Here is a 56147-nt window from a genome sequence, read left to right as displayed (position 1 = left end):
TGCGTAGCTTGCTGGAGGGCTAGCAACTCAGATTTAAGAATGGTCTGAAGCTGGGCAAAATTCAGTTTCGTTTCCAGGGCTAGCTGGTAGGCTTGTTTTTCCTGCTGGAAAATCAGGTTCTCCAGATCGTCATGCACCGACAACTGTAAGTTGGTCAGGTCCGTATGCATGAGTACCTGCGTAGACAACGAGTCGGTATGCATCCCTTTTTGCAGGGCATTGACTTCCGTTTTTGTTGTGGTCTGGAGGGCCTTCAGATCATCGTGGGTCAATTTCTGTAGTTCATCAAAACCGGTTTTGGTCGTGGTCTGCAAGGCTGTCACATCCGTATTGATGCCGAATCGAAGCGTCATCAAACCCAGTGCGAGTGCTTGCCGAAGATTAACAAATTCGTCCGTCAGGTCTTTACCCAGGCTGGGTAATTCAATCTTCATGGTGCCCTTTAAATCAACCAGATCAGCATGGATAACCTGCCGAAGCGCCAGCGAATCAGCGGCACTATCTTCCCTAAGGACATCCAGATTCGTAACCAGACTATTCACCAGGCGGAATAACGAATTTGACAGGGAGGTATCGAGATCCCGCGCGTTCAAATCGGCTTGTTGTTTCAATAACAATAAGGTGTCATTGAGCAATTTGATGCCGTCTACCGTCGCCAGCGTATTTTTGCCGATCGCTTCCATCATGGCCTGGCTTTTGTCGATTTCGGCCTGATAGTCGCTGTTGTCCATTTCGGTGGCCGCCGTGTTGGCATCGTCCATCCAGCTGCTGCCCGGCGAATCAACGGCGGGTGGTGTTTCGTCGCTCGGGCCGCTACTAAACCCACCCGAGCTATCGCCACGATACACACTGTTTTCGTGGTCCTGGTAATTATAGCCGCCCCCATCCTCGAACATCAGACCACCCTGACGCATCACCGGTGCTCCATTCCGGTGCAAACTGGAGTGCAACAAACTGTCGACTATACCGCGGTTATTGCGGTAGGTGTTTCGGCTCAGGACCATGATCGGTTCCCCCCCTTCCATTTCGGCTACTTCTTCGCCCGTATCCCGACGGGTGATCGACAGGCCAGAATCGCCGTAGCTGGAGCCGTGGCGAGGGCCGTCCGGAACACCGGCGTTCCGGATTTTACCACCACTGGCCAGGCTGGGCGGTTGCTGGCTTTTGATGGCCGCAATCTGAATGCCGGCACTTACGGCAGCCCCAGCTGCCGCAATCAAGCCGAACGGCCAACCAAGCATGGCCAGCGATTTCAACGCGGCCTGGAGACCATTAATAATAGCCAGGGCAATGTCGATTTTCTGTTGCCGTTTGAAGGCCTCCAGCTGGGCGGCTTTCATTTTGGCATCAGCTGTTTTATTGATCGAATCAATTCCTTTTTCGTATTGGTCCTTATTGATCAGCCCTTTGTCGTACTTGTCTTTCCAGGCGGCTAACTGCGTTTTTTTCTCTTTATCGATATTACTCAGTTCCTTATTGAGTGCGGCCTGGCTCAAGTTCGATAGGGCCTGAAGTCCCGCCACGGCATAGCTACCGACCTTATCAATTTTGTCGATGTTGGCCTTCTGTGAATCGGTGAGATGCTTTTTCTCACCGGCCAGTTTCTGAGCCAGAGAGTTGGTGAAGGTGGTAAAGTCACCACTCATCAACCCCTTAATGGCATCGAACCAGGCTTGCTGATTTGCCTTCCGGGCATCGAGCGCGGTCTTCTCGATGTTCTTTTTGTCGGTTTGAAAGGTATTCTCAGCAGCGGTTTCGTGGGTACGACGATTCTGCTCGGCAGCCATATACTGTTGGCGAAACTGATTCTCCAGACCGTCGATGGTTTGCCCTTTCTCCTGGGCGGTGCGGATAGCATCGGCTTTTTCTTTGTTGAGTTTATTTACTTCAGCTGTATACTGATCATTGATCTTCCGGAGCGTTTCGGTGCGCTCCAGTTCGATCAACTGCATGGCCATCGTTTTGCGCTGGCTGTTCTTCAGGGTTTCGTCGGCCAGCTGTTTTTCTAATGCCTGGTGAGCGGCATCGTAACTGGCGGTCGCCACGGCGTTGCTGGTAGTCCGCTCCCTGGCTTCGCGATCAACGCGGGCTTTCTCTTCCTCAGTTGCTTTTTTTGTACGAGCATCGGTTTCAGCCTTGGTAATATCCCGGAGCATCTGCTCATTGAGTGCCTTTTCCCAGACGGCTTTCACTTCAGCACTGGCCTTGCTGGCCATCATCGCTTCGACTTCCGAATCACGTTTGGCCCGGATGGTGGCAATAGTACGCGTCAGGTCATCTTTGATGCTGGCAATCCGCAGGGTCTCAATCTGTTTTAAGGCCTCATTATTGGCCTTTACCGCATCATCGGCCAGTTTCTTTTGATGGTCAGCCTCCTTTTTTTGTTCAGCAGCCCGGTGTTTACTGGCCTGGTCGGCCTTTTTATCCAGGGCTTTCTGATCACTGGCCGTCACTAAGGTGACCAGTTCCCCCGCATTTTTGGTTTCAGCCGTTTTCTTATCATTCAACAGTTTCTGGTGCGATGCCAACACTTTGGGCTGCCCTTCGGCCAACTTATCCCCGTAGCCTTTATTGAAGGCATCCCCGATCTGACCAGCGGCCTGTTTGGTTTTGCTGACCAACGTGTCCAGGTGCAGGAATGAACTGATGGTCGAGCCAATCTCCTTAATCTTGGTAATACCCGTATCAATCACGCTCCAGAAGCTGGACAGGGCCGACCGAACGGGCGTCAATGCTGTTCCAATCAAGGCCAGGCCGTTCGAGGCAAATGCGACAATAGCCTGGTGAATCGACACGACAAACGCAATGCCCTCGTCGAAAATATCCCAGAGCGCACCCGCCAGCCGGCCAGCCGTCTCCAGTGCCGGGCGCATGGGTTCAAGCCCCTTCTGAATCCAGTCAACAATAGCGGATGTGATATCTCCAGCGATGCCCACGCCCACTTTTATCCCTTCCCATAGGCCATTGAGTACACCCCGAACAGTTTCGGAATTATTATACAGAGCCGTAAACCCAGCAACCAGTAGGGCCACGGCTGTTACGATCAGGGCAATGGGGTTGGCGGTCATGGCCGCATTCAGGAGCCACTGAGCTGCGGTGGCCGAGTTGGTCCACACGAGTCGGGCTTTCTCAGCTGCGGCACTGGCAATGCTATTGTAAGTAGCAACCACCAGATTGGCATTCATCGCCAGAATGGCAACTCCCAGGGCGGCAAAACTTGTGCGGTTTTCACTAACAAATTCGGGAATAGCCCGAATAATGTTGACGAAGGTGACGATCCCACGCGTACCCAATGTAATGGCTGGAAGCAGGCCCTGTCCGATTTCGGTAGCAATCAACGCCAACGATTTCTGCGACTTCTCGTATTGAGCCGCAGCCGTTTCATTCATGGTGTTAAACTCGTCACCTAAGCTAGTGCCTTCGGCAAAAGCTTTATTGGCTAACTCCTGTTTGTCGGTGACCAACTGGGTCTGATCCTTCAACAGCGACATTACTTTGATCGATTCCTGCGATTTGATACCCAAATCATACAGGCGCGTGGCCAACTGATCAGCAGGCACACCTTTTAAGCTGTTCGCCAGTTCCAGGATAAACCGGTTAGGATCGGTATTAATGATCTTCTTGAATTCATCATCGGTATAGCCTAACTGCTGGGCAAACGTAGCGGTATCCTTAGCAGCCGTCAACAGAATATTGGAAAGGCCACCGGCGCTGATCTCGGCCGACAAACCAAGTTCCTGGAATGCGGCACCGAGGCCCATTGTCTGGGTGATCTGGGGACTTAGGTCACCCAACTGGCCCATGCGCGCGGTGAACTCGGCAATGACCGGACCCGTAGCCGAACCGTCAGCCCCTAACTCATTAATGGCTGAGCCAATGCGGTTGATGGCGTCGCCATATTTAAGCTCATCCGTTTCATTGAACAGTTTTTTGAGTCCCCCTAACTTACTGGCGGCTTCTTCGGCTCCGCCCGAAAACTCATCTCCCAGGGCAACCGCAGCCATATCTGTCGACTGAACAAACCCTAACAATTCCTCGTTAGCCACACCCAGCTGACCGCCGATCTGGGCAATCTCCATCAGGCTTTCTTTGGTAGTACGGGTGTCGATTTTATCAAGCTCTTCCGACAACCCCTGAACCTGTTCGGTGCTCAACTGGGTTGCTTTGGCAACACTACCCATCATATCAGACAACTGTAGCGCCTTCTGAATGCCATCCTGAACGAAGTTGAACGCACGTTCCAGCAATTCAGTAGCACCGAAGCTGGCCATGTAGCCGGCTGCGGTGGCCTTCGCGCGTTCCCACAACGAGGGTTGCTTTTCAACTTCCTCGTTGACACCCCGAATGGTCTGTCGATGTTCAGCCAGAACGGTGTTTACTTCGGCCAGTTCAGCGGCTTTCTTCTGATAGGCTTCGGTACCAGGCGTCAGGTCACGAATTTCCCGGTTCAGCTGGCGGTAGTAGCCCTGTAGTTGGTTGACCGTCATGCCGGATACGCCCATCTCTTCGCGCACATTTTTAATGGCGAGTTCGAGTTGTTTAATATCCTCCTTATTGTTGGCCCATTCCTGGGTACCCCGCTCAACTGTTTTTTGAGCCTCCTTGACTTCGTTCAGCTTTTGTTCGAGTTCACCCAGTTCATTGCGAACGGGTTTGCCATCGAATTTGAGCGTGAAGAGCGCTTCTTCCTTGAGTTGCATAGTTCGGACCAGCGTTCTGGCTGGCAGTGATTTACCAGCAGCGAAGAAAAGCAACCGCGAAGGGAGTAGATAGGACGGAAGCCCTGGCTCAAAGACTGTGTTTTACTGTTTGTAAAATAAGGAATTAAGTGACAAACCGGTGGTTATATACCGAAAAGTAAAGTGCTCATTTAAATAATTAAATTAAACGCCAATGCCTTTAATTTAGGGTCATTTTTACCGTAGCTAATACGACAGGGAATGAAAATAGTCTCATTTAGGAATCTTTTATCGAGGGCCAGAGGTAATCTGGATCAGTATGCTCAGGCCGTACTTTACCTGCCATTAGCTATCGGTATCATTACCCTTTTTGTCTTTTTTTTTCGACTCTGGGAGGTAGACAGTATTATCGTTTCTTACACAAGAATAGACCCCGACGAGTTGCCCAAGCCGCTGGAAATGGCTATCAATTTAACTATCGAGCTTAATAAATACGTCATTTCAATTGGTACAGGTTTATTCGGTCTGGTAGGGTTTTTCTTCAAGGATTATGCCGCCAAGCTAACGGTACGTTCAATCAATATGGCTTTTCTATTGGCCTTACTCCTCCTTGGGCTAGGGGGGTTATATGCGTTTACTATATATACCGAATTAACAAATAGTTTGTCGCAGGGAGTGTATGCATTAAATCCTGGAAACAGTAGAATACTGGCTTATATAGAATTAGAATTCATTTTATGTTTGGGTGCCTCCTTATCCTTAGGAAGCATATTCGTTGCTTTTCAAATATCACGACCAGTTACCGAAAGATGACATGAAAACTTTGTATTTTATTATTGTCTGTGTGGCCCTAATGAGTATTTCACCAAAACTATATGCCCAACTAACTGGATCTGGGTCATATGAGATTGGAACAGTGAAATCAGGTGTCAGCTCTAAAGCAACTAAACAGACGAAGTCATCTACTACTAACACGAAAAGTACTAAAGAGTCGGCTCCTGCTTCAAAGAGCCGTGATGTTAAAAGAAATGATAAAAAAAGAGACAATGAGTCGAGTAGCAGCGGCACAACAACGGGCAGCACATCGGGTAGCACAATGAGCAGCGGCACAACAACAGGTAGTACCTCGGGTAGCACAATGAGCAGCGGCACAACAACGGGTAGTACCTCGGGTAACACAAAGAGTAGTGGCCCAACATCGGGTAGCACAATGGATGTTTATAAGCCCAGTAAATCCCTTGCTGATGAAGTTAATGAGAACAACAGCACAACGCGAGCAGTAGAATCTAACTCTTACCCAGCATCCGCTTCCGGTCAAACTCAAAACCAGGGTAATAGATCATTAAAATCTATTGAGCATCGTCTGAAAGAAGAATGGAGCTTTCAGCCGGAAAGAATAGACGATCAGACATTAACTGGTTTGCAACTTAGGGCAATCATGAATATTAGCATGAAAGAAAAAGAAGCGGGCCAAACGTTGAAGATAGAAGCCTATAATGTTTTGATAGACAAACTGAAAACTCTTACCCAGCAGGGTGTAATGGGCGAGGATTTTTCATGGACCGATATGGCAGAACTAAACTCACAATTTGTTGATAAGGTATTTAACGAGATAGGGACAGCCAGAATTGATCTGATTGATGCAGCCGCTATGGAAAAATATTGTATCCCTTTTTTTTACCCGATTGTTGATGTGACAGTTGTTTCAACAGAAGACAAATTAATGGTAACGATTGATGGTATAAATGACTTCTCATCATTGACGAAATTCACACACCCATTTGAAAGTGGCCGAGCGTATACATTTAATTTCATAAGAAATGGAAAGAAAATTATTACTAAAAAGTACATGGTAACCAGTTTTCCCAAGCAACAATTAATAAAACAGGTTATTCCCCATTGAGCCAGTCTATTGCTCAAAAAGCTGCTTTATGGCCTTCAGGATCGGTTCAGGCATGGCTTCCAGCAATTTGTACGATGTTTCATAAATGAGCTTGCCCCGAACCGGATTGTAAAAAGCATTTTTGGTGCCACCCCGTTTAACGCCCATCCGGAGACGGTTCATGGCGATGCCCCAGGCGATGCGGTTGATCGCCCTGGAGTCCGGAATGTACACCCGCCACTTCGAATCTTTGATGTAGCCAGGCACATGACCGAATTTATCCAGACCCACATCTTTCACGTACTCCTCCAGCACGTCGATGGGCGGCATCTTGCCATACAGTAGCTGCTTCATATCCTTAAAGCGGCCATAGTCGGCAAAACCAATGCTGAATTCGGCATACATATCCCGGCCGACGACAATCGACTGTTGCCGGAGCGAGTCGAGCAGTTCCCCGGTCACTACGTAACCCGCCTGGCGTAGTTTGGCCTGCATCACCATGGTCGCTTCGGCCACGATGGCGCCCACCACGTCGGTGGCGATCTTCTCAAACTGCTGTTCGGTTAATTGTACGCCCGTTGCCATTACAGATCAGTTAGTTGAACGTAGATCTTATCCAGTGCTGAAATGGGAACATAGCCGTCTGCTCCGTTTGGCGTAGTGCCAAAAAATGACTGATAATCGTACCCATCCCGGTTGAAATTATAGGTGTAATCGCGGAACATAACCCCATTTACGTAAATCCGCATCCGGGCGGCCTGATAAGGCGTTCCGTAGGATTTGATGCGCCATTGGTAACCGTTGTAGCCCACCGAGGGAAAGTTCAGGTCATTGCTGCCCTGGGGAAAAATAAACGAACCGGTGTTACCCTGCATACTCCAGTCGTTACCCATAAACTCCGGATCGGCGGTTACAATGCCAATACGCGCGGGCAGGTTGCTCCGATAGTGCCAGCGGTTAGCCGGTACCGTGTAGGCATACAGGGCCGGATTGAGCAAACAGGAACCATACTGGTTGGCATACTCCTGGGTATCCATCACCGATAGGGCGCTATCAATCCGGCTTTGAAGCTGATCGGCTGTTTCGGCACCATATGTCCCGGCTGGTATGGTCAGGGTGGCCGTAGTTGGCTCCTGATCGGCACCACAGTTGTTCCGTCGATACGAGCCCGATTTGGTAATCAGGGTGTTCAGGAAGGGTGTCGTGTTGCACACGCCCGACAGGGCCGGGGCGGTGTAGCCCAGGGTGCCGGGCGTGTTGGCCTTGCTGCGCCGGGGTTTGACCAACGTAAAGTCATCCGAGTAGCGAAGCTCCAGTTTAGCGGCTGCCATGTAGCCGGTGCGTACCCCGTTCTCGTTGATCAGACAGTAATTGTTGGCAGGTACCCACTGCGTGGGCCGTCTGGCCACGGTAGGAGCCGAAGGCAGGGCACTATAACCCACTTCGCTTTTGGCGTACTGAAAGGCCAGCGTCCTGCCGGCCAAATCTTCATCATCGGCCCGCAGGTTCAGACTGGCATCATAGGGTACCAGCGCCACGAACCCTTCCTGCACCGCCACGTAGATTTCTTCGGTCAGCGTCAACTCGCTCAAATAGTCGAGCAATTCACCATCGAGCAACCCGGTGTTGACCGTCAGGATTTTTGCTCCCCGCCGATCGCGGCTGAACAGTTCGGCCGACGTGGGTAGGTAGTCAGGAGCCAGCACCCGCTGGGCCGACGTGCCCGTCACGGTCAGGGTGCGGCCACTGGCCCCCGTACACCGCAGGGTATCGTAGCCGCCGAGCGAGTTGGCGAACAACAGAAAACACGTATTCGGTTCATAATCTCGATTGACCCAATACGTCCGGATTTCGCTTAACCGCTGAGCCGATTCATTCGACACCCACACCTGGTAGCTCATCACCTGTTTGCCGGTGATGGTTTCGCGGCCGACGATGCCCGATGATGTAAACCCAACGGGCATGCTATAAACCCCATACTGTGACACGTCGGTCATTTTAAACAGGGTCAGGGTTTCGGCACTGCCATCGGTATAGGTCACTTCCGCGCGCAACCACAGTTCAGCCGGTTTGGGCGTAAAGTTGACCAGGTAATACAGAAACTCGGGTTGGTTGGTTTCCACCCACTTTTCAGCCGGTTGCCAGGTCAGAAACTGCCGACTCGTGGCCAGGTACTGCGTAAAGAACTGATCTTTCCACCCCGTAAATTCATCGACGCTCAGCGATCCCTTCAGGGCGTACTCCAGCGCAAGCGTTTTATCCGAGCCGGCCACCAGTACCCCTGCATTCTTAACGTATACGTTGGCCAGGTAGGGCGTTACCTGACCCGTACAGGCGGTAATGCCCTCCTGATCGGGGGCGGGGATGGTGCGGCTCAGGTAGTCATCCAGGAAAACGGCTACGTCGAACGAGGCACCAGGATAGATATCAGCCCCCAATTCGGTGCGTTTGGGCAATTCCCGCGCGGGGATGGTGATCAGTTCCTCGTACTCACCGGAGCCGGGTGCTTTGGGTTTCTTGATGCACAGATAATACACCAGGTCCGCGCGCGAACTGATGCTGTCCGGAGCGGCATCAATGGTGTAGGTAATCTGGTTTCGGGACAACCGAAGGGGTAAAAACGAAAGGGTAGCAAGTGCGTCCATTAGGGATAAAGTAAATGAGTGGCAGGAACGGAAATGTCGATATCTACATAGTGCCCTTCCAGATTGACGTTGGCCAGCATTCCAATGGGGAAAATCCGGTCTACCGGCATAACCACCAGGTCATAGCTATCACCCTGGTCTTCAATTTCCTGCTGAGCGGCTTCAGCGGCCAGGTCCAGACGGCCGAGTAGGGCCATCATCAGCAGCAGGGTCTGATTTCGGGTCTCCAGACCGGCTCTGGCCCCAGCGCCATCCGGCTTTTTGGCGACCGTCAGCGAACACAGAAACGTGATCATCCCATCTTTGCGGCCTGCTTCGGCTACCTGAAGGAAGGCGGTGGTGCCTTTATAGTGGTCGGTGTAGTAGCCCGAAATCTCGTCCACGGCCTTTTCCCCATTGGACAGGGGCAAAAAGAAATCAATGCCTGATTCTTGGGCTACCACGCTCTCAATAAAGTCATTGAGCGTTATCAGATCAGTTATTTTCATGGGCTTGCTTGGTTTGTTCAGCCCGTTCCTGATTATCCAACAGGTCATCGAGCAGGGTGGCAAATAGGAGGTGTGCAGGGGTGCTGCACACTTTATCGAAATCGCCAAAGTGTCCCTCTTTGGCCACGTTTTTAATGAGCATCACCCAGCCACGGCCATCGCCATAACGGGGTTCTTTCTTCCCACCGAACAACTCACCGTACTGGCTTAAAAACTCGTTATTCATCCGCTCGAAGTAATCCAATACGACCAGCTTGGTTTGGATATCCAAATCAGCCAGGGCTTTGGCCCGGTCGCTCATGCGCTGCTCGGTAAACTCTTCGCGCACGTCGCCATTCCAGTCTTTGGATTTCTGGAACTTCCGCCAGTCTTTTCGACGTGGCCGGCACAGGGTAGCAATTAACCGGTCGAGAGCTTCCGGAGCCGGTTCGTCGGGGTGGGCAAAATCGGTAAAGGCCATGTTGGAAAAGGCCACTTCAATGGCCGACGTGTCGCCAAAGTCAGGAGCCGGCAGATGGTAATTGACGCCCTTATGGGCAAATACATCAATCGGGGGTTTGCCAACGGGTCGGGTGCTAAAGAGCCAGCTAAATTGCTGCCGCAGTTGGCCCCACTGCCAGTGCGACAAAACCAGCTTCGCCCATTTCGCCTGACTCATGCCCAGCCAAACCCGGCAGGCTGCGGCTTCATTGTCGAGCGTTTCATAGGAGCCATCGGCCTGGAGCCTGGGGCACATGATCAGCTGTTTGAACTGTTCTGGAGTCAGCTCTTTCCATTCTTCCGCTACCTGGTAGGTCTGACGGCCAAAATCAATAGTTTTCATGCTGGTTGGGGTTTATCGGGTTCTGGTCGGGTTGGGCAAGGCTTATCGATACCTAATTCTTTACGCAATTCATCCCGACACTCCAGGCGATGTACCCGGCGCTCCAGGTCATCAACTTTCTTCAAGAGTCCCTGAACATACTGCCAGACATACTGCCCAAAGAAAGCGGCCAGACCCAAACTAAGGGCCTGGCCAGCTAACGAGGTAATGATGTTGATTAAGGTCTGTGACATTAGGTTAGCTTTCTTAATTGACGAAAGGCCAAATCTAGCTTACCCGAATACGCGGGGTTAGGACAGAAACGCCGACGGATGTGAGCCAGATAAGCCGCCCTGGAGCGCAGGTCATATTTAGCGATCACCTGTTGCTCATAGGCTCCGTAATCAGCTAGGCTAGTCGATTCGTTTTTGTACCGGCAGTAATTGGCCGCGGATAGACTCGCATAGAAACCGCGCCCGTTTTTCTTCATCCCAAATAGGTTAAAGCCAGGTGGTGGCGTCCACCAATAACCAGTCTCAACCGCACTAATAGCAAAGGCTACGTCAGGGTAGACATAGCCTTTGCTCCGGATCAGCCGCCAATAAGCCTGAACTTTATCGCTAGGTAGGCTGCTGCTGCGATTCGAACGGCCCAATTCTCCAACCTCGCTGCGCGCAACTTCTTCCGGTAGGCTTCGGCCCGTTCGTTGGCTTTCACCGACTCGTCCGATTTTGCCTGTTGCCGGTTGTTCAACTGCGTAATCGTCTTGTCCTGGGCAGTTATGGCCCGGCTCTGCTGAGCGAGTAACGTATCCTGGGACTTCACCACGTCGAGCAGCATGATCAGATCGGCTTTGTCCTTCAGCACCTGACGCGCGCCCGCTTCGGTTAACCGGATCGGCTTGGGGTCCATTGCCTGAACCGGCAGGCGTACCTGTGGCCCCACTCGTCGGCTGCTGTCGGCCAGGGCGGTTATTGTACTGGCGGTCGATCTCAGACTGGAGAGCATCACCAGACAGAGAATCAATGTGCCGGTGGCGAGCCTGACGCTTTTTATCCAGCGATCGTAACCGGGCTTCGTGAGCTTGTGACTGTTCATATAAGCGTAGATTTAATTTGCCCTGACCCTCCAGGTTCTTGTAGTACTGGGTCGAATCCAGGCTCCAGCCCTTTGGCTGGTGATTGGACCACAGCAGATGCGCACACAGTACCGCCAGAACCAGCTGAGCAATGATGGCCACAGCGAACAGCCAGGCAGGAACGGATAGGTTCTTCATGATTCGGGGACAAAGCGGATGACATTTCGGACGTAATTCTTTGGGCGTGGAATGTTGGTATACACACCCTGCATGTTGTTCCCTGCGGTGGTGTTGCCACCGGTCGCAAAAAAGACGCGTATGCGCGGGTCGAGTGGCCACTGCGAAACAAACTCAACATGGCTCCAGGGCCGGAAGGTCACCACGTCGCCAGCGATCGCATTGGAGCCGGGCGGCAGGCGTAGTTTCTTCATGGCGTTGTAGCTGGCCACCGATGCCAGGTTCGACCCTTTAGGGGTGGGTACCCCGCATTGCTTCAATACCCACCCCACAAAAGCCCCACACCAGGGCTTGGCACTCGCAGAAATGCGTTCCGGATGCGCCCAGCCGATCGACCGAAAGTAAGCGTCTATCTGGGGGTGGTCGTTTCGGTTCGACTTTTCCCGCACAAAGCCCTGACTATTGGCCGTTTCCAGCAGACAAATACGCTTTTTGTTCAGCGAGTCTAGGCGTACAGAGCCTGGTAGAAGCTGGCAAAAAGCTGCATGAACATAAAGAGTAGCCCAAATAAGCAGGCTAAAACGGCCCAGGCGGGGGACTCGTTGAGTAGTGTTTCCAGCGAACGCTCGGAATCGATTCGATTGTGCCATATACGATATAATTGAGGGAATGCAACGCGTAGGAAAAAGACACCGACCAGAAACGTCAGGAAGGTCAGCGTAAAGGAGAGCAGCCCACGAATGGGGGCATTGGCGATCATACTCTGCCCCATCGAGTTCATGGGATCAGACGCCACCGACGAGCCAAAAAAGCAGGTCAGCCCCAGAAAGACGACGAACAGGCCCACAATCAACGAGAGGGCTCTATTGGTTGACAGGGGAGCCAGTATAGCCTTTCCCGTCGCTGGCGTTAGGGGGGCTGGTTCGTTCAGATTCAATTCGACCCCCAGCTGGGCAGCTTCCATTTCGGCGTCTTTCGCCTTCCGGAGAAAATCTTTCGCCCGAATCGGATCGAGGCTGGTCTGGGCAATCTCACGCCAGTCATGGGCATCATCGAGCAGACTGGTACGCTTCTCCATTTTCTCGGTCAGGACCGCCTGAGCAGCCTGGGCTTTCTTGGCAGCGATCTGCTGTTTACGTTGCTCAATGCCTTCCAGCACCGCATTCAGCTCGGTTTCTTCGGCATCCACTTCCTGCACCAACGTGTCAGCATCAGGGGCTGTTGGTTGAGCTTGTGGCGCTTCATTGTTCAGATGAACTTCCCGAAATGAGTTACGGGGCGGTTCTTGTTTTACAGTCATTGGCTTCTCGTTTTTAGACTTCATGGAAATTTTAGGTTAGCGCATCCGGAAGATGCCTTTGTATTCAGAATTGTCGGGAAACTCGTTGGGGCCCGCAGCCTGGTAGCGGTCACTGTTTTTGTACAGCGGGTACTGATCGGCGTAGGTCGTCAGGTAGGTCTTGAGCGCATTCAGACTAGCATCAGCCTCGGTATCGGCCCGGCGCTGGGCATCCTGAAGTAGCTCCGGATCAACGGCCTTCCGGTTATAGATGCCATCGAAGTCGGACAGAAGGCGTAGTCCGCCACCCGCCAGCTGCTGCACATTGAGGTAATACAGCGCGCGGGCGTAGCCACTGGTGGCCGTGGCCTTGCTCACAGCTTCCATCAGGCGAATGTCAACGGGGTCCAGGGGCGTCGTCAGCAGACGCTTGGCTTTCAGATCATCGAACAGTTCCGAACCGATCAGCGGTTTGATCGACTGGCTTTCGGCCATGTGCAGGTAAGGCACCAGCGACAAAAACAGGGTGTAGCTGCCATTGGCCTGGGGCAAATGCTCCGTTAGTTCGGTAGCCGAAAAGATGAACAGCGCTTTGGCCCGTTTGTAGGCATCTGAACCGGTCCAGGTCGGGTAATCAGCCCGTTTACGCTCCAGGAATTGCAGGGCTGTTTCCAGCGCGGTGGACGCATTGTCGGCACTTTCCCGCTGGCGTTTGTCCAAAACACCCATGCGAACCGGTTGAGATTTATCCGTCGACTGCTCCTGCAAGCCATTATCGCCATCATTGCCCAGGCTATAGGGCAAATACTTGACGTAGGTGTAAAACGCCAGGGCGCGCTGGAGCTTGGTGAGCAGGAGCCGGTTGGCATCGGTCAGGCTCGCCTGACTAACGGAATTGAACTGCGTGTTCAACTCGTCCATCATCTCGTCGCCAATCGCCTTGCGGATAAATTCATCTTCGGCCAACTGGATATACGGCTCAATAAACGCGATCGTCGATGCGGCATTGATCGCCCGACCTAGATACAGCTTTAGGCTGTCAATGGTGTTGATAATCATTTTTTGGTGGGTTTAGCGGGGTCTTCCTGCGTATCTTTTCCACTCGTGTTACCGGTGGCCGTATTTTTCTTACTGGAGCCGCTCTTTTCCTTGTCGAGCGTTTCGAGCAGGATGTTCTTGAAGCCAAAGAAAACGTCGTCCGGAAGGCCCAATTCACGCTTAATCGTGCGGTTCCAGTAGCTTCCAACCACCTGCCGTTCGCGGGGCGTACGGTAAAACTGCTGGTATTCGGCACTCACGCGCAGTTCGGAGCCAGAGCCGCCCAGCATCTTCCCGTCGGATACGCCCGCCAGTCCGGAGAGAATACCACTCGCATTGGCAAAGGCGGTCACGGCCATCTGATACAACTCCGTGTATTCCTTGCCCGTCAGCTTGGATTCGACCGTTTCAAACTCAATGTAAGGCTGCATTTTGCCATCAATGCCCACCGCGCACTCGTCGAAAATGACCTTCCGTTTGCCTTCGGTACCGAACAGCAACTCATCGACCTGGCCGTAGAATTTTTTGCGAAAGGCATCCTTACTATCGTCGGTATCCCCACCGAATTTGTCAATGAAATTCTCGGCAACCCGGCATATCTTCGAGACATTGTACTCGGTATCGAGGCCGTTATTGTGGAACGTTGGCACGCGGTTGGCCAACCGAATCCATTCGGCAGCGGCCCACCAGATGGGAAAGCCGTAATACGACTGGCCCGTTTGCTGGCGTTTGAGTTGCACGATCGTTTCGGGGGCCATCTTGGTTTTCTCCGTCCAGGCAGGCACCGCCACCGCCTTTTTCACATGACTCCAGTCAGGAGCCAAAAGCCACGTATCCACATAGCCCTGCGTGGCCAGAGCAGCCCGCACCGTCAGGCTATCCCGGAGCGACACGATTAGGTTGCCATCTTCCCGGCTGTGGTTCACGAACGCATTGCCCGATTCGACCAGGTAGGTCATCTGCCCGTTGGCCAGTTCCTGCAAATCATTCAGCTCGTCAAAGCGTTTGATTTTGTCGTCGATGTAAGGCGTCATCACCAGGTCTTTCCCATCGAGCGAATGCTTGAACCAGCCAACACCATCCCCAAACAGGAAGTCAGCGCGCGTTTGAACCAGGTTCATCACGTCGCCATTGGAGCGATACAGGTCAATCATCTCGTTGGGCAACAGGTTGTTCTTGCCCCAGGGATAGATATTGTAGGATTTGCCATCTGCCGATACGCTTTTCTTAACCGTACCCTTGACAGAATTGGCGTCCTGATTGCCCTCAGGGAACGAAACAGATGCGGATGGTTGGCCGCTCGTCAGGAAAGCAGCGGTGCCGACTCGGGTAAGACTCATTAGAAACGATGGTCGATTGTTTTGCCGTTAAAGGATACCAGTAGCGGGATATGCAACTCAAAGCGGTTGTCATTCTGGTCAATCAGGTGGAGTTTTCCGGCCTGCCGGTTCTCCTGTTTGATCGAGGTCAAATCTTTCTTGGCGACGGTTTCCGCTGCCCGCCGGCGAACGCTGGTTTTACGACCAAATCCGCCTTCCGCTTTTCGGTACGTCAGATCGAAATAAGGCGAGTGGCCATTAAGCCCACTGGCCCGATAAGCCGCGATAACTTGAGAGAGATAAATGCCCATTGATGCCCGTTTGATACGACAATGTTCGTCTTTCTGCGGGGGGGCTGGTAGGACGAAACTTTCCAGCCGGTGTTTTTCGGCTTTTTCCGGTCAGTAGCAAGGGAATGAAATTCAGAATCAATCCATTAGCCCGCCAAGGGGGGCTAATTTCTCCGGTGAGCAAAGAGTTGACCGCCCGCGCTATGGCGAAATGGCGATCGCCAAAACGCGAAAAATGAATATATGCCGACCCCTGGGGCGCGGGTCGTGGTCGTGGCCGATGACATTTTCGACGCGGGTGCCGAAACGTGAAAAGTTGAGAAATAAAAAATCAGCATCGACGTCGATGCTGATTCCTGAGCTTATCCGATGTGGATGCCGCCCGACCTGCCCAGCCCACTGGCCGCTACGTACTTGGAATACTTCTTGAACAGAATGTAATCAAAGCAGTCGGACAGGTGAGTCGCAAACTCTTGCGGAAGATTCTTGTTTTGCTCTGACTTCTTGATCTTCTCATACGTTGTGCCGTCTATGGGCGCGTTCTGGAGTGAGATCAGTAAGGCTTTGCCTGTTGTCTCATTGATACGAATCTTAGGCAAACGCGTGTTGGTTTCTTGTAATAGGCTATTGATAACACGATAACGAACATGGTAGGGTGGATACGATTCTTGTACCTTATCAATAACTGTCCACCCCGCTTTTGTGAAGGCTGCCTTAATTAGACCGAAGTAGGTCTTATTTCGACCAGCATCCTTTTTATTGGCCCCATTATCACCATACACGTAAATAACCTTCTTTTTGTGGCCCTGGTATTTGGTGATAAAATCAGCACATAGCTTCTCTACAAGGCTCTCGGTAGCGGTCTTCACAAACAGCACGTCATTGAATCGGTACTCCGAAACGAAGTCCTGAGCCACGATCATCGAGGTGAATTCAGCGTTAAAATCCCAACTTGATTCAATGGGTTTATTCGGGTCGTAATCGGTGCGCTCATGGACATACAGCCTTGACACTTCATCGAACTGATACCCATAGCCCTGGCTGTAGGTGTGGCGGTTGGTATCCAGGGCGTGGTAGAATCCGTTGGCGATCCGGGTTAGCCGGTGATTCAGGATCTCAATATTAAAGCTCAGCTCATCGCCACAGGCTTCCCGCTGATCTTCAATAAACGAACCCGGTAAAAACTCCAGGTTATCATACGCCGTCGATTCCAGAAAGAAGTACTTCTCTGCATTGGTCTTTTGCATTTCTTCCGTCTTATAAACCCAGTTGCCCTGAGGGAGCCAGGGTGCGGACGTGAAATCAGCAATCAGCCAATGAAGGGGGTGGTTAAAGCCTTTCCGCCCTGGGCGTGGGTCTTTATAGACGTGCTTATTCGCCCTGACCGTCGGACGGAGTACCTTATTGTAAAACGGCTCTTTTATCGTGGCACTTTCGTCAATGAACAGCTGATCGAAGTTGGCCCCCCGAATCGTTTCTTCCCGATCGGCCGACACGAACTGGCAAGTGTAGCCATTGGCGAATACCAGACAGTTATCGTAGGTTCGAACCGTGTTCAGGGCCGATTTCCAGTGCTCCGGCGGACGACGGTTAATGACGTAATGCCCAAAGCCGGTTTTGGCGTTGTACTCATGCAAACCATGCTCTTCAAACACAGAACTGCTTTGCGAAAGAATGATATCCTGAACCTGACGGTAGGTCAGGCCAGCCAGCCCAGCTTTCGCCCTGGGAAGTTGGAACGCACTCTCAGCCAGTAAATGAATCAGGGTACGGGATTTACCCGAACCCCGACCACCCTGGAACGTCGCCCGAAAGCCGGATTGATACGCCCGGCCTTCTTTACTAAAATCAGCCTGGTTGCTGGTGGCCCGCTGGTGGAACGCCAGCTGCTTGGCATTGAGCCTGACTATCGCTTCCTTACTCAATGGGCAAGTCCTCCAGGCCAGTACCGTTATTGTTGTTGATCGTGACGTTGTTCTGCACGTATTTGACCACCCGCGCGGGCATCAGTTCGTCGGCCGTCAATGGCGACTGATCATCGTGAACCTTGCTGAGTTTGGCGATTTCACGAGTGGCCGCAATGATCGCTTCTGCGTTTCTATCCTTCACGGCCAGCGACATGGCCACGTACAGGTTTTCGATCAGAATCTTACGGGTACCTTCCCGATCAATGTCATCGACCTTGCCATAAAGCTTTGTCGATTCGGACATCAACTGGTACGCCTGGGAGTATTTTAGGCCATACTCCTGCATCAACATATTGACCACCTGTTGCGGGGAGAACAGTTTACTTCGCCAGGCAAAGCATTTACGATACTTGTCCAGCGTTACGTGTTCGCTTGGCTTTAGCGGTAAGCGATGTAAGAGGTGATCTCTAAATTTGTCTAATTTGTCAACTGCCTTATCAGCTGTTATACTTATCGCCATTTGAGCTACTTAATAAATATCATTAACAACAATATTATAGGTAAACCAACAGTATCAGTAGGACAAAATATGCTTTCATATAATTGTTAGATACTCATACATCACAACTAGTCAAAACCACGCCATGAATACTGAAATTACGAAGCCAGAGGGATATAAGTTAGCCATACCAGTTGACAAGCCAAGAAAGTTATTTGAAAAACATATAGGTGAAAAGCACAATAAAAGAATATTAATTTCAGGACCTTTTGGCTCTGGTAAAACTTATTTTCTTGATCAGTTCTTTAGAGGGAATGTAGAGTATGAGGTGATTTATCTTTTACCAATAAACTATGCTGTTAGTACAAATGAAGATGTATTTGAATTGATAAAATTCGATATACTGATCCATCTACTATCAAAGCCATTAGATTACGAAAAGGATGTTTTAGGTGCATTTAGTCGCTTAGAATGGTATATACATGATAAGCCTTTAGAATTCATAAAAAACTTTATTGGTATCGCCAATAAATTAGGTCAGTCACTGCCACTGGAAGTAGGAGAAAAATTGCTAGATGCCTATACTAAAATAAATGAAGATTATAAAAAGTACGTTACTGAAAATACAGTAGATGAAAAGAAAAAGATTCTGAATTATCTAAAACTACAGACTCAAAAAGTTGGGTCTATATATGAAGAAGATGCAATTAGTGTACTTATTGGCAAGCTAATCGAGCAAATAAAAATTAAAGAAGAGAAGAAGATTGTTTTAGTAATAGATGACTTAGATCGCATTGACCCTGAGCATATATTTCGTTTGCTAAATATATTTGCTGCTCACCAGGATATACGATCTGACAATAATAAATTTAATTTTGATAAAATGATTTTTGTATGCGATGTCAATAATATTAAACAAATTTTCCATACTAAGTATGGGACCGATGTGGATTTCTCTGGATATATAGATAAATTTTACAGTAGAGAGGTTTTCTACTTTGATAATGCGGATGTTATATCGAGCTATATTAGATCTATTTTAGGGACTATATCAATTTCAGGGGAAGAGAGTGATAATTTTATGAAATATGTTTACTCCTTAAAAGAAAACAATTTTCTCGTAGCTGGAGTGTCAATTATACTTTCAAACATGGTAATGTCAAAAGTAATTAACATAAGAAAATTAGAAAGATTAATGTTTACTAATTATAGCTTCGATAGGTACGAAAAAAAATATATAATAGAATCAGAAGATAGAAATGATTCCGACTATGATATAATAAATATAATAAAATTTCTAGTCTTTGTTTTTGGAGGGAATGATGCTCTTTTAGATGTATTTACTCAAATGAGTAAAATAGAACCACTTATACCTCTAGAAAAAAAGGATGATTCTTGGAATTATGCTTTTGTAATGTCAACTCTACTCGGTAGTGCAATATCATTAATCGATATTGATATGAATAGGCACGGTCGGACTTCTGACAACAAATATGAATACTCGAACTCAGAAACAATGATGAAATTTAATTATACATTTAATGATACTTCGATAGGTCGCCGATTGTTAAATTCAGCTGGTCCCCTTGCTAAAATAACTGAAATTGAAAGTACTGGCAACTCTAATGTCAAAATCAAAAAAGTAAATTTATTCTTTTACTTAAAATTGGCTCTTCAAAAACTTAATACATTAAAGGGGTACTAGTTAAGTCAAAATTTTGATTTAAAATAGATTTATCTGAAACCTTCATAAAAGAATAATGCCACAGAAAAGAAAACTTCAAGTATTTGTTTCATCAACATTTACCGATCTTAAGGAAGAGCGACAGGCGGCTGTTGAAGCTATTTTAAAAGCCGGACATATACCTGCTGGTATGGAATTGTTTGCTGCCACTGATAAATCTCAGATGGATGTTATAAAAAGATGGATCGATGAATCAGACGCATATTTACTGTTACTTGGTGGTCGATACGGAAGTATTGAACCAGATAGTGGGAAAAGCTACACCCAATTGGAGTATGAGTATGCTTTAGAGAAGGGTAAAGCATACTTTTCGATTGTCATAAAAGAAGATTGTTTAAATCAGAAAGTAAATAAATTGGGTAAGGAGGTTCTCGAATTAGAAAACCCACACAAATACAAAGATTTTTATAGTTTAGCAACAGGAAGTATGGTTGAATTTTGGGGCGATTTGCGTGACATTAAGCTTGCTATCCATACAACTCTTTCTGAATTCAGTGATCGACCAGAACTGGTTGGATGGGTGCCTGGTAGCGAAGCTACAGACTCCGGAACCATCGCTCAGGAAATAGCTAGACTTGCTAAAGAAAATGCTGAACTACGTGCTCAATTAATACAATCACCAAAGGATAGTACAAAGTATAATGGTATATCATTTGAAGATATGTATGGGGCTTTAAATCGAGAAAAGATCAAGATCGAAGAAACGACTGAATACTATAGAGAATGTTTTACTAAAATAGCAGAAATTTTTGGTGATGAAATTGTTTCAATTCTACATATATTTTGGGTATGGAATTCTTATAAGGTTGAAAGATATTACGAAAGCAATGATAGCTTGTCTAAACAAGTCATTGACCGCATTCAGCATTATGGCTTAGTCGCGCAAGATTTAGCATCTAGTTCCTATTCAGATAGGTTTCTCTTAACAAATACTGGAAAAGAATTTTTAATAAGGTTGTCTGTAGAAAGAAATATTTTAGAAGCTGAAATTGAAATTAAAAAGTTAAAAGCAAATACACCTCAAAATGCAGAGTACGGATATTTTCTCCCCATCAAAAAAATGAGAAAGTAGGCCTTTTATTGATTTAAATGGCGAAATACTTTTTTCTTAATCCTACTGTTTAATCCCACTGGTATTACTAATCACTTTCATGGTGTTCAGACGCCTTCCAATTCTCCTTCTACAACCTAATAGGAGAGACGGTGCCTCAACAAAGAAATGTGTCCATGACGAGTTATAGTAGTCAAGTTTTACCGTACATTTGCAGCTGTCTGATTAAGAGTTGAACATCCTTGCTTTGGACACGAACCCGGTAGCTTACACTGCCGGGTTCACTATTTGAGGATATGCTTGTATTTATAAAGAGTGAAAAAAGCCCTAAATATTACTATTTAGGGCTTTTAGGTAAGTTTTAATTACTATACTAATCAGTGATAGCTTCATCTGAGACAAATACAAGTGCTTCAATTGGTAGAACTTGCGTTTGAAGGTTAAAATTCTTGTCAAACCAATAACAACTCATATTGGCGCCGTCGAAATAGTCACCTGCCGTCATTAGTAAGCCACCCGATTTGAGTTTAACAACACTGCCAGTCTTAATCTTTTCGTCATTCATACAAATTGCAATTTTTAGTTTATTCCAAAAGTAATAAATAAAACAAAAGCCCCCGAACTGAATCGTCCAGAGGCTATGCATGGTTCAAGTGCAGAGCTGGCTCTATTAAAAATTACCAGCCGTCAGGGATATATAATAACTATTAATCGTCTACGAAGCTTATTCCATATGATGTGTCAGCAATAGCCGCGCCCGCTTTTGTCAATTCGACGGCTATCATATGGAGGTACTGGTTCGATAGGTCTTTAACAAGCGTTTCCAGTATGGACTGATCGACTTCAATCCTGAACGTTAGAGTTAGCGTAACTTCGCTTGTATCCATTCTAAAACGGCAGTTTAGTGGTCTTTTGAAACGGGTGTCTGAGTTTATTCATCTCACTCGTCTTATTCAAAGAAACAACTTCCGGGCCAAAACACAGTTGAATGGTGGCAAGTTCTGCCCTCATCGCCACGGCTAACTTAGTTTAAACTCAATTTCCTGAATCTTGAGGTTACACTGTGTCAGTTCGGTTTCCCATTCGAGTAGCTTACCAGGCTTCGCTTTGGGGTTGATCAGCTTCCGTCTGAGCTTCGAGCGCTTATCAATTAGCTTACGTTTCTCGATGGCCAATTCAAAGGCGCCAGCATCCGACAAGGTAGGGGCTTCAACAGTCGACTGTTCTTCGGGCAAACAGTGATTCCGCTCCAGATAATATTTCTTATCCCAGATCAATTCAATCTTTCCCTTCAGCTCAAGAATCTGGCGGGTCAGTTGGGGACAGGAAACATCGGAGGGTATCTTGTGCAGCTGGTTGCTCAATTCGGCCATCTGCCGGTTCAGCCCATTGGCTTCGGCTGATAGGTCAGCCTGAATACTAGCATACTCATCGCCTACAATCTGGCGGCCCAGCGTGGACTCGCCAGTGGCCACTGGCACCGGAGCCGATGCAGGGCCTACTCGTTCTGTGCGAGGTGCAATCGGAACGAATGTCGTTTGTTCCTGAAGATCGGCCAATCGTCGCTTTGCCTGGGCTAACTCACCTGTGGTGCAGCGTCCGGCCTTTACGAACATTTCGAGCATTCTGATGCTGGCCTGTTGCTGACTTATTTGTGTCTCAAGATTCATGGATACAAAAAAAACGGCACTAAGTCGTTTTTAATAGGACATATTCAAGATATAATGTGTTATCTAAGTAAAAGCGGTTTATGGAACAAAAGAATAAATACGGCTTGGATAGAAGCATACCTTTACCTGTTAAACGGGCTGTACGTCAGGATTGTGGCTTTGGATGTGTAATTTGCGGTTTAGGTATTTACGAGTATGAACATGTCGATCCAGAGTTTCACGAAGCAAAGGAACACGACCCAACGAAAATAACTCTCTTATGCTGCCAATGCCATGGAAAAGTAACGAGAAAGTATTGGTCTAAAGAAAGGGTAAAAGCTGCCATGCTTGATCCGTTTTGCAAAAGAAAAGGGTTTAGCCATGAATTTTTTGATGTTGGAAATGGACATCCTTTTTTAAGGTTTGGTGGGGTAATGCTAACCAACTGTCCAACACCAATCGAAGTTGATGGGAAACCACTGTTTAAAATTGAAAAACCCGAAGAAGTCGGTGCTCCATTTAGATTCTCTGGTACATTCTGTGACTCGAAAGGAAAGCTTTCACTTGAAATTATTGAAAATGAATGGAAAGCTTATTCTTCCAATTGGGACGTTGAAGTAACAGGTACTTCTATGGTTATAAGAGAGAGAGGACGTTTAATACACTTAAAACTAGACGTTGTTCCTCCTGATGGATTAATAGTTGACAGATTAAATATGAATTTGAATGGACTTAAGTTTAATGCGAATGGAGATTTCTTAGAAGTTATATTTAGAAACGGAGATAAATCTATTTTTACTTCGTGCTTAACTAATAACTGCTCAGTAGGGCTTGCATTCAACTAATCCTTATTGCCCACATCTTCCTTTTCCTGAGTCATCGCCCTGAACTCGTTAATCGCTTCCCGGAACGCCCACGCCTGGTGATCTTCCATCGGGTCAAGAAACCAATCCTGTTGGGGCATATTCTCAGCCTTGTCTAAGTATTGCTCCAGTGTTAAACTGAGGTAGGCCGAGTCGATGCCCGCATCATGCAGATGCTGACGAAGATCGGTGAAGCGGGCAGGAGCAGGGATTGCCATATATAAACAGGCTGGGTGCCTGGAAAATAAGTATTTACAAAACAAATATATTAAAAATCGGCCCTACCTCCTTGTTGGTGTAGGGCCGATTTTTTAGGGATTAACTGTTAAACCGTTTCCGTATCATCGGTCAGTTCTTTTTCTGGCTCAGGTACTGGCTCTGGTTTTGGGGTAGTCAATTCAGCCAGGCGTTCCTGATTCAGCTGCTGTAGTTGCTCCAGTTCGGCGGCTTCTTCAACGGCTTTCTTCTCGGCAATCTGTTCCTCGGTCAGCCCTTCGTAGGTGGCCAGCATCGTGGCCTCGTCAGAAAGTTTCTGAAGCAGGTTGCCGATCATCCCGACACTCTGCAACGGAAATTCAGCATAGATTGAGTCGGCCAGGCTATTGTCGGTTGCTTCGTTCAGCGCTTTTATCCCCGCTTTGGCGGCATTCTCAAGCTGCTTGAGTGCCCCCACTATTTTCTTTTGGTCAATTTTACCCACGATTACTTCGTTTGTGTCTCGGCTACGGGAGCCGCTACGGGTTCGATAAATTCTTTGCCAAGCACCGTATCATACAACTGAGCCAACACGCCCTGAGGGGTGTTTTCATCCAGTGGAAACGAGCCATTGCCATTCTCCAGCTTTACTTTGCCGAGGTAGGCTGCTTTGATCTGGTATTTCATTTTGCGCGATTTCATAAGGAGAAAAAAAGGCCCCTCTCGATTGAGAGAGGCCATGTTTAGTTGCTATTGGGTCAATAGCTTAGACCGCCAGCGCCACCGTTACCGCTGCCGCCAGGGTTGGTGGGTGGAATGCGTAGCCGTCACCTTTGAACTTGAAGTCAATCGACAGGGCATCATCCGCCTTCGCGCCCGAATCCGTCGAGTCTTCAAATTCGAGGGGTTCATTCGAGGAGCCATAAACAACCCGTGTACCGTCCTTGTAAACCACAATGGCTACGCCACCTTCGTTGAAAGTTTTGTCCAGAGCCGTAATTTGAGTCGCGTCGTAGCCGGCCATTTTGCACTCACCCGATACCCCAACGTTCTGGTAACCCAGTTTACCTTTACGGTCCGACTTAACCCGGCAGGTGCCAATATCAAACGTCACAACGGCCCACGTTTTTCCAGCGGCTACGGGAATGGTTGGCCCCGCAATCGCGCCCGCCGTAACATCGGTCTGCGCTGGCCAGTCAGCCGTAAAGTCCGATGCAGCCATGAGGTATAGTTTGGCAATACCGCCCAGGTTGGCCTTCTGCCGTTCCTTCCGGCTCATGTTCGATAGACTGACCGTTGCCATACCCACCGTTACGGTGCCGGTGCCGAACACGAAATCCTGTAACGAAGGCGGCACTAACGCATGCACTTCGGCTGGTGCCACCACGCTGGCCAGCAGGAATAACCCCATTAGGAGCGAACCAATAACTCGAAAACTTTTCATTGTAAGTAAGAATAGTTGAAAGTGAAGCAGATCAAAGCGAACATCCTTGCCAGGCCACGTTCTCCAGTACGGGGAATCCGGTTACTTCGAGTTCAGGTAGATATACCGACCGTCGATGTAGTTAAGCCCAATTTCACCATCCAGGAAGATGTTGATATTACGAGCCGACTGCTCAATTTGAATAGACCCGGCATCCGTCGTTTCTGGCACCTCCGGCGTGATCACCACGAAGTTGCCTTCCAGCGTCCAAATCATCTTACCAACCACTGTCAGCCAGTTCTTGGCAACGATTCTCGTATTTGGGTAAGCCGCCAGGCGATACTCCCCATTCGTGTACGTGACAATGGCCTGACCGTTCGACAGGGCGGAGCTAACAGCATTTGTCAGGTAGACAAACGTCGTTGGGTCCAGGCAAAGTTGAGCGGGTTCCGATTTATCCAAATCGGTATTCGCGGCCAGTTTCAACACCAGTTTGTTAATCTCGCTCAGCACGTTCGATGCGTCGATGGTCGCAACTGCCGTAATCATATTGCCCGCTGGAATGTCGCCCACAAAACCGGTGCCCGACGTCGCGTAGCCCTGGGTGAGCAACAGCGATAGACCATCGGCAATGTCAAGTGGGCTCGTACCCGTTGCGTTATATACGCCACTCCAGACCGTACCCAGGAAGTCTTTACCCATGCGCTTCATGATGCGGCTCATGTAGTAATCCATAGCCGCAAAGCTGTAGATATCCTTCGGATCAGTAGCCTTCCGGATACCACCATACAGTTTAGACCACGCATAAAGCGTCACTTCATCCAGTTGAAGGTCCACCTTAAACGGACGAAGAATACCCATCCGGTTATTCAACGTCAGGAAGTTGTTGGTGAAGTTGGTCGTACCCTTACGACCTGGCTGCAAAATCGAACCAGTCGAATCCCGTACCAGGGGCACCTGATCCACCGTAGGGATCACCGTGAACAGGCTATCGCTTTTGATATCAAAGCCATTGGCCAACCGCTCCTGATAAATCATAGAGTAGTCAGCAATGTTCGATTTTAGGGCCGATGCCAGGGCACTCAAATTAATACTTGCCATGAATGATAAAAAAATTAAACAGTTGTGAAAAAAGTAAGCCTCGTTTTGGGTAGCGGTTATTCGTCGGCGGCTACCTCAATGCCTTCCATCATGCGCGGATGCTTAGTTTTCATTTCGCGCATTTTAGCCTCACGAGCGTTTTCTTTGGGAGCTTCGTTAGCTGGCTTACCGTTGGTCGAATCACCCGACATACCCGACTGATTCAAAGCCGCCTTATGCGCATCCCAGGCTGTAGCCTTTGGCGTCAGGGTGGCAATCGTCTGGTTAGCGGTAGCCAGCGACGTGTTGGCTGTTGCCAATTCCGTCTGGGCTGTAGTCAATGCAGCCTGAGCCGTTGCCAAATCCGTTTGGGCCTGGGCTAGATCATTCGCCACGGCCTGGTTACCATCGGCTTGCGCATCGAGCCGGTTCTGGACTTCCTGCGTTTCAGTCGCAAAGGCGTTGAACTCCTCCTGCGTGAGTTTTTCCGAAATAGCTTTCTCGCTAGTCGGAAACAGGGCGGCTACTGCGGCCCCCAGTGTTTGGGTTGGTTTAAGCATATGGTCCGGCATACCGGTTATTTTGAAAGTTGCACTGCGCGTTGAAGGGCCTGAGATAGAGAACCGGTGCGGTCAGCCAGGCCCAGCCTAACCGCTTCTTTGGCATTGTACATTTTCCCGGTAAACACCTCCTGAGAGGTCAGCTTACCAGCCCGGCCCCGGCGAACGTAGCCCACAAACTCAGCCCGGCACGCGTTCAGCGTAGCCTTGAGTTCGGCCATCGTTTCATCCGAAACCGGCTCCACGCCGTTAATCAGCGCCTTGTGCTGACTGCCATCCGCCCGAATGATATCGACCTTAATGCCCTGTTTTTCCAGAGCCTTCGACTGATCTGCCAGCACCATCAAAACACCAATGGATCCCACGCCACCAACCAGCTGATCTTCCACCATAATTTCGGTGCACTGGCTCAGCACATAGTAGGCCGCTGAAGCCGCGAAAGGCGTCCAGCCGATGACTGGCTTTATGTTTCGAATCGCCCTGATCTGATCGGCAAAGGCACGCGTCGAATCGACGGTGCCACCAGGCGAATTGACTTTTAAAACAATGGCTTTGGTCTGCGGATCACGGCTTAGGATATCCAGCCAACCCATAATGATTTCGTTGCCATAGGAGCAGAGTTCACCGTTTCGGCTCATGGCTCCGTCAATGGGTACGATCGCAACCCCGTTAGTTTGGCGGAAATAACTGGCTACCCGCTGCTCATACCCATCATTCAACTGAGCCGTAATGGCTGCCAGGTCCGATTTCTGACTAAACAGATTAGCAGGAATCGGGTCTTTCCCCGCTTCGAGCCGGGGGCGAATCAGATCGGCCATGCGCTGGGCATAGCCTGGCTCGATGTACCATTGTCCTGCAAAAGAAAAACCGGTCATTGGGTGCTTGTCGGGATTAAGATGCTACAAACATCCCCCTGCCAAATGCCAGTTAATAGGACACAAAAAAGCCTGTTACTGATGGTAACAGGCTTTCAAAACTCACCCTAATTATCCCACCACGGCTTGCCGAACCACCGGCATGCCAGGAACATGCATAAATTCCGGATCTTCTTATCCGGCTCAATCTCCTGAAGTCGATGATATAGCTCCAGATCGGCCAGCCGACGGGCTTCTTTAGCCCCAAGCGTTTCCTCAAACAGCCGGTTATCATACCACCAATCGTGCAGAATGGTGGCACGATTCGACTTCCCGATAGGCGGAAAAATACCCCATAACAGCATGGGGACGCTGGCAAAATCGGTCACGTAACCGCGTGGTACCGTTACTTTCCCCGAATTTGTTTCATACGTAATCGACCGCTCCAGCCGCCAGCGATCCGACTTTACATTATCTTCTAAATACGTAACCAGGATAGGTGTCATCGCTATTCAACAGGAGAAGGTGGTAAAATCTGGGGCATAACGCCCTCGTTGACGGCCATCAGGGCTGCCACAATGCGCGGCTCGACCTGCATCCCATACCCCAACACCTGGGCGGTGTGGGTAGGATCGATGTTCTCGACCCGCTGCCATTCAACCTCATTGGCCGAACCAAGCACAAACTCTGGTAGATCGCGCGGCCCGAAAATGTACACCGATCGCACGTTGGTCTGATTGGTCGGCAGCGAGTAGTTGGACCCCAGTACCTCCTGGTTGTTGGTTGCGTTGATGATGCGCCGGACGGGGCCATCGACGGTGTAGGCTTCCTTCTGGTCTTTGCTCAGGCGCGGCCAGATCGCGCGGAAATCCTCGAAAGTACTAGGAATGAACATCGTTAAGCAGTGAGGGATTGAAGGAACGAATTAGGAACACGGCGCGGGTAGTACTTGACCTGGCGAACCCAGCCATTCATCACGAAACTACCGTTATTCGACCCAACGTCCAGCTTGAGCAAACCCGTGGGTATGTTCACGGAAGACACTGGCGGGGATAAACTTGTATTGGAGGCAACCACTAAATCATTGAGCTTATAAGCCCCGGCCAGCTTGTAACCGGTATTGGCCGTCGCCCCCGCTGAAACATTACAGGCTGTACCAACACCGCCGACATTGACGGTCATCCGGTGCAGTTGGGGGGCTGCATTGCCGCACTCGAAAACAATCGACATCGAATTGGCCCCCTGGTTGATGGACATAAATCCCTCACTACCCGTACTGATACCCCGGATTGCCGCTCGGGTAAAGTCAACGTACAGCGTCCCTTCGTCAGTGGCATTAAACAGGTTGGCAATGCCCGTCCACCGGCACACATCGGCCTGTCTGGTCACCGCTGCCGTCGTGGTGGGTATGTAGCTGGTAGCGAAAGCGCCTTGCTCGAATTGAGCACCCCAGAAATACATGCCCGACGTGCCGTCTCCGGCGAAGGTGCCGGTGTTATTGCCGTTTCGGATGATCAGAAAATAACCACCCGAGGTAAGCGTAGCCGTGGCCGTGGCGGTCATACTGACCCGGTACCAGCCATTGGGATAGGGCGTGATCGTATTGGTACAACCGGCCCCCGTGAACAGCACGGCACCGGCCCCCGTCAGCGAAAAGCGATTTTCCAGGTAGTTACCAAAGACCGTATTGATCGTCTGAAGGCTGACGACAGTATACCCGGCTGGCTTAACGAAGATCGACAGCGTGTAGGTATTCCCCGACACAAAACTCAGCCCCCCCGGCGAGGGGTAATGGTGACCCACGGTGGCGGTTGGTACGATCAATTCGGCGGAGGTACCCCCCGATGGTGCGGGGGTGGCATCGGCCATCACCGTCAACAGGCTTTTCCCCCAGGTGGCCTGGTCCAATTGTTCCGAATAGAGACAACTGTTTGTCCGGGCCTCCTCGATCAACAGGCCCCGTAGTTGGCCCGTTACCGGGTCGTAATCGAACCGGGGCGTTTGGGCGGCAACGGTCTCCAGCACACCGGCCGAGTTGAACCGGGTGGCGATACTGTTGCGAATAAACGTCAGGCCCGCAGGCATCACCCCAGACCGAAAATCCAGGTTCAGCGATGGGCTGAACTGGGCACTCTGTTGGCTGCTCCGTATCATCACATTTTGGCGTAAGTAGCGTTGATCACTGAGTTGCTGCGCGCCATGAGCGAGAAGGTATTGCACTTCCCCGCTACCGTATTCCAGTCCACCGAGGCCCCGCCCGGAAAGGCCACAGCCGGGGGAAAGGTCAGCACGAAACTACCCGCCCCGCCCTGAATGCAGTCGATATACAAACACTTGCCAGGCCCGGCGTTTTGAATCGTCAGGGTCGTGTTGGCCGTCAGGGTCAAAATCAGAAAGGTATTGTCAGCCGGAGCCAGATCAATCGTATAGGTTGTTGCTGCACTAGCCGTTACGACCCGGTTGGGTACAGCCGCAATAGCAGCATCCCGGGCTGTGCTGGCGGCCGTTGCACTGCTGGCCGCTGCATTGGCCGACGATAGGGCATCGCCTGCTTTGGTGCTGGCCGTGCTGGCCGAGTCGGCGGCTGCATTAGCCGACGTAAGCGCTTCGCCAGCCTTCATGCTGGCTGTGCTGGCTGAACCAGCGGCTTCCCCTGCCTTTGTGCCGGCAGTACCGGCTGATCCGGATGCAGCATTGGCCGACGCAAGCGCTTCCCCCGCCTTCGTGCTGGCGATGAATGCTGAGCCAGCAGCTGCATTGGCCGACGTCTGCGCTTCGCCTGCTTTTGTGCTGGCGGTGCTGGCCGAGCCAGCGGCTGCATTAGCCGACGTCAGTGCTTCGCCGGCCTTCGTGCTGGCTGAGCTGGCTGAACCAGCAGCTGAATTGGCCGAGGCCAACGCTTCCCCGGCCTTCGTGCTGGCCGTATTGGCTGAATTGACGGCAATGGTAGCCTTCGTTTCTGTTTGTGTGGCCTTCTGCGTTACGTCGACCTGAACAGCATCAATCGCTGCTTTTGCCGAAAATACCGCTTCCCTGGCCGCAATAACGACAGGCGCGGTATTGTCCGTCACAACCAAACCATCAATGACGATACCGTCAGTAATCGAGTTGTAAACAACCTTAAAATCGGGTGCGGTAAAAACACCCATTGCCGATGCCTGGCCTTTTACCCACGAGAAAACACCAACAACTTCAGTTCGGGCCAGGCTAACATTATACAGGCTGTAGGTGTACTTATTCTTGTACAACTTATCCTTGGCAGCATCGTTCAGAATAACCTCTAGCCGATTGGCCAGGGTCGATACCAGCGGCAACGTGATAACGGCCAAACCTGACTCGTCCGCAAACGATAGTTCAAAGCTCTGTGCCGATACGGCCGTCATCGGCGAGCCGTCCGGAAGCGCGAACAGAAAGCCGATTTTACTCGTGTCCCGGCGTACCCGCTCGATGTTGGCCGTTGCCGCGTAAGCGGAAGAAATTGGTAGCATTAGGTTGGTGAATTACAGGTCGCCCCGTTGGTCAATATCCCCGATCGCGTTGCCGATCAGCGCGTAGATCAGCGTGGCAATGGGTGTCTTATCGGTTATAGGCAAACCCATTTTCTTGAGATCGCCCAGCGTAATGTTCTGGAAAAACTGGCGCTGGTCCACCGCTCCAACCGTCCCTTCAGCCACGACAGTACCGGTTTTAGGGTCAACAAAGGCACCCGTCGTGTTTTTGGTTACGATCTGATCCTGGTACCGAGTGCGCGCGGCCTGTTTCTGAGCGGCCGTCAGGCTGTCGTCCGTCTCTATACGTTCCAGAATCGGAACGCCGGTCGAGTCGAGCGTAACTACCCGAATCTGCTGGACCATGTTCAGGTCGGCCAGAATGACAAAATTTTCGTGAAGAGCCAGGCGGTTGAAGCCCGTCACCACCTCAGTACTGATCACTTTTTCGATTGGAGCCATTGGCGTACAGATGAATAGTTAAAATGATTACCAACCCGAACTGGCGGCTCTTCGCCACCGGTGGGGATTGGTTGACGTTTTCCAATAAAAATAATCTTCGCCCCAGCATACGGTCCCCGCTTCGCCGTTCGGATCCGTTGGCCCGGTGGGTACGTAGCTGGTTTCCAGCTTTAACTGCTGGTAGCCAGTCGAGCCCTTTACGTGTAGTGCTGCCGTGGGTGTCTCGGTGCCGATGCCGGTGGTGCCATCCCCTTTAATGGTCATCAGGTGCTTACTGGTGGCCGGATCCTGACCCGCATAAAACGCGTGACGATCGGCTGAACTGTTTACCTGGTATTTGAGGGTGCTGGCTAAAATGCCGAATCCGTAAAACTGGTGGTCATTGTTAGACCCGTTTTCGTACAGATTGATCTTTTTAGCCAGGATCGTGGCCGGAAACTTTAGAACGCCATTCATAAAAATATTGCCATCGACGTGGAGCCGTTCCGATGGCAGCAGCGTACCTAAGCCCAGCCATCCGTTCCCGTTCAGGCTGGCCAGCAACCGCTTTGTACTGGCCGTAAGCTGCTGCCAGAATGAAAAGCCCCCGCCTAGGGTGTTGGCGTTCATTAGCGATACCTCCGAGCTTCCCGCCGAATAGTTGCCCCCGATGGTCAGCTTTGCCACCCCTGGCGTGGTAAATGGTACCGGGTAAAAACCGTCCGAGTTGGGCAAGGGGAAAGACGTTAAACTCTTGCCCAGCTCCATTTTAGGCGGATAGTTAACCGGTTGTGTCGAATTGAAAACCAGCGTCGTATTGGCTGGTATACCGGAAAGGGGAGCGCCAAAGGTTGGGTAAATAGTGGCCTGTGCCATATCCATCACCTTGACCGAAATTAATTTAAACCCATTGTCGGCATAGGCATAAAATAAAATCCGGTTGTCCGGATGCCGAACGGCCACCAGGCCCGCGCCAATAGTTCCCCCCGTGACGGTGTAATAATAAGTGAACCCGCCCCGGTTGGCAAAGTACGCTTTGATAATTTGCGGCTCCCCGGCTGTAGAGTCCCAGGGCTTACAAACCATTTCCACGGTCAAAAAGTCGAATGTGCCACCCGTGGGCGCGGCCAGCTCGGCAAACGGGTAGTACCGGGTAGCGGGTAAACTTGTTTCGGCCACCGATGTAATAGTTTGCGCCCGTCCGGCGGGTAGGCCATTGAGCGTGGCAAAGTTGGCGTTTGGTGCTTGGAGTACGGCCCCGCTGCCATCATCGACGGTAGTCCCCACGACGAGCTTACCCATGTGGTAAACATTATCCGTGTTGGCCCCGCCCGGCTGGTTGTCGCCTATCCGGAGCCAGGTAGAGAGGTTTCCATTAACCGCCCCAGTAACCCAGTCAATAACCCGTTTAAGGGCCGTAATTACACCGGTAACCCGAACACCTCTATAACCTTTGTTCGCTAAATCATTGTCGATATCATTCTTGATCGACGTTCCGTCCAATGCCATAAATCGTTATGAATAAAAATCGTAAGAAAAACCGTAGGAGAAATCCGCGTCAGCACCCGCCGTATCGAGCAAGCCGCCGTCGGTAAAGAAATAAGCGGGCTGGCGAGTTTCGCCGACCCAACTGAACTGATACCCACTGGGAGACACGTCATACTGCGCCAGAAATCGGAGCGGCTGTTTGGCTGTCCCGATCAGCTTCCGGTTCCCATTGGCATCCTGATAAATAGCAACCCATTTTCGTTTGGTCATGCGTTGCATCACCAGCGCCGTGGCCGGATGGTCATTCGGCACGTTGAGCAATATAACCTGCTCATAAGACACCCCTTGTACTGATACCTTGGCCTTCTGGTTGTAATCGCCCCGATCGGAAGGGAACTTCAGCGATTGCAGAACAGCATCTTCGCACAGCTGTAAGCCAGTGGACGATAGTAGCCAGCCTAATTGCAAGGCGTTGGGCACCGTCAGCGGATCATTGAGCCCCAGCAAATGCCGGGTCTCAATCAGCCAAAGGCGACGGAGACCCGGAACATTTGCCGCGCCGTTCTGATTCGGTAGTGCAGGAATCGTAGCAATACGGTCGAGTGGGTTCATAGGGCAAAGTAGGGGCTTTGCCAGGCTAAATGGTAGGACGCAAAAAAGGCCCCTTTTCGTCCGAAAAGGGGCCTTTCTGATGAATGGGGCTAGGTTTAAGCCGTGAATAAAGTTACGAACGAACGAACAAGTAGTAAAAATTGGTGAGTACCCCCCAAAAACAGGTGAACAACCGCCCCAACTTTATTTTTAAATTTTTCAGGCCGGGCCACGTTAGGCGGCCTGGAGCATGGTGGTCATCTTTTTCGCCATATACCGCTGGTGATCGCGCCATTTCTTCCGGAGCGTGTCAGCCGACACCATTTCTTCAGTAATGCCGTAGCGGTCCATAAAGATGGTTACCCCTTCGTAATCGCTGATGCCGAGCATTAACGAGACTTCCATGCACTCTAAAAATGCCTGGGTAAAGAGATAATTCAAGAGCTTCGCCACTAGGTCCAGCTTGCCGGGGTGAATGAAGTGGTTCTTTAACGAATCGGGATAAAGCAGCGTAATCGAGGTCGCATCATCAACCTCTACTTTGGGCAATACATGGCGAAACCCCACCTTTTCGCAAGCTAATTCAGCCAACACGCCCAACATTGATTTTTTGGTCATATCAATGATGTTGGTGTTGTTTCCGTACCGTGCAACAACAAATTGACGTACGTGTGTTTCTCTAATCGGTATACGTGTTTTTAACATGCGGTCAAAGTGAGTAAGATTACCTATATTTAATGCGCCACAGAGTAACCTTCCAAATGCCCATTGTAACGCCCATGTGCCAACATGGGCGTTACGTTTAACAAAGATTGCCTACGATTCATTCGCCAAATAGGACTTGCCTACTTCGGAGTAGCCCGCTCCAGGCGACGAACCATCCGTAACCGCAATCAAGACCTTCCCCTCGTTCAAATCCTTGATGTAATCGTGGGCCTGCTCCAGTGCTTCCGGAGTTTTGCACTCGGCCAGAAACCGTACCAGCTGCGCTACTGTATTGCGCATGGTAATGATTGGTTCATACTCTTCCGGCTTCAGGAGCTTCTTCAGCTGAGCCTCATGTTTTTTGGCGGCCATGCGAATTCCATCCTTTATGGGCGATTGCGCCATGAGCATGAACGTCAGCTGCGTAAGCAGGAATTCAACAGTTTTATCTTTCTCGAAGGCGGTCATAAAAGTCTAAGTTGGTTGTGGTGTCGGCCTGTTGGCCCATACATTCGTCTCTTTGCGTTATCCTTCCGATCGTGCGTCAAATGGCATACCTGGCACATCGCTTTCAAATTCCCGAACCGGTTGTTCTGCTCATCGTGATCGAGGTGAGCAACCGTCAGAATGATCATCCAGACCTTTTTCGTTTCAAAAGGATAGTCCCAACCGATCTTCTCATTATAAGCTTCGGCCCATTCCTTAGCTTCCTTATGCGAGGCAAATCCTGATTCGGGCGGATCATCGTTTTCGGGCGGCCAAAACTTGCCATTCTCCCAATAGCCGACCCGGTAGTTCTGGAGGCCGCAAACCTCACAGCGGTTTTTGGCCCTACGGAACCTGATCAGATAACTGATCAGGTTCCATTTTTTATGGTACTTCTTCCGATCTATCGGCATTAGAACGGCAGATCGTTGCTTTCTTCATTGCTCTGATTCATGTACTGGCCCGGTCCAGACATAGCCGGTGCGGGAGCTGGTGTTTGCCGGGCCGGTGCCTGAGCCTGGGGAGCCGCCACTGCTGCCGATTGCGTGGTAACCACATCAATCTTATACACTCTTAGATTAGTGATCACCATTTCCTTATCGTCTCTGGTCTTAACTTTCCGACCATCGAGCCGAAACTTTACCTGAATCAGTTGACCTTTAACCAAATTATCGACCAGGTTAACTTTATCACCCGTCAATTGCAATTCTGGGGTATTTGGGAAGTCCGGATTGTCGGTTAAATCGACGTACAATTTACGGACAAGAAAGTTATTTTGTCCTAAAGATTCGGTTGCTTTTGCGCCTAAAAATTTGCCAGTTACTGTTAATTCGTTTGCCATTGGAATTGAAAATAAAAAAGTGAAAAAAATTGAACTCAGAGTAAAATTGGGGTGTCTACCCGCTTCAAATTGCCTTGGCGTACCCACTCGTCGAACTCTGCCCTGGTCACATCGACAGTGCTTTCTGCATCGACATTCAGTAGCTCCACATTGGCTCCGTATCGACCACTGGGGAAGTGACCGAACAGGCAGGTAACAACCCACAACTGACCATTTCCATCCACGTATTTCTGCCAACGGAACACCCCAACAGGCTTTGCTGTAGTTTGTACTTTTAAGGGATGCACCACAGTTGCTACTTCATTTTTCATCGTTTTTTCTGAAAAAATGGGCAGTGTATTTCTACCACACCACCACAAAAAGTTAACTGATTGACTTTTAGAGATTTGAGGGCCTTTGTCTGTGGTATTTTTGTGGTAGACATTATTACAAATACCACGCTACCACAGCTTTACCACACATTTACCACAGCTCTACCACAGATTTATTATACTCAACTATTTATTACTTAATTACTTATTACATCCTTTGCCCGCTCTGTGGTAGCGTGGTACTGTTTTTCCTCCTTTTTTTTGAGATTAGCGTTCTGCCTTTTCTAGTCGTCGTCCTCTCCAATCTATCCCAAATGCATCAGCGAGCTTGCTATAAGACATTGCGCATGAACCAGATACGGAGCGCGTGTGGCCGTTGGCATCGTCACCTTCGCCGGGCATGAAGCGGATGTTTTTGAAAAACTTGTCGGGGTCAGATGCGCCCTCGAAGGCAATCATCTCCTGTTTGAGCGTGTCGCGGTCAGCGGGAGCCTTCCAAAACGTCTGCCGGTAGCGTTGGGCATAAATTGTATAAAGCGAAGGGAAGCGAAGAAAAACCAAGTCACCCTCGAAGCGGAAATGCACATCTTCCTGAATGCCTCCCTGCTCATACTGATTCTGCATCAATTCGAAGAATTCCGACAGGGCCGTTTTCTCCGATTGGATTTGATGCTGCCTTAAAATGGCATCACTTCCGATCTGGACAAATTCATTCAGAATGTCGTCGTCGGCCGTCGCATCGAAATGAAGCTGGATTTTGCCGAACACTTGAAGAATATACGGAATGCACAGCACCCGCGCCATATTGGAGATTAGACGTTCAACGGGTTTTTCATGCCGAACGGCTTCCTTCAGGGCATTATATAGGTCATCGTAAGCCTGTTTGATACCCTGGGCAATCAGCGGCCTGTGAGCCAGCATTTCGAGCGTTACGCAACTGAGACCGTCCTGCTCAACATCCCTAAACCGGGCGAAGGCTTCGACCTGCTCATCGGTCTTCTGTTGCTCTACAATGGGCACAAAAACACATCGGGAAAAGAAGATCGGATTCTCTGGAATGTAGTTACTCGTCAGGGCCAGGGCGCTGTAGATATCAACCGTATCGACCCCGCTTGAACTGTTCTCTTCGGCTTTGATGTAGCCATTATCATCATAAGCGGATTGGAGCAAACCCTCAAAAGGAAAGTCGTTACTGTGCTCATCCATCCAGATCACGCTGTTGCTTGTCTGCGACATGACCCGAACCAACCCGGCTTCGGTATTCTTGTTTTTCAGGTTGGCCACGGCTTCATGGAGATTGAATAACCGACAGATTGAACGGGCAATGGAGCTTTTACCGGAGGATGCACCCCCCTTCAGATACAGGATCGGGCTGGCACTGGTGTGCTTAACGATCAGGTCACGAAACAGCGACATCAGGTAAAAACAGGCGGGAATGATGGCGTTGTTGTATTTATGCACCTTCACCAAATAGCCGAACCAATCATTAAAGGTCATCTCACCTGGCTTGAGCGTAAACAGGTGTTGGCGCTTCTTTTTAACCACTGGCATCGACAAACATAGTTCGGTACCATCGGCCATTTTTGCGGTTACAATCCCGAACTCGTCCGGCTCCAGCACCTCGCCATTCACGGCTTTGTTGGCGAAGAAGAAAACACCCGAGTCGGTATGATACCCCAGCCGGGTTACCTTCTGAGCCTGCGGGAAATTCATCTTGAACAGATGTTGCCACAATTCGCCCAGGTACGTATCGGTTAGCTTTAGTGCCAGCCGGTGGCTGGCCATCTTGTTCTTTAGCTTGGTGGCCGAGCAAAATTCGTCGTGGGTAATCTCAATATAGATAGGCTCCTTCCGGCCACGTACCACTATTTCCAGAATCCAGGTCTTTTCCTCGTTCTCGTCTTCGGTACAGTACTTGACGAAAATTTGAAAATTCTCCGCGACACATATCCAGTTCTTCGCGCCGTAAATCCAAATACTTCCGTTGCTCCGGTATTGAACAGATTCGAAAACCCGTTCTTCTTTATCCGCCTTTTTAACGGTTGCCACCTCACTGCTGTCCTTATCATCCTGGCTGACAACTGGGGCATCAGCCGCTTTAACCGTTTCCTTTTTAGCCAGTTTTTCCTTCTTCTTTGAACCGGGCTTTGATACATCGATGCCATGCTTTTTTGCGATATCAAAGAATTTCCAGGGAGTGGTGAACCGGCATTTGGCGACGGCTTCGTTAAACTTTTCATCGGTTTTAGCCGAATCGTATTTCTCACTGATCTGGCTAATTCGGTGAAAGAGATCCCGCCCGTTTTCACCCAAGGTGCTCATGCAAAAAGCGAGCATCAACCAACCTGTATGAGCCACATTGTTATGGTATTCATCGTCGGTTATGTTGACTTTGGCTGCTTCAATTCGCTCGACCACGGCCAGAACGTGACGATATACGTCATCGGCATCTTTTACGACCTGGTGTTCAGTTTTGGGCTTCTTCGCCTGTTGGTGTTCCTCCAGAGCAAGGCCCCTGTACATGTAGCTCTCAGCCTGCTCATTAACGAATACGGAGCCATCATGGGGCAGAAAGCAAGCCCGGCTTACGTCAGAGCCACTGGCGTCAACATCCAGGCCATAATTTTGCCGGAGGTAAATGGCGATATCAGCAAAGAAACCCTTGTGGCGTTCTGGCTCATCAACCAGGCCAGGCACTTCGACAACCATTTTTAGGCCGGTGCCGGTAGGCGAGGTAAAGAGCAGCAACGTGTGCGGATCGGCTTGCAGCTGGAGCCTTGTTTCGAACATATTGGACACATGATCGAAGTCCAGGCAAATCAACCCCGAATGCTGTTTCAGGTTCGCTACCAGGCGAGTAGGCGAAAACGAACCCGAAAACGTTACATAGTCCAGATCGCCTTTAATCAACTTCTGAATATCGGGTTCAAAGTTGCGCAGTTCACGCGTGGCCATCTCATAAGTTGGGCCACTGATCATAGCCACCACATCAGCCAGGGTCACCGTCGATGTAGGCTTCTTGATCTTGATGCCGCCCTTAAAAAAGCTAAACAGGTAGTTACTCAGGCGCTGTCCGTCGGTACGGTTATCACTCATTGTCGTAACGGTCATTAGGGTTAGGAACCACGCTACGATACATCGATTCAATAGCGTTGGGGCAAATAATTACGGCCAGATAAAACAGCCAGAATAGCACGCCCCATAGGAGTCGGGACCAAAAAGTCATCATAAATAAGATGGATGAAAGTGGAGCGTCGGCCGATCGACCGACGCGATTCCAAAGCTGGAGCCATGCTATTCCCGTAAAAAGGACAGTTCCACCAAGTGAACAGGCTGGACGAGTGATAGCTGCAATTCAGCCAGCATCTGCCAGTAACAGGCATTCTTTTCGACACGAGCCAACTTTAATTCAGTAATCAGGAAGCGTTTCAATAGGCTCAGCTCACGTCCATCGATTACCACGTTGTGCCCTTCAATCAGGGTATGAGCTTCGTCCGGATTACCAGCGTTCATCCATGAATCCAGATCACTAAACTCCTGGGCGCTTAGGCTATAAGTTGGCGTGTTTCCCCACAGATCACAGAGCAGAGCCGAGAAAATTCGGCTTTTAAGCATCGGATGTAGGCCCGCGGGCATAGCGATGACAAAGGGCTGAAAATTGTTCAGTAAGGGCATTACTGGGCGAAAAGTGGGCTTGTAGACTCGAAATAGTTTGAACATCCTTGTATTGGTTTAATGGCCGACGTGGCACGTTTAATCGTTGCAACCGTAGCGGTTATTAGTGGTCTTCTCTATAAAGACCGATATCGTGTGAAGCACTGAAGCTTTCGGAACGGCACTGGGTGAAGCGTCAGGGTTTTCCAGTCGCCAGGCTTCCCAAAGGGCAACTTTGTTTTGGGCATCCAGTAGCACCAGATCAGGTTCATCGGCCAGCGTACCATTCTGGTAGCGGTCAACAATTGCGTCGAGGGTCATAGTCTGAATTGATTTAGTTGAACATCCTTATTTTGCTTTCTTCAAATTCTGTCTCTTGAGCCGGTTCGTTTTTTCGGCCTGTTGCTGCTTAAAAAACTTGACAGATTCTTCCACCAACCGGGTAAATTCTGGGTCAGCTACCCGCCCCAGCCAGGCATTTCGCCAGCGGGTAGCGTAGGTCAGACGGTCTAATTCAGGGTTTTTAGAGACTACCCAATTGATGACATCCTGTTGCCCAATTTCTTCAGGCAAGCTTTTACGAGCTATGTGCATTTTCTCTCGCCATTCCTGTGCAGCAGAAGCCGGTTGTAATGCCTTTCTGACCATCTGTAAATCCATCAATAACGCCTGATTATTGTTCGCCTTTGAGCCGTATATTAGCACTACCAAAATTAGCAGTGCTAATTTTGGTAGTGCTAAATAAGCCATTGCTTAATTTAAAAACAAGCAATGGCTAATAAATTTCTTTATCGTGGACAATTTGCCAAGCATGATTAAGCAACTCTTGAAGGACAGGAAGCTGAAACAGAAGGATTTGGCCGAAAGAATGGGCGTTAAACCATCATCTGTAAATCAATGGATTAATGGTAGCTCTCGCCCTGACAATAGTCGATTGACCCAATTAGCTGCGGAGTTGGGCGTAACTGTCGATACACTATTAGGTGGCAAAACTTCAAGCGAAACAGAGAAGGAAGCAGGCTTTTTTGCCGAAGGAAACATTGCTTCTGTCAGACCTAATATCTCTGAATTTTATGTGCAAGTGCCCTATCTATCCGCACGTGCCCAGGCGGGCATACCCTTAATGACTTACGATAATTTTACGTTGAACTGGATCGAAGAGAGTTACCCCGTATTTCTGCCCATTATTGCTATTAGTGAGAGGCATTTGATTATTGAGATTGCAGGCGATAGCATGGAGCCTGAAATAAAAGGGGGCGCGTTGGTGCTGGCTGAAGCGGTTCAAAAAAATGACATCAAATATGAATCTGGCGGGGTCTACGCGGTGCTATATGCGGGTAACCGGTTCGTTGTCAAACGGATAAAGACTAATACCCTGAATACAAATGGCACCTTGAGACTTTGGTCTGACAATGACAAATATGGCCATATTGATGTACACGGAGAAGACATTCTCTATGTATGGAAAGTAATTGAAAAAGTAAGAGAAGCAGTACGTTAATCACCTAAATTACATACTCCCGTAACCAGTTGTGCAAAAAGTCGGCATGATGGGGCGTCCGTCGAAGCGGGAATGGAACGACATCAAGGAGCGTGTCGATGCGGATATCAAGCTTTGGGTAGTTGATTTAAAGAAATCAATGGCGAAAGCTGACGCCGATTTTTAGGCAAAAAATAATGGCAAGAAAATGGCAAAGAATATCCCAGAATGGCAAGCTCTGATCTAATGGAAAATGCCTTTATAGCTCAAATAAGCCATTTTTGCCACAGTGTGGTTTATAGTTCGAATCTCTCCGTCTCCACAAAAAACCTGAAAACCCCGAAATTGAGTCAATTTCGGGGTTTTTTGTAAATGGTGGTATGTTAGTCATTATAAAAAGATAGTGGAACTGCTTTTCTATAGACTATCCACTTCTATCACTTGACTGTATGATATGTAGATTTATCAGTAAAGAGGATTCTATTATTGACAAAGTTGTTACTCTTGGAATTAAGTATTCAAAAACCCTAGGATTCATGCCAGAGGGTGGCTTCCAAGATCACGCGAAAAAAGGATTGATTGCAGTTGCAACGGAAGGTGATGACTTGTGGGGATACATTTTATTTAGAATTGGCACAAAGACTCATAAGATTACTATAGTTCATCTATGCGTAGATAAACCTTATCGCAGAAGGGGCGTATCAGAAGCTTTAATTAACTTTGTTAGAGCTAAGTATGAACGCTCACTTGATGGAATTGTACTAAGTTGTAGGAGAGACTACAAAGAAGCAACGAAATTTTGGGAAAGATACGGATTTAAGGTAGTCAGTTATCAATCAAGTAAAAGTCAGCAAGAAAGGCAGCTTGTAAAATGGTATTACAGTTTCGGGAATCGTAACTTATTTAATGACACATATTACAGCATAAATCAGAAAGAACTTTCTGTAAGTTTAGATACGAATATTATAATAAAGTATAGTGATATTTCTGAATTTGAAGATACACCTTATACTGCTGAAACACTAGAAGTTAAAGCATTATTTGCAGATTGGATAAGCGCAGAAGTGCGTTATTTCTACGCATCTGAAACCAATAATGAAATAAATAGAAATGAGAATTGGCAAGATGTCTTGAGATCAAGAAATGTATTGTCAAAACTAACTCGGATAGAAGCAGACGTAATCACTATACGTAAGAAAGAAGAGGACCTAAGAGATATAATTAGGGGGTATTCTCAAAATGATCGATCTGATCGTAGACAAATTGCCGAATGTATTGCTGCTAATACTGAATTTTTTCTAACTCTAGATAATGGGATACTTGATAAAAGTGATGAATTGTATGAAAAATATAAAATCAGTGTGTACCGTCCAGCAGAGTTTATTTTACATTTAGATAAGATATTAAATGAATCTCAATATCATCCATCTCGTTTGGCGGGTGCGCGCCATGAAGAAGGTAAGGCCCTATCAAGTGAGTTAGAAGAGCTGACAGAATATTTTATCTACCATAAAGAAAGTGAGAAAAAAGCTGAGTTAAAGAAGTTAGTATATTCGATAGCTAGTGATGTTAAAAATAGTATAATTAATACTGTTAAAGACCCAAATGGAAAGCCCATTGCATTTTGGGGATATACCCAGACAGCGGAATTGATTGACGTTCGTCTTATTCGGGTAAAGGGCGACCTGTCAAGTACGCTTATTAAACAATTGCTATCTAATATAATAAGGCTCGCTGTAAACAATAAAATACAAATTATTCAAATCACTGATAAATTTCTTTCAGAAGAGATAACGACACAATTACTAGAGTTTGGCTTTTTTTTGAAAAGTCAAATATGGATTAAGATAGCATTGCCCGGTTTGTTATCAGTGTATGATATACACAATGTGTGTACGTCTGTAGAGCTTCATGCAGAACTAAACACGATCCTAAATAAATATGAACTTGCTAGTGATACCCTGTCTAAAGCAGACATGCTTTATACGATTGAGCGAGCTTTATATCCAGTCAAGTTTAAAGAACTTGATATTCCCACTTACATCGTTCCCATAAAAGCGTACTGGGCAAGTCAACTGTTTGAACATTTTCTTGCAGATAGTACTATATATGGTTCCAGACCAGAAATAAGTTGGAACCGAGAAAATGCTTACTACAGAAGTCCTGCTCCTGGGGGTGAAAAAGCAGTTGGTAGAATATTATGGTACGTTAGCTATGATGAAAAATTTCCACATCGTAGTAAAGCAATCACTGCATGCTCATATCTAGATGAAGTAGTCATTGATAGTGCAAAAAAAGCATATAACAGGTTTAAGAAGTATGGTACTTATGAATGGAGAGATATACTGTCTACAGCAAAGGGAGACGCTTTTAATAAAATAAAAGTGCTAAAGTTTAGTGATACTGAGCTTTTTAAAAAACCTGTGAAGCTAATTTATCTAAAGAGTTTGTTAGGTCAAGGTCATTCCTTTGTATCTCCCTTAAAAATTAGCAATGAATTCTTTCATAAGATATATCTTTGTGGCAAATCATAATTTATATGAATCAGCTTATCCTTCTTTCTATCAAGCCTGAATTTGTTGAGCAAATATTTAATGGCAAAAAAACTATTGAACTCCGGAAGTGTAAACCTGATGCTAGGTTAAACGATATCATAATTGTTTATTGTACCAAACCTGTGAAGGCAATAGTAGGCATGTGTAGAATTAGTGAGATACTCGATTTATCACCTAATTGTGTTTGGGAGAAATACTCAACTCAACTAGGAATAACAGAAGATCAATTTTGGGACTATTACAAAGATTCTAATAGATCTATTGGTATACGCATGAAAGATGTTTGTCTATTTAAGGAGTCAATTCGTTTAAGTGAAATTAAAGGAGTCGAGCCTAATTTTTCGCCCCCTCAAACATTCAAATATTTTTCAAGAAGCAAGTTTTTGAATATTTATAAAAAGTATAAAAAATCTAAAATTGACTAAATGAGTGGATTATTGTAAAGTGTTTCTAGCATAGTACGAATTGATTCTTTTGCCATATTCATTATTTCATCTTCGTATAAAGTAGAGTTTATTAATAAATCGTAGTCATCATGAGGGTCATTTATATGCACCCACTTATTTCTATATGCTCTTAATCTATGTAATCTCATCTTTAACTCTTCATCTAGTGAAGAATCATTTATAAGTTGAAAAAAGCCCCACCGTCTTGTATCATTGTTCATGAAATGATCAAATCTCAAGTGAGATTCTATAGCCGCCTGGCAAGCTAAGATACACGAAAGGTTAGCCCCATTGCAAAAGGCAATTTCAGCATCCTTTGTCATAAAAACGGTACATTCGGACAGTATAATTCCCCCATTGAGAAGTTCTTCATCCAACGACAGTATGTATTCTTCTCTTTCGATCTTCGTCATAAAAATTTAGTATAGATACGTAAGGTGTGTGGCTATTGCGATGTACATACAGGCTTTTAAATTAATTCGTTACTTTTTCGTTCCAGTGAACCATATAAATGATCCCTGCTTTGACCGCCACTCACAATTTGACCTCTATACTTCAAGCTTGCTTTCTTCTGAGCTTCGAACCACTCGCGCTCCTCTTTACTCTTTGATTCACCCTTTTCGTCCCGATCTAATAAGTGTTTAAACGAAGCCATTCCGGTTAATTCTGGTTTATCTTTCATGTTTCGCTATCAGCTTTCTCAATCATAAAAGCCATAAGGTTCGACCGTAACAAAAATACAGGGAGTACATACACTGGCCACACTCTGTATCTGGCTAATCCAAGCTTTTTACGTGCTGCAAATAAAAAAGCCAACAGCCTTTTGAAGACTATTGGCTTTTTTATCTGGCCAATCTAAAAAAGTAGACCTGTTTCGCCAATCCTATTTACTCAGAAAGTGTATGCAAGTGGCTGACTAAGATGGCCCGTTTGTCCTGACAATGCTGGATACTTTCATTTGCCAGGCCGATCAGGACCTTAGCTTCATCGGTTGATCCATGCTCGTTAAGCCCCTCAATGACGCCAATGTAGGTGGCCACCAGATCATCGTAGTACGCGATTTGCTTGTTTACTTTTTCTTTTTCGGTTTGCGGTTGATTCATAACGAACGTTGATTTTGCCAGCACCTGCCGACTGTTTTACTCAATTAAGGATGTAAAGTAGTAGGATAAAGAAATCAGGAACAATAAGCTACGTCAATAAACTCAAAACAGCTGATCAACCTGGTTAAACGCCAAGGCTATGTCCGATAGCCGCTATCGCTTGTACTTAAAGACTAAATAGGGAATCATCCCCGCATTCGGGTAAAAACCGTCTGAAATTCGGTAGGCACCATTGGCACCCAGCTCCTTACATTTCAGCTTGAGCTTTTCCTTCACAACTTTATCGACAGTAGCCTGACCGACGGAAATAGTAACTACACCCAACCGCTCGATTTCCACAGGAATGTCTCTTTCTAACAAAAAGATTGTAAGAGAAGTATCGTTTGCCGCTTGACTATTATCAATGGTACTGTTGTCAGCAGAGGAAACGCGAGTAGTAGCACAACTTATAAGTGTCCAACTCAAAAGCAGTAAAGCAAGGATCGGTTTCATGTAAAAGATGTTTTATAGTTAATTTCATTTAATAACGCCAATAGCCCACTTCACCGAGAAGCAACCACGTTTTTAGAGAGTGGCTTTAACCGTAGTTTGACTAAAGTCGGCCATTTTTTGCCGGTGACATAAAAGGCATTTTCAGCTGGTTGAAAGGCGATGCCGTTCAGCACGTTTTCGTTGGTGTTAACGGTTGGCGGTAGAATAGATTCCATGTTGAGCGTTCCGACAACTTTCCCTGTTTTTAGGTCGATCTGTACGATGCGGTTCGTTTGCCAGACGTTGGCGAAAACATAGCCATCGACGTACTCCAGTTCATTCAAATTCCTGACTGGCCCCTTGTTGTCATACACGTTCAGCTCACCTAGGGGCTGAAACTCGGGCGAAAGGAAAAATAGTTTGTTGGAGCCGTCGCTTAAGATGAGGGTTGTATCGCGGTGGGTCAGGCCCCAGCCCTGCGTATGGTAGGTAAACGTCTTGTCCAGACGGAAATCCAGGTTATACCGGAAACAGACTCCTGATGTCCAGGTCAACTGGTAAATTTTATCGTTCACAATCGTGATGCCTTCGCCAAAATACTGGTTTGCCAGGGGGACTGATTTTCGAATAGCGCCGGTCTTTACGTCGACCTGCATGAGGTTGGACTGCCCATTCAGACCCGTACTTTCGTACAAAACACCCTTGTAAAACTCCAGACCCTGCGTGAAACTGGTTTCCTGGTGCGGATAGGTGTTAAGTACCGAATACGTGATGTTCTCGGGGACAATGTCCGACCACATCTCCAGGCTGAGCGTATCGGCAAAGGAGACACTGCCAGACGTAACGCCACTCACAATAATCTGATGCAGCCCCGTTTTGCCACCGGCATACCCAACAGCAATTGTCCTGGCCGTCTGCTCAAAAACAGGTGACTCCTCCGCATCGATCGTGACCTTCGGGCGTACGACCGGTTGACTGAGCTGAAGCCGAATGGTATCGCCCAGGGTATAGGTTGTTTTCGTAAGGGAAGCGATGGCTGGTGTCGTTGTGTCGGCAGTCGATGCCGGTTTCTTTTTCTGACAGGCCATAGGCAGAAAGCCTGCCAGCAACAGGAAAAGGAGGGAGCAGAAGCGGATGGTCATGTCTATGATGGCGGGTGATGGGTAGCCTGGGGTTTAACGTCTATGGGCTGGCTAAACTTACATATTTCTACGGTAACGACCGCCCACGGCATAAAGCGCATTCGAGAGTTGCCCCAGCGAACAGACTTTGGTGGCTTCCATCAACGACTCGAACACGTTCTCGTTGGCCAGGGCCGCAGCCTGTAACCTGGTCAGCGCCCGTTCGGCCTCAACTTGGTTGTGCGCCTGAAACTGCTGACACGCGTCAACGGCATACCGCTTTTCGTCGTCGGTGGAGCGGATCACGGCTGCCGGGACGACGGTTGGCGAACCAGCCGGGTCCAGAAATGTATTGACGCCCACCAGGGGGAGGTCACCGTCGTGTTTCAACGTTTCGTAATGCATCGACTCTTCCTGAATTTTGCTGCGCTGGTACATGCGCTCCATCGCGCCCAGCACGCCCCCGCGTTCGTTGAGCGACAGGAATTCCTGGTAGACAGCCTCCTCAACCAGATCGGTCAGTTCCTCAACGACAAACGAACCCTGTAATGGATTCTCGTTTTTGGTCAATCCAAACTCGCGGTTGATAATCAGCTGAATCGCCATGGCCCGCCGGACGGATTCTTCGGTTGGCGTAGTTATGGCTTCATCGTAGGCGTTGGTATGCAAGGAGTTACAGTTATCGTAAACCGCCAGTAGGGCCTGTAAGGTGGTGCGAATATCGTTGAAGCCAATTTCCTGCGCGTGCAAACTTCGCCCCGATGTCTGAATATGGTATTTCAGCTTCTGGGACCGGTCGTTAGCCTTGTATTTATGGCGCATCGCCTTGGCCCAGATTCGGCGGGCCACCCGCCCCAGTACCGTGTATTCGGGGTCCATTCCGTTCGAGAAAAAGAACGACAGGTTGGGCGCGAAGTCATCGATGTGCATGCCCCGGCTGAGGTAGTATTCGACAAACGTAAAGCCATTGGACAGTGTGAACGCCAGTTGCGTAACCGGATTAGCCCCGGCCTCGGCAATATGATAGCCCGAAATCGAAACGGAGTAAAAATTCTGAATCCGGTTGTCGGTAAAATACTGTTGAATGTCGCCCATCATTTTCAGGGCAAACTCCGTCGAAAAAATGCAGGTGTTTTGTGCCTGATCTTCTTTCAGAATATCAGCCTGCACGGTTCCGCGCACTTTCCGGAGCGTATCCGCTTTGATTTGCTCATATACCTCCTGGGGCAACACCTTGTCGCCCGTGGTGCCAAGCAGCATCAGACCAAGTCCGTTGTTCCCGTCGGGGAGGGGGCCGTTGTACCTTGACCCCACCCCCGGCCCCTCCCCTGAAAAGCAGGAGCGGGGTAAGGTCTCGTCAGTTGTGCCCCCCTCTCCTTTTTTCAAGGGTTGGGTTGGGTTGGGGTTCGCCTTCAACCATTTCTCACACTGCTGATCAATGGCCGCATTGAGGAAAAAGCCGAGTAGCATCGGGGCCGGACCATTGATCGTCATGGAAACGGACGTCGCCGGATCGCAGAGGTCGAAACCGGAGTAGAGTTTCTTGGCATCGTCGAGGGTACAAATGCTCACCCCTGAATTGCCGACTTTGCCAAAAATATCGGGTCGCAGGGCGGGATCTTCGCCGTACAGCGTCACGGAGTCGAAGGCCGTAGACAATCGTTTGGCGGGAAGCCCGTTCGAGACGTAGTGGAACCGGCGGTTGGTGCGTTCGGGGCCACCTTCGCCCGCAAACATGCGCGTGGGGTCTTCGCCATCGCGTTTGAGGGGAAACACACCCGCAGCGTACGGAAATTCGCCCGGCACGTTTTCGGTTAGTAACCAGCGCAGAATGTCACCCCAGTCGTGGTATTTCGGCAGGCTTACTTTGGGTATTTTCAGGTGCGAAAGTGTTTCGGAATACAAGGGTTGCCGAATGACTTTGTCGCGCACGGTAAACGCATAAAACTCGGCGATGTACCGTTGCTGCATCGCGGGCCATTGCTGGACCAGGGTCCGGCAGTCGGGGTGCAGCCGGGCCTCGAGTTCGGTGTAAATAGTGTACAGCGAGTCCTGCAACGGGCCATCGTTAAGCAGTTTACGCGTTCCATCCAACTGATACAGGTTGCGGGCCAGGCTTGTCTGTTCCTGCACAAAGGCATCGTACCGGCGGCTTTCCTCGACAATCTCAGCCAGATACCGCACCCGCTCCGGTGGAATAATGGCCTGGGGAGTTTCAGCGTTGAGGTGGCCTGAATGCGCTGTCGCCGAGGCTGCTGCCGTAAACGGGACGTCAAGGATGGACATCAGCTTAGCGAAGAGCCTGTTCATACCGGCATCGTTGAACTGCGACGCGATGGTGCCCAGAATCGGCAATGCTTCGTTCGGGGCATCCCACAGGTTATGGTTACGCCGGTACTGCTTCCGAACGTCGCGCAGGGCATCCAGCGAACCCCGTTTGTCAAATTTATTGATGGCGATCACATCGGCGAAATCGAGCATATCGATTTTCTCCAGCTGCGTGGCGGCACCATAGTCGGCCGTCATCACGTAGAGTGTCTTATCGGCATGTTCCGTGATTTCAGTGTCCGATTGCCCAATGCCGGAGGTTTCAACGATAATCAGATCGAACGGAACCGCTTTACACACATCGATGGCGTCCTGCACATGGCGACTCAATGCCAGATTCGACTGTCGGGTAGCCAGCGACCGCATATACACCCGGGGTGAGTGGATCGCGTTCATCCGAATCCGGTCGCCGAGCAGTGCACCACCCGTTTTCCGCTTGGATGGATCGACGGAAATGATGGCCAGCGTTTTATCGGGATACGTTCGCAGGAAACGGAGCACCAGTTCGTCGATCAACGACGATTTTCCGGCGCCCCCTGTGCCCGTGATTCCGAGAACCTTAGGCGATTCGGTAGCCTGCGGCCGTGGAACGTAATCGTCCGGGTGATTTTCGGCCGTCGTGATCAGCCGCGCCAGTTGAGTACGGTCCTTCGTAGGGGGTAAATCGACGTCGCATTGCCGCAGCAAATGGTCGATCATGCCCTGTAAACCCATGGATCGGCCATCGTCGGGCGAGTAAATACGGGCAATGCCGTAGGCGTGTAATTCCTCGATTTCGATGGGCAGGATCGTGCCGCCCCCGCCCCCAAAGATTTTGATATGTCCCGCCCCGCGTTCGTGGAGCAGGTCGTGCATGTACTTGAAAAATTCAAGATGCCCCCCCTGGTAGCTGGTCACGGCAATACCCTGTACATCTTCCTGAATGGCACAATCCACGATCTCCGCCACCGAGCGGTTGTGCCCCAGGTGAATCACTTCGGCACCCGATGCCTGCATAAGCCGACGCATGAGGTTGATAGCCGCGTCGTGGCCATCGAACAGCGAAGCCGCCGTAACGATGCGAATCTTATGCCTGAAGGCTTGCGTATCCGACGAGTCGGGTTTACTTTTCTGCGCAGTCATGGGGTAAAACGAATAGATTTGCTTGATCAACCGTCTGACATGACTAAAATCAGGATGAAGAATAAACTACTTGCGTTGGTAGCTGGCTTTCTGCTGGCTGGTTTGGCAACGACCTCCGTAAACGCACAGAAAGATCAGGACAAGGCGCTTCTTTACGAAGTGACCGGCCCCGGACTGGCGAAGCCGTCGTATCTCTACGGAACGTTTCACCTCGTTTGCCCAACGGATCTAACCATTACCGATGCCATGAAAAAGGCCATTGGGGAGGCCAGCCAGGTGTACCTGGAGCTGGATCTGGACGATCCGGGCCTGATGGCAAGTATGCAGAAAGCCATGATCATGACTGGCGGCAAAACCATCAAAGACCTTCTCTCGCCCGACGATTATAGCGTGCTGGATACATACCTGAAGCAGAAAATGAATATGGGCCTGGCGCAGGTGGGCATGTTGAAACCCATCGGCCTGTTGTCGCTCATGTACATGACGTTGCTGCCCTGTCAGCCAGCTTCTTACGATATGACGTTTGCCGAGATGGCCGCCAAAGAAAAGAAAGAAGTGCTCGGTCTGGAAAGTGTTGATGCCCAGTTGGCGGCCCTGGACAAGATTCCGATGCAGGAGCAACTGAAAGGGCTGGTCGACATGGCGAAAATGCCCGACGAAGCAAAAAAAGAATTTGCCGATTTACTGGCCGCCTACAAAGCCAGCGATATGACCAAACTAACGGCCTTGATGAAAAACAGCAAGTTTGGTGATATGGCCGAATTTGAGGACAGTCTGCTCGGGGAGCGCAACGCCAACTGGATTCCGGTCATTGAAAAAGCCGCCAAAGAAAAGCCTACCTTTTTTGCCTTTGGTGCCGGTCATTTGAGCAACGAAAAGGGCGTTGTCAATCTGCTTCGTAAGAAAGGGTATTCGGTCAAGCCGGTCCAGTAGCGGTGTACAGGCGTTTCGGGGTAGTTATCCTGAATCATTATTTTTAATCTGACAGTTAGACCGGGCGAGCTTCCTGCTTTGATTAACGATAGTGCTGTACGCTGTTAAGAACCATTACCTCAATCCATGAACAACCCTTTTTTTTCGACTACCTGCCTTATTACCTCTCTATTTTTGATGAGTACGGCCTGGGGAAACGCCCGGCCTGTTCCGCCCCTTAAACCGGCCCGTGTTATCAAATCAAGTATTACTCCGGCGGAAGTTAAACTGCCTTCGGGCTTTTCGGCCAGCATCGTTGCTGAGGACCTGGGCTCCGCCCGCCACATTGTCGTCAGCAAAACGGGCGACATTTACGTGAAACTTGCCAAATTGAAAGAGGGCAAAGGCATATACCGTTTGCGCGACACGAATAAGGATGGCGTGGCCGATGAGCGCGTCGGTTTCGGTGATTATCCCGGAACGGGGATTTTTATCCGGGATGGGTATCTGTATACGTCATCGAACAGCAGCATCTATCGGTACAAGCTGAACGAGAATCAGGAAGTCATCAATCCGGATCAACCCGAAAAACTAGTGTCTGGATTGCGGGAAAAAGACCGCGACAAGTCGAAGTCCATTGCCGTAGATCATCAGGGGAATATTTATGTCAACATCGCGTCGGACAACGACGCCTGCCGCGTAGCGGGCACCGGCAAAGGGATGATGCCCTGCCCACTGCTGGATTCGGCCGCGGGCATCTGGAAATTTAAAGCGAATGTACCCGATCAACCCTTTTCCAGTGGCGTTCGCTATGCGACCGGGTTGAAAAACGTTGTCGGGCTGGATTGGAACAGCAAGACCAACTCCCTATTTGTCACGCAACACGGCCGGGGTAAGTTCGATGATTTTTATCCGCAATACTACACGCCGAAACAAAGCGCTGAGCTGCCAGCCGAAACAATGTATGAGCTGCACCAGGGCGATGATGCTGGCTGGCCCTACGTGTATTACGACCACTTTCAGAAAAAGAAGATTCTGGCCCCCGAGTATGGGGGTGACGGCAAGAAAACAGGAACGGCTAAAACAATCAATCCCACGGCCGCCTTCCCGGCGCATATGGGACCCAATGCGCTTCTGTTTTATACCGGGACGGCCTTCCCGGAGCGGTATCGGAATGGGGCCTTTATTGCCTTTCATGCCCAGTCGCAGGAGATTCATAAGGGATATCTGATTGGGTTCGTGCCTTTTAAAAATGGCAAACCGTCGGGTCCCTGGGAAATCTTTGCCGATAATTTTGCCGGTACGGATCTGGTGAAACCCACGGGTCCGGTTCAGCACCGGCCCTGTGGCCTGGCGCAAGGCCCCGATGGGTCCTTGTACGTTAGTGACGATCTGAACGGTACACTTTTCAAAATCAGTTACCAGGCTTCAGCGAAAAAGGCTACTGCTGCCTCATCGAAGTAAAGAACCCCTGTGATAGGAGTGGTGTCAGTTTCTTAACTGACACCACTCTACATTACTCAAGGTTACCTTCACAAAGAAAGGCCAGCATCGCACGACGCTGGCCTTTCTTTGTGAGACGTCTACTATTATTTCGATTCGGTCAGTTCCAGCACAACGCTGGTTCGGCGGGTATCTACCTGCGGATTGAAACCGATGGTCATCAGGTAGTTGCCTGAATAAGTTGTGGTATTTTTGTTGATGGCCGAAGTCGTTCCCGGATACACATTCAGTTCCTGAATCCGGTACGATTTAGCCGGGTCAAGTCCACTTAGTTTAATGGGTGCCACACTGCCGGCTTTATAGCGATCCTTGACCAGATACGTGAACCAGACGGCCCGATCCTTCGCTTCATTGACGTACATGGCTGAGGCCACATCATTGGTATACGGCGACGCCAGCCGAAACAGATCCCCCTTCCAGATTACATCCTTAAGGCGGTCATACGTCTTCAGGGCTTCCTGACTAAACGCCAGTTCGGGCTCGGTTAACTTGCTGACGACAATATCATATCCCATTTTCCCCATCATGGCAACATCCGTTTTGAACTTGATGGGTTGTTTGCCCCAGTCGGTGATGTGGTTGCAGGTGGCGATGGACGGGAAGAAATACGAGTCATTCCACTGAATGAAAACCCGTTCGAGGGGGTCGGTATTGTCGCTGGGCCAGAATTCGGTAAAGTAGTTCAGGGCACCGTAATCCACGCGGCCACCGCCCCCCGAGCAAAGCATCATCGGTAGGGTGGGGTACTTGGCCCGCACCCGTTCCAGGACCTTATAAAGCCCCTGCACATAATCGACGTAGAGATTCGACTGATTTTGGATCGTGGCTGAATAGGCGTTGTAAATTACCGCGTTACAGTCCCACTTGATGTAGCCCAGGGTTGGGTTCTTGACCATCAGGTCGTTAACCACGCTGTAGACGAAATCCTGAACTTTCGGGTTAGACAAATCCAGCACCAGCTGATTCCGGAAGTAATACTCCGACCGATTGGGCAATTTGATGACCCAGTCGGGGTGTTTTTCGTACAGTTCGCTTTTCGGGCTAACCATTTCGGGTTCGAGCCAGATGCCAAATTTGATCCCGGCGCTCTCGGCCTCTTTCACCAGATAGCCGAGGCCGTGGGGAAGTTTTTTTGCGTTTTCCTGCCAGTCGCCCAGGCTTGTTTTATCATTGTTACGCGGGTATTTGTTGCCAAACCAGCCATCATCCAGTAAAAATAGATCGACACCCAGCTTTTTGCCGTCCTTAAAAAGAGCCGACAGCTTTTCTTCGTTGAAGTCGAAATAGGTGGCTTCCCAGTTATTCAGGAGGGTTAAGCGATTGCCTTCGCCCTGTGGAATCCGGTGCTTGCGCGCCCAGCGGTGCAGACTGCGGCTGGCTCCACCCTTGCCCTGATTGGAATACGTGAACAAAAAAGCGGGCGTTTTAAACTCGGTATTGGGCGCCAAGGAATACGCCGAAGCATAGGGATTGATACCCGGAATAATCCGTAAGTTGTGGAGCGGATCGACTTCAAAAGCCAGCTGGAAATTCCCCGACCACGAAAGCGTTCCGGCAATGACTTCGCCCTGATTTTCATCGGCGGGCTGGTTGAGTGCGACTAGAAAGGAGGGCGGCTGAAATAAATCGGCGCGCGTACCGAGCTTGGAGTCCAGGATTTTTAGGCCCTCGGTCAGGGGTATTTCGCTGGGGTTCATTTCATGGGCCCAGTCGCCGTGGAAATGCGTCAGGTAATAAGTCTGGGCCGGGATGTAGAGGTTCGCCGATGCATATTTATGGAGCGTGACGGGTTTCTTTTCCGTATGCCGAATTGAACTCCACTGCTCAATGACATCTTCTTTCTGATACGCTTTGTAAAACAACGTTACCTCAAACGGGTACTGAGGATCTTTCAGGAAAACCTTGGTCAGTACAACCCCATCGGCAATGGATTGTGTTTCGTGCCGGACATACTTAAGATCGAGAGACGGGTTTCCGTCGGCATGGGTCACCTGTATGGCGGGTTCCAGTAAATTCCGGCTACCGGCGGGGGTGTAAATCGAATTGTAAATGCCAGTATAATCTTCACCGCGCTTACCGTTGGCGGGAATGGCCGCGTATTCGGCCGAATTACGCAGTTTTGGCCCCAGGTGAACCAGGGTAGGAATCTGGTCTTTATCGACCCGAATGACAAGGGCCGTCTGTTGGGTTTCAATTGTGATGTGCGTATCGCCCGGGGCCGCATTGGCGGTAAAAGAAATCAAAAAACAAAGAAGCAGTGACAGACAAAGCTGTTTCATCAGAAAGTAGTTAGGTAGTGAAAAATGGGGAAGTCAGGGCGCATCAGACAACTCCTGAAGCATGTCGGCCAGGTTGAGCTGCGTGGATGGCGTTGTATCGGCCCGGAGCACCCGTTTCATGTACGCCAGGGCATCGTGCGTATGGGTTGCTTTGATGGCGGCCACACAGTCGGCCGGAATGGTAAGTTTCAAGTCACGCATAAAAGCATCGTTTGCCGAAAAGAGTACACAAGAATCAGTGCTGACACCCGTCAAAATTAAGTGTTTTACGCCCAGATAGGTCAGCAGCATATCAAGCGTCGTCTCATAAAAGGCAGAATTTTTGGGCTTGAGCACAAAATAATCGTCCGGGCCAGGTTTAAGCACAGTCGCCAAACGCTGACCCCGAACCCCGTCGGTCAGGACGTGCTTGATCACGTCGTTAAAGTTTGACCGCCAGCGCCCAAAATTATCATTGGCATAAATAACCGGAATTTGCTCGGCCTGCGCCTTTTTCTTTAGCCGGGCAATGGCATCGGCAACGCGGCTGGCGGGTTCGAGGAGTTCGTCTCCCCCCGGAAACTCCAGATCATTGATCATGTCGATAATCAACAGCGCCACAGGCGACGAATCGGGAGCATTCCCGTGTAAATCTTCGTTCTTAACTTCCATTTGAAACGTTGAATAAATGATTGTCCTGGTAAAACAAGAAATTCCTAAACAATTTCTGATCCTCGGACTCCCTCTTTAACGCCTAATTGTTAGTTGGCGGGCTTTGTGGTATACTCCATAAATCGGTATACTTCCTGCCGGGTGACATCGAATACCTGCGCCGTTTGTTGGCGGAGTTGCTTATGGGCCTGCGCGGAGAGGATGGGCGTTGCGGTATCCGCCAGGACCGGATTGGCGATGGCGCCCAGACTGGTAACGTAGTGCGCCACACTAAATTCGTAGCCCTTTTCACTACCATTCGGAATTACTAACGCCGAAAAATCCCACCCGAGCAGGTTACCTCGTTTGATCCGTTCTTCGCTTAGCTTCTTTAGCTGACCAACAAGCCCGTCATAATCGGCCCCCGGATTCCGGCGACGAATCCGATCAACAACCATAAATTGGGTGCCGTCGGGCGCAAATTTTGGAGAAAACGTGCCCTCCGTTATTTCCCAGATTTCGGTTTTCACCACCGGCGCTGTTGCCCGGTCCCGTCGTTGCAGGTCGGCCATTTTCGTCTTCACACTATCCCCATAAAGCCGGGCCATAGCCTCGGGTGATGCCCCTTTAATGGCCATCTCATGGGTAATAATTCGGGTGACGTAGTCGTACTCGGTCTGATTCGGATTC

The 56147-nt window shown here is 49.2% G+C and carries 62 protein-coding genes (2 of these 62 cut by a window edge); 11 read left to right on the top strand and 51 right to left on the bottom strand.

Annotated features, from left to right (window positions below; translation table 11 throughout):
* On the bottom strand, positions 1-4700 hold the 5' portion of the coding sequence (locus ACYU8Y_RS17180) for a phage tail tape measure protein (RefSeq protein WP_460939284.1). The gene continues 205 nt to the left of window position 1, outside the view; the window shows 4700 of its 4905 coding nt (coding positions 1-4700); the start codon lies at positions 4698-4700; its stop codon lies beyond the left edge, outside the window.
* A gap of 240 nt (positions 4701-4940) precedes the next feature.
* Here ACYU8Y_RS17180 and ACYU8Y_RS17175 point away from each other — a divergent pair, with 240 nt between their 5' ends.
* The gene (locus ACYU8Y_RS17175) at positions 4941-5492 is read left to right on the top strand and encodes a hypothetical protein (protein WP_460939283.1); all 552 of its coding nucleotides are present in this window, start codon (positions 4941-4943) and stop codon (positions 5490-5492) included.
* Between the two features lies 1 nt (position 5493).
* Positions 5494-6582, top strand: coding sequence for a hypothetical protein (locus ACYU8Y_RS17170; protein ID WP_460939282.1), 1089 nt, complete (start codon positions 5494-5496; stop codon positions 6580-6582).
* Between the two features lie 6 nt (positions 6583-6588).
* Here ACYU8Y_RS17170 and ACYU8Y_RS17165 read toward each other — a convergent pair whose 3' ends face one another.
* From ACYU8Y_RS17165 to ACYU8Y_RS17100, 14 genes are all read right to left on the bottom strand, one after another.
* Positions 6589-7146, bottom strand: a complete 558-nt coding sequence (locus ACYU8Y_RS17165; protein WP_460939281.1) for a hypothetical protein — start codon at positions 7144-7146, stop codon at positions 6589-6591.
* Positions 7146-9206 carry a DUF5977 domain-containing protein gene (locus ACYU8Y_RS17160; protein ID WP_460939280.1) on the bottom strand — a complete coding sequence of 687 codons (2061 nt, stop codon included), beginning with the start codon at positions 9204-9206 and terminating at the stop codon, positions 7146-7148. The genes ACYU8Y_RS17165 and ACYU8Y_RS17160 overlap by 1 nt, the downstream gene beginning before the upstream one ends.
* On the bottom strand, positions 9206-9694 hold the full coding sequence (locus ACYU8Y_RS17155) for a hypothetical protein (RefSeq protein ID WP_460939279.1): 489 nt from the start codon (positions 9692-9694) through the stop codon (positions 9206-9208). Before ACYU8Y_RS17155 ends, ACYU8Y_RS17160 begins: the two co-directional genes overlap by 1 nt.
* Positions 9681-10517 carry a hypothetical protein gene (locus tag ACYU8Y_RS17150; RefSeq protein ID WP_460939278.1) on the bottom strand — a complete coding sequence of 279 codons (837 nt, stop codon included), beginning with the start codon at positions 10515-10517 and terminating at the stop codon, positions 9681-9683. The genes ACYU8Y_RS17155 and ACYU8Y_RS17150 overlap by 14 nt, the downstream gene beginning before the upstream one ends.
* Positions 10514-10750 carry a hypothetical protein gene (locus ACYU8Y_RS17145; RefSeq protein WP_460939277.1) on the bottom strand — a complete coding sequence of 79 codons (237 nt, stop codon included), beginning with the start codon at positions 10748-10750 and terminating at the stop codon, positions 10514-10516. Before ACYU8Y_RS17145 ends, ACYU8Y_RS17150 begins: the two co-directional genes overlap by 4 nt.
* Positions 10750-10986 (bottom strand): hypothetical protein, encoded by a 237-nt coding sequence (locus tag ACYU8Y_RS17140; protein WP_460939276.1) that lies wholly within the window; start codon positions 10984-10986, stop codon positions 10750-10752. Before ACYU8Y_RS17140 ends, ACYU8Y_RS17145 begins: the two co-directional genes overlap by 1 nt.
* A gap of 101 nt (positions 10987-11087) precedes the next feature.
* Positions 11088-11594, bottom strand: a complete 507-nt coding sequence (locus tag ACYU8Y_RS17135) for a hypothetical protein (RefSeq protein ID WP_460939275.1) — start codon at positions 11592-11594, stop codon at positions 11088-11090.
* A 174-nt stretch (positions 11595-11768) separates the two neighbouring features.
* Positions 11769-12200 (bottom strand): C40 family peptidase, encoded by a 432-nt coding sequence (locus tag ACYU8Y_RS17130; RefSeq protein WP_460939274.1) that lies wholly within the window; start codon positions 12198-12200, stop codon positions 11769-11771.
* Positions 12201-12256: 56 nt separating this feature from the next.
* Positions 12257-13051: a hypothetical protein gene (locus ACYU8Y_RS17125; RefSeq protein WP_460939273.1), complete on the bottom strand. Its 795-nt coding sequence runs from the start codon at positions 13049-13051 to the stop codon at positions 12257-12259.
* Positions 13052-13087: 36 nt separating this feature from the next.
* Positions 13088-14089: a DUF6712 family protein gene (locus ACYU8Y_RS17120; RefSeq protein WP_460939272.1), complete on the bottom strand. Its 1002-nt coding sequence runs from the start codon at positions 14087-14089 to the stop codon at positions 13088-13090.
* Positions 14086-15408 carry a hypothetical protein gene (locus ACYU8Y_RS17115; RefSeq protein WP_460939271.1) on the bottom strand — a complete coding sequence of 441 codons (1323 nt, stop codon included), beginning with the start codon at positions 15406-15408 and terminating at the stop codon, positions 14086-14088. The genes ACYU8Y_RS17120 and ACYU8Y_RS17115 overlap by 4 nt, the downstream gene beginning before the upstream one ends.
* The gene (locus ACYU8Y_RS17110; RefSeq protein WP_460939270.1) at positions 15408-15698 is read right to left on the bottom strand and encodes a hypothetical protein; all 291 of its coding nucleotides are present in this window, start codon (positions 15696-15698) and stop codon (positions 15408-15410) included. The genes ACYU8Y_RS17115 and ACYU8Y_RS17110 overlap by 1 nt, the downstream gene beginning before the upstream one ends.
* Before the next feature lie 341 nt (positions 15699-16039).
* Positions 16040-17602, bottom strand: coding sequence for a terminase large subunit domain-containing protein (locus ACYU8Y_RS17105; protein WP_460939269.1), 1563 nt, complete (start codon positions 17600-17602; stop codon positions 16040-16042).
* Positions 17595-18104, bottom strand: coding sequence for a hypothetical protein (locus ACYU8Y_RS17100; protein ID WP_460939268.1), 510 nt, complete (start codon positions 18102-18104; stop codon positions 17595-17597). Before ACYU8Y_RS17100 ends, ACYU8Y_RS17105 begins: the two co-directional genes overlap by 8 nt.
* Positions 18105-18228: 124 nt before the next feature.
* Between ACYU8Y_RS17100 and ACYU8Y_RS17095 the strand changes: the two genes are divergently transcribed.
* On the top strand, positions 18229-19788 hold the full coding sequence (locus ACYU8Y_RS17095; protein ID WP_460939267.1) for a P-loop NTPase fold protein: 1560 nt from the start codon (positions 18229-18231) through the stop codon (positions 19786-19788).
* A gap of 55 nt (positions 19789-19843) precedes the next feature.
* Positions 19844-20899 (top strand): DUF4062 domain-containing protein, encoded by a 1056-nt coding sequence (locus tag ACYU8Y_RS17090; RefSeq protein ID WP_460939266.1) that lies wholly within the window; start codon positions 19844-19846, stop codon positions 20897-20899.
* 352 nt (positions 20900-21251) lie between these two features.
* Here ACYU8Y_RS17090 and ACYU8Y_RS17085 read toward each other — a convergent pair whose 3' ends face one another.
* The 3 genes from ACYU8Y_RS17085 to ACYU8Y_RS17075 form a co-directional block, all read right to left on the bottom strand.
* Positions 21252-21443 (bottom strand): DUF2158 domain-containing protein, encoded by a 192-nt coding sequence (locus tag ACYU8Y_RS17085; RefSeq protein WP_460939265.1) that lies wholly within the window; start codon positions 21441-21443, stop codon positions 21252-21254.
* A gap of 142 nt (positions 21444-21585) precedes the next feature.
* Complete coding sequence (locus tag ACYU8Y_RS17080) at positions 21586-21765, bottom strand: hypothetical protein (protein WP_460939264.1); 180 nt, start codon at positions 21763-21765, stop codon at positions 21586-21588.
* Between the two features lie 132 nt (positions 21766-21897).
* Positions 21898-22548: a hypothetical protein gene (locus tag ACYU8Y_RS17075; RefSeq protein WP_460939263.1), complete on the bottom strand. Its 651-nt coding sequence runs from the start codon at positions 22546-22548 to the stop codon at positions 21898-21900.
* Between the two features lie 80 nt (positions 22549-22628).
* Here ACYU8Y_RS17075 and ACYU8Y_RS17070 point away from each other — a divergent pair, with 80 nt between their 5' ends.
* Entirely contained in the window at positions 22629-23372 is a 744-nt protein-coding gene (locus ACYU8Y_RS17070; RefSeq protein ID WP_460939262.1) for a hypothetical protein, read from the top strand.
* On the opposite strand, the gene ACYU8Y_RS17065 is transcribed toward ACYU8Y_RS17070, so the two are convergent.
* From ACYU8Y_RS17065 to ACYU8Y_RS16950, 24 genes are all read right to left on the bottom strand, one after another.
* Positions 23369-23608 carry a hypothetical protein gene (locus ACYU8Y_RS17065; RefSeq protein ID WP_460939261.1) on the bottom strand — a complete coding sequence of 80 codons (240 nt, stop codon included), beginning with the start codon at positions 23606-23608 and terminating at the stop codon, positions 23369-23371. The two genes, ACYU8Y_RS17070 and ACYU8Y_RS17065, sit on opposite strands and share 4 nt — an antisense overlap.
* A gap of 107 nt (positions 23609-23715) precedes the next feature.
* Entirely contained in the window at positions 23716-24090 is a 375-nt protein-coding gene (locus tag ACYU8Y_RS17060; RefSeq protein ID WP_460939260.1) for a hypothetical protein, read from the bottom strand.
* Positions 24091-24092: 2 nt separating this feature from the next.
* Entirely contained in the window at positions 24093-24287 is a 195-nt protein-coding gene (locus ACYU8Y_RS17055; RefSeq protein WP_460939259.1) for a hypothetical protein, read from the bottom strand.
* Positions 24288-24351: 64 nt separating this feature from the next.
* Complete coding sequence (locus ACYU8Y_RS17050) at positions 24352-25029, bottom strand: hypothetical protein (protein WP_460939258.1); 678 nt, start codon at positions 25027-25029, stop codon at positions 24352-24354.
* Positions 25030-25110: 81 nt separating this feature from the next.
* The gene (locus ACYU8Y_RS17045) at positions 25111-26109 is read right to left on the bottom strand and encodes a hypothetical protein (protein ID WP_460939257.1); all 999 of its coding nucleotides are present in this window, start codon (positions 26107-26109) and stop codon (positions 25111-25113) included.
* Between the two features lie 56 nt (positions 26110-26165).
* On the bottom strand, positions 26166-26648 hold the full coding sequence (locus ACYU8Y_RS17040; protein WP_460939256.1) for a hypothetical protein: 483 nt from the start codon (positions 26646-26648) through the stop codon (positions 26166-26168).
* Positions 26649-26665: 17 nt separating this feature from the next.
* Complete coding sequence (locus ACYU8Y_RS17035) at positions 26666-27523, bottom strand: S49 family peptidase (protein ID WP_460939255.1); 858 nt, start codon at positions 27521-27523, stop codon at positions 26666-26668.
* Positions 27524-27630: 107 nt separating this feature from the next.
* Positions 27631-28008, bottom strand: a complete 378-nt coding sequence (locus ACYU8Y_RS17030) for a DUF1353 domain-containing protein (protein WP_460939254.1) — start codon at positions 28006-28008, stop codon at positions 27631-27633.
* Positions 28009-28010: 2 nt separating this feature from the next.
* Positions 28011-28397 carry a hypothetical protein gene (locus tag ACYU8Y_RS17025; RefSeq protein ID WP_460939253.1) on the bottom strand — a complete coding sequence of 129 codons (387 nt, stop codon included), beginning with the start codon at positions 28395-28397 and terminating at the stop codon, positions 28011-28013.
* A 2-nt stretch (positions 28398-28399) separates the two neighbouring features.
* The gene (locus ACYU8Y_RS17020; protein ID WP_460939252.1) at positions 28400-29656 is read right to left on the bottom strand and encodes a phage head spike fiber domain-containing protein; all 1257 of its coding nucleotides are present in this window, start codon (positions 29654-29656) and stop codon (positions 28400-28402) included.
* On the bottom strand, positions 29656-30990 hold the full coding sequence (locus ACYU8Y_RS17015; RefSeq protein ID WP_460939251.1) for a hypothetical protein: 1335 nt from the start codon (positions 30988-30990) through the stop codon (positions 29656-29658). Before ACYU8Y_RS17015 ends, ACYU8Y_RS17020 begins: the two co-directional genes overlap by 1 nt.
* Positions 30991-31002: 12 nt before the next feature.
* Entirely contained in the window at positions 31003-31452 is a 450-nt protein-coding gene (locus tag ACYU8Y_RS17010) for a hypothetical protein (RefSeq protein WP_460939250.1), read from the bottom strand.
* Positions 31453-31479: 27 nt separating this feature from the next.
* Entirely contained in the window at positions 31480-32940 is a 1461-nt protein-coding gene (locus tag ACYU8Y_RS17005; protein WP_460939249.1) for a hypothetical protein, read from the bottom strand.
* Positions 32941-32946: 6 nt separating this feature from the next.
* Complete coding sequence (locus ACYU8Y_RS17000; protein ID WP_460939248.1) at positions 32947-33531, bottom strand: hypothetical protein; 585 nt, start codon at positions 33529-33531, stop codon at positions 32947-32949.
* A gap of 213 nt (positions 33532-33744) precedes the next feature.
* Positions 33745-34128 carry a hypothetical protein gene (locus ACYU8Y_RS16995; RefSeq protein ID WP_460939247.1) on the bottom strand — a complete coding sequence of 128 codons (384 nt, stop codon included), beginning with the start codon at positions 34126-34128 and terminating at the stop codon, positions 33745-33747.
* 198 nt (positions 34129-34326) lie between these two features.
* On the bottom strand, positions 34327-34683 hold the full coding sequence (locus tag ACYU8Y_RS16990; protein ID WP_460939246.1) for a hypothetical protein: 357 nt from the start codon (positions 34681-34683) through the stop codon (positions 34327-34329).
* A complete protein-coding gene (locus tag ACYU8Y_RS16985) occupies positions 34680-35114 on the bottom strand; it encodes a hypothetical protein (RefSeq protein WP_460939245.1) in 435 nt (144 codons plus the stop codon). Before ACYU8Y_RS16985 ends, ACYU8Y_RS16990 begins: the two co-directional genes overlap by 4 nt.
* Entirely contained in the window at positions 35114-35542 is a 429-nt protein-coding gene (locus tag ACYU8Y_RS16980; protein WP_460939244.1) for a DUF3127 domain-containing protein, read from the bottom strand. The genes ACYU8Y_RS16985 and ACYU8Y_RS16980 overlap by 1 nt, the downstream gene beginning before the upstream one ends.
* Positions 35543-35577: 35 nt before the next feature.
* Complete coding sequence (locus ACYU8Y_RS16975; protein WP_460939243.1) at positions 35578-35853, bottom strand: hypothetical protein; 276 nt, start codon at positions 35851-35853, stop codon at positions 35578-35580.
* A 267-nt stretch (positions 35854-36120) separates the two neighbouring features.
* On the bottom strand, positions 36121-38949 hold the full coding sequence (locus ACYU8Y_RS16970; RefSeq protein ID WP_460939242.1) for a BT4734/BF3469 family protein: 2829 nt from the start codon (positions 38947-38949) through the stop codon (positions 36121-36123).
* Positions 38942-39082 carry a hypothetical protein gene (locus tag ACYU8Y_RS16965; protein ID WP_460939241.1) on the bottom strand — a complete coding sequence of 47 codons (141 nt, stop codon included), beginning with the start codon at positions 39080-39082 and terminating at the stop codon, positions 38942-38944. Before ACYU8Y_RS16965 ends, ACYU8Y_RS16970 begins: the two co-directional genes overlap by 8 nt.
* 65 nt (positions 39083-39147) lie before the next feature.
* Positions 39148-39573, bottom strand: coding sequence for a hypothetical protein (locus ACYU8Y_RS16960; RefSeq protein ID WP_460939240.1), 426 nt, complete (start codon positions 39571-39573; stop codon positions 39148-39150).
* A gap of 33 nt (positions 39574-39606) precedes the next feature.
* The gene (locus ACYU8Y_RS16955) at positions 39607-39828 is read right to left on the bottom strand and encodes a hypothetical protein (RefSeq protein WP_460939239.1); all 222 of its coding nucleotides are present in this window, start codon (positions 39826-39828) and stop codon (positions 39607-39609) included.
* A 27-nt stretch (positions 39829-39855) separates the two neighbouring features.
* Entirely contained in the window at positions 39856-40257 is a 402-nt protein-coding gene (locus ACYU8Y_RS16950) for a hypothetical protein (RefSeq protein ID WP_460939238.1), read from the bottom strand.
* 61 nt (positions 40258-40318) lie between these two features.
* On the opposite strand from ACYU8Y_RS16950, the gene ACYU8Y_RS16945 reads away from it, so the two are divergent.
* From ACYU8Y_RS16945 to ACYU8Y_RS16930, 4 genes are all read left to right on the top strand, one after another.
* Positions 40319-41008, top strand: a complete 690-nt coding sequence (locus ACYU8Y_RS16945) for an XRE family transcriptional regulator (RefSeq protein WP_460939237.1) — start codon at positions 40319-40321, stop codon at positions 41006-41008.
* Between the two features lie 31 nt (positions 41009-41039).
* Entirely contained in the window at positions 41040-41174 is a 135-nt protein-coding gene (locus ACYU8Y_RS16940; RefSeq protein ID WP_460939236.1) for a hypothetical protein, read from the top strand.
* A gap of 262 nt (positions 41175-41436) precedes the next feature.
* Positions 41437-43521 carry a GNAT family N-acetyltransferase gene (locus ACYU8Y_RS16935; RefSeq protein ID WP_460939235.1) on the top strand — a complete coding sequence of 695 codons (2085 nt, stop codon included), beginning with the start codon at positions 41437-41439 and terminating at the stop codon, positions 43519-43521.
* A 5-nt stretch (positions 43522-43526) separates the two neighbouring features.
* Positions 43527-43967 (top strand): ASCH domain-containing protein, encoded by a 441-nt coding sequence (locus ACYU8Y_RS16930; RefSeq protein ID WP_460939234.1) that lies wholly within the window; start codon positions 43527-43529, stop codon positions 43965-43967.
* Here ACYU8Y_RS16930 and ACYU8Y_RS16925 read toward each other — a convergent pair.
* The 6 genes from ACYU8Y_RS16925 to ACYU8Y_RS16900 all read right to left on the bottom strand — a co-directional run bounded on the left by ACYU8Y_RS16925 (position 43964) and on the right by ACYU8Y_RS16900 (position 50133).
* Positions 43964-44401: a hypothetical protein gene (locus tag ACYU8Y_RS16925; protein ID WP_460939233.1), complete on the bottom strand. Its 438-nt coding sequence runs from the start codon at positions 44399-44401 to the stop codon at positions 43964-43966. The two genes, ACYU8Y_RS16930 and ACYU8Y_RS16925, sit on opposite strands and share 4 nt — an antisense overlap.
* A 56-nt stretch (positions 44402-44457) precedes the next feature.
* Positions 44458-44670: a hypothetical protein gene (locus ACYU8Y_RS16920; RefSeq protein ID WP_460939232.1), complete on the bottom strand. Its 213-nt coding sequence runs from the start codon at positions 44668-44670 to the stop codon at positions 44458-44460.
* 205 nt (positions 44671-44875) lie between these two features.
* Positions 44876-45091 carry a hypothetical protein gene (locus ACYU8Y_RS16915; protein ID WP_460939231.1) on the bottom strand — a complete coding sequence of 72 codons (216 nt, stop codon included), beginning with the start codon at positions 45089-45091 and terminating at the stop codon, positions 44876-44878.
* Between the two features lie 153 nt (positions 45092-45244).
* Positions 45245-45583 (bottom strand): hypothetical protein, encoded by a 339-nt coding sequence (locus ACYU8Y_RS16910; RefSeq protein WP_460939230.1) that lies wholly within the window; start codon positions 45581-45583, stop codon positions 45245-45247.
* Between the two features lie 50 nt (positions 45584-45633).
* On the bottom strand, positions 45634-46704 hold the full coding sequence (locus ACYU8Y_RS16905; RefSeq protein WP_460939229.1) for a glutaminyl-peptide cyclotransferase: 1071 nt from the start codon (positions 46702-46704) through the stop codon (positions 45634-45636).
* A 57-nt stretch (positions 46705-46761) separates the two neighbouring features.
* Positions 46762-50133 carry a methylmalonyl-CoA mutase family protein gene (locus tag ACYU8Y_RS16900; RefSeq protein ID WP_460939228.1) on the bottom strand — a complete coding sequence of 1124 codons (3372 nt, stop codon included), beginning with the start codon at positions 50131-50133 and terminating at the stop codon, positions 46762-46764.
* Between the two features lie 54 nt (positions 50134-50187).
* Between ACYU8Y_RS16900 and ACYU8Y_RS16895 the strand changes: the two genes are divergently transcribed.
* Both ACYU8Y_RS16895 and ACYU8Y_RS16890 read left to right on the top strand, forming a co-directional pair.
* A complete protein-coding gene (locus ACYU8Y_RS16895; protein WP_460939227.1) occupies positions 50188-51066 on the top strand; it encodes a TraB/GumN family protein in 879 nt (292 codons plus the stop codon).
* Between the two features lie 126 nt (positions 51067-51192).
* Positions 51193-52509: a PQQ-dependent sugar dehydrogenase gene (locus ACYU8Y_RS16890; protein ID WP_460939226.1), complete on the top strand. Its 1317-nt coding sequence runs from the start codon at positions 51193-51195 to the stop codon at positions 52507-52509.
* A 125-nt stretch (positions 52510-52634) separates the two neighbouring features.
* Here the strand turns inward: ACYU8Y_RS16890 and ACYU8Y_RS16885 are convergent, their stop codons facing one another.
* The 3 genes from ACYU8Y_RS16885 to ACYU8Y_RS16875 all read right to left on the bottom strand — a co-directional run.
* Positions 52635-54827 carry an alpha-galactosidase gene (locus tag ACYU8Y_RS16885; protein WP_460939225.1) on the bottom strand — a complete coding sequence of 731 codons (2193 nt, stop codon included), beginning with the start codon at positions 54825-54827 and terminating at the stop codon, positions 52635-52637.
* A gap of 33 nt (positions 54828-54860) precedes the next feature.
* Positions 54861-55478 carry a cysteine hydrolase family protein gene (locus ACYU8Y_RS16880; protein ID WP_460939224.1) on the bottom strand — a complete coding sequence of 206 codons (618 nt, stop codon included), beginning with the start codon at positions 55476-55478 and terminating at the stop codon, positions 54861-54863.
* Positions 55479-55567: 89 nt separating this feature from the next.
* On the bottom strand, positions 55568-56147 hold the 3' portion of the coding sequence (locus ACYU8Y_RS16875) for a cupredoxin domain-containing protein (protein ID WP_460939223.1). The gene runs 251 nt beyond the window's last position; 580 of the gene's 831 nt are visible here — the last part of the coding sequence; its start codon lies off the right edge, out of view; its stop codon occupies positions 55568-55570.

Source organism: Spirosoma humi, assembly GCF_054776575.1.
Note: the sequence above shows the minus strand (reverse complement) of the source record. Positions and strands in the feature narration are given on the sequence as shown.

Coding starts and splice junctions, on each gene's coding strand:
- ACYU8Y_RS17070 (WP_460939262.1), top strand. CDS start 22,629: ATGGAACAAAAGAATAAATACGGCTTGGATAGAAGCATACCTTTACCT.
- ACYU8Y_RS17010 (WP_460939250.1), bottom strand. CDS start 31,452: ATGGCTCCAATCGAAAAAGTGATCAGTACTGAGGTGGTGACGGGCTTC.
- ACYU8Y_RS16965 (WP_460939241.1), bottom strand. CDS start 39,082: ATGATGACTTTTTGGTCCCGACTCCTATGGGGCGTGCTATTCTGGCTG.
- ACYU8Y_RS16895 (WP_460939227.1), top strand. CDS start 50,188: ATGAAGAATAAACTACTTGCGTTGGTAGCTGGCTTTCTGCTGGCTGGT.
- ACYU8Y_RS16950 (WP_460939238.1), bottom strand. CDS start 40,257: ATGGCTTATTTAGCACTACCAAAATTAGCACTGCTAATTTTGGTAGTG.
- ACYU8Y_RS16915 (WP_460939231.1), bottom strand. CDS start 45,091: ATGAATCAACCGCAAACCGAAAAAGAAAAAGTAAACAAGCAAATCGCG.
- ACYU8Y_RS16920 (WP_460939232.1), bottom strand. CDS start 44,670: ATGAAAGATAAACCAGAATTAACCGGAATGGCTTCGTTTAAACACTTA.
- ACYU8Y_RS17015 (WP_460939251.1), bottom strand. CDS start 30,990: ATGCTACCAATTTCTTCCGCTTACGCGGCAACGGCCAACATCGAGCGG.
- ACYU8Y_RS17165 (WP_460939281.1), bottom strand. CDS start 7,146: ATGGCAACGGGCGTACAATTAACCGAACAGCAGTTTGAGAAGATCGCC.
- ACYU8Y_RS17030 (WP_460939254.1), bottom strand. CDS start 28,008: ATGACACCTATCCTGGTTACGTATTTAGAAGATAATGTAAAGTCGGAT.
- ACYU8Y_RS17095 (WP_460939267.1), top strand. CDS start 18,229: ATGAATACTGAAATTACGAAGCCAGAGGGATATAAGTTAGCCATACCA.
- ACYU8Y_RS17025 (WP_460939253.1), bottom strand. CDS start 28,397: ATGTTCATTCCTAGTACTTTCGAGGATTTCCGCGCGATCTGGCCGCGC.
- ACYU8Y_RS16985 (WP_460939245.1), bottom strand. CDS start 35,114: ATGCCGATAGATCGGAAGAAGTACCATAAAAAATGGAACCTGATCAGT.
- ACYU8Y_RS17075 (WP_460939263.1), bottom strand. CDS start 22,548: ATGAATCTTGAGACACAAATAAGTCAGCAACAGGCCAGCATCAGAATG.
- ACYU8Y_RS16970 (WP_460939242.1), bottom strand. CDS start 38,949: ATGAGTGATAACCGTACCGACGGACAGCGCCTGAGTAACTACCTGTTT.
- ACYU8Y_RS16900 (WP_460939228.1), bottom strand. CDS start 50,133: ATGACTGCGCAGAAAAGTAAACCCGACTCGTCGGATACGCAAGCCTTC.
- ACYU8Y_RS16960 (WP_460939240.1), bottom strand. CDS start 39,573: ATGTTCAAACTATTTCGAGTCTACAAGCCCACTTTTCGCCCAGTAATG.
- ACYU8Y_RS17140 (WP_460939276.1), bottom strand. CDS start 10,986: ATGAAGAAAAACGGGCGCGGTTTCTATGCGAGTCTATCCGCGGCCAAT.
- ACYU8Y_RS17080 (WP_460939264.1), bottom strand. CDS start 21,765: ATGGATACAAGCGAAGTTACGCTAACTCTAACGTTCAGGATTGAAGTC.
- ACYU8Y_RS17145 (WP_460939277.1), bottom strand. CDS start 10,750: ATGTCACAGACCTTAATCAACATCATTACCTCGTTAGCTGGCCAGGCC.
- ACYU8Y_RS16880 (WP_460939224.1), bottom strand. CDS start 55,478: ATGGAAGTTAAGAACGAAGATTTACACGGGAATGCTCCCGATTCGTCG.
- ACYU8Y_RS16905 (WP_460939229.1), bottom strand. CDS start 46,704: ATGACCATCCGCTTCTGCTCCCTCCTTTTCCTGTTGCTGGCAGGCTTT.
- ACYU8Y_RS17100 (WP_460939268.1), bottom strand. CDS start 18,104: ATGGCGATAAGTATAACAGCTGATAAGGCAGTTGACAAATTAGACAAA.
- ACYU8Y_RS17135 (WP_460939275.1), bottom strand. CDS start 11,594: ATGAACAGTCACAAGCTCACGAAGCCCGGTTACGATCGCTGGATAAAA.
- ACYU8Y_RS17125 (WP_460939273.1), bottom strand. CDS start 13,051: ATGACTGTAAAACAAGAACCGCCCCGTAACTCATTTCGGGAAGTTCAT.
- ACYU8Y_RS16910 (WP_460939230.1), bottom strand. CDS start 45,583: ATGAAACCGATCCTTGCTTTACTGCTTTTGAGTTGGACACTTATAAGT.
- ACYU8Y_RS17040 (WP_460939256.1), bottom strand. CDS start 26,648: ATGCTTAAACCAACCCAAACACTGGGGGCCGCAGTAGCCGCCCTGTTT.
- ACYU8Y_RS16945 (WP_460939237.1), top strand. CDS start 40,319: ATGATTAAGCAACTCTTGAAGGACAGGAAGCTGAAACAGAAGGATTTG.
- ACYU8Y_RS17055 (WP_460939259.1), bottom strand. CDS start 24,287: ATGAAATCGCGCAAAATGAAATACCAGATCAAAGCAGCCTACCTCGGC.
- ACYU8Y_RS17005 (WP_460939249.1), bottom strand. CDS start 32,940: ATGGCATTGGACGGAACGTCGATCAAGAATGATATCGACAATGATTTA.
- ACYU8Y_RS17155 (WP_460939279.1), bottom strand. CDS start 9,694: ATGAAAATAACTGATCTGATAACGCTCAATGACTTTATTGAGAGCGTG.
- ACYU8Y_RS17115 (WP_460939271.1), bottom strand. CDS start 15,408: ATGAGTCTTACCCGAGTCGGCACCGCTGCTTTCCTGACGAGCGGCCAA.
- ACYU8Y_RS17000 (WP_460939248.1), bottom strand. CDS start 33,531: ATGAACCCACTCGACCGTATTGCTACGATTCCTGCACTACCGAATCAG.
- ACYU8Y_RS16995 (WP_460939247.1), bottom strand. CDS start 34,128: ATGACCAAAAAATCAATGTTGGGCGTGTTGGCTGAATTAGCTTGCGAA.
- ACYU8Y_RS16990 (WP_460939246.1), bottom strand. CDS start 34,683: ATGACCGCCTTCGAGAAAGATAAAACTGTTGAATTCCTGCTTACGCAG.
- ACYU8Y_RS17065 (WP_460939261.1), bottom strand. CDS start 23,608: ATGGCAATCCCTGCTCCTGCCCGCTTCACCGATCTTCGTCAGCATCTG.
- ACYU8Y_RS16930 (WP_460939234.1), top strand. CDS start 43,527: ATGAATCAGCTTATCCTTCTTTCTATCAAGCCTGAATTTGTTGAGCAA.
- ACYU8Y_RS17045 (WP_460939257.1), bottom strand. CDS start 26,109: ATGGCAAGTATTAATTTGAGTGCCCTGGCATCGGCCCTAAAATCGAAC.
- ACYU8Y_RS17175 (WP_460939283.1), top strand. CDS start 4,941: ATGAAAATAGTCTCATTTAGGAATCTTTTATCGAGGGCCAGAGGTAAT.
- ACYU8Y_RS16955 (WP_460939239.1), bottom strand. CDS start 39,828: ATGACCCTCGACGCAATTGTTGACCGCTACCAGAATGGTACGCTGGCC.
- ACYU8Y_RS17170 (WP_460939282.1), top strand. CDS start 5,494: ATGAAAACTTTGTATTTTATTATTGTCTGTGTGGCCCTAATGAGTATT.
- ACYU8Y_RS17120 (WP_460939272.1), bottom strand. CDS start 14,089: ATGATTATCAACACCATTGACAGCCTAAAGCTGTATCTAGGTCGGGCG.
- ACYU8Y_RS17110 (WP_460939270.1), bottom strand. CDS start 15,698: ATGGGCATTTATCTCTCTCAAGTTATCGCGGCTTATCGGGCCAGTGGG.
- ACYU8Y_RS16890 (WP_460939226.1), top strand. CDS start 51,193: ATGAACAACCCTTTTTTTTCGACTACCTGCCTTATTACCTCTCTATTT.
- ACYU8Y_RS16980 (WP_460939244.1), bottom strand. CDS start 35,542: ATGGCAAACGAATTAACAGTAACTGGCAAATTTTTAGGCGCAAAAGCA.
- ACYU8Y_RS17160 (WP_460939280.1), bottom strand. CDS start 9,206: ATGGACGCACTTGCTACCCTTTCGTTTTTACCCCTTCGGTTGTCCCGA.
- ACYU8Y_RS16885 (WP_460939225.1), bottom strand. CDS start 54,827: ATGAAACAGCTTTGTCTGTCACTGCTTCTTTGTTTTTTGATTTCTTTT.
- ACYU8Y_RS17035 (WP_460939255.1), bottom strand. CDS start 27,523: ATGACCGGTTTTTCTTTTGCAGGACAATGGTACATCGAGCCAGGCTAT.
- ACYU8Y_RS17150 (WP_460939278.1), bottom strand. CDS start 10,517: ATGAAAACTATTGATTTTGGCCGTCAGACCTACCAGGTAGCGGAAGAA.
- ACYU8Y_RS17085 (WP_460939265.1), bottom strand. CDS start 21,443: ATGAATGACGAAAAGATTAAGACTGGCAGTGTTGTTAAACTCAAATCG.
- ACYU8Y_RS17090 (WP_460939266.1), top strand. CDS start 19,844: ATGCCACAGAAAAGAAAACTTCAAGTATTTGTTTCATCAACATTTACC.
- ACYU8Y_RS16925 (WP_460939233.1), bottom strand. CDS start 44,401: ATGACGAAGATCGAAAGAGAAGAATACATACTGTCGTTGGATGAAGAA.
- ACYU8Y_RS16975 (WP_460939243.1), bottom strand. CDS start 35,853: ATGAAAAATGAAGTAGCAACTGTGGTGCATCCCTTAAAAGTACAAACT.
- ACYU8Y_RS16935 (WP_460939235.1), top strand. CDS start 41,437: ATGATATGTAGATTTATCAGTAAAGAGGATTCTATTATTGACAAAGTT.
- ACYU8Y_RS17050 (WP_460939258.1), bottom strand. CDS start 25,029: ATGAAAAGTTTTCGAGTTATTGGTTCGCTCCTAATGGGGTTATTCCTG.
- ACYU8Y_RS17020 (WP_460939252.1), bottom strand. CDS start 29,656: ATGATACGGAGCAGCCAACAGAGTGCCCAGTTCAGCCCATCGCTGAAC.